Here is a 57671-nt window from a genome sequence, read left to right as displayed (position 1 = left end):
CAAATATTTTCAGGTTTTCAACAATTTGCAGCTGCCCTTTAAAATCGTTAAACTGCAAAGGACGGAGTCTCCGATCTAATTCTCTGTCGGTATCCGGATAATTGTTCCCTCTTATGTCAATATCCTCATTCATTAACTAAGGGATAAATTGTTTAATAGCCTCGTACAACTCTTCAGCAGAAAAAGGTTTGGGTAAATAATCATTCATACCAGCCCTCAAACATTTATTTTTGTCATTATCAAGGGTATTGGCAGTGAGTGCAATAATAGGTACTCCTTCATTTTTTTCAATACTTTTTTCGTATTCCCTTATCTCTGCAGTTATTTCAAACCCGTTTTTTTCGGGTAGCATAATATCCATCAATATCAAATCAGGGGTATTGTTTTTAAATTCCTCCATCGCCTCGCGCCAGTTGACAACACAAACCACCTCAAAAGCGTATTTTTTCAAATGAAAAACAACCACCTTTTGATTTAATACGTTATCCTCAACTAAAAGTATTTTCAATTTCTTCTGTATTATATTTATTATATCTAATGATAAAATAAAATACTGTTAATAATAGCCTGTTTATTTCTGTTGAAAACAAATTTGCAATTTTTATAAAAACAACGTTCACTGCAAATCTACCAAAATACTAACAACTCAAATCTTTTTAATTATTTTAAATTCAATACAACGGATAAATAATCACAAACTTTTAAACAGATGTTTGTAACATATTATCTACATCTTTTACGTAATTCAACCGGTTTATTTATTGTGTAAAGATTGACTAAACTTTCTCAATAGAATTTTTTACTGTTTCAAAAATAATATTAATATAGAATAGTTCGGGAGGAATACAAATTTTGTTTTAAAAGATTATTTTTGTTTTTTCCTCCGGTATGGGAACAATTACTAACAATTAGTAGTTTTATAATATATTGGATGAAAAGAAATTAGCAAAAGATGACTAAAAATTTCAACATACTTGTTAATAAGCTGAACACTTTCCGGATAAAGTTCTATTCTTATAAAATTCTGAAAGGAATCATACTTACTTTTTTCTTTTTAATAGCGCTGTTTACAGCTTTTTCCCTCATCGAATATTTTATTTATCTCTCTTCTTATATAAGAAAAATATTGTTCTTTGGGTTTGTTGTATTTGGTGGACTGCTTACCATACAGTTCATTTTTGTACCCCTTTTCAAACTTTTGCATATACTGAAACCCATTGATATAAAGAGCAGTTCTGTCATTATTCAAAAACATTTTAGCGATATAAAGGACAGACTGTTGAATATTATAGAATTGGCTGAAATTCAGGATCAAACCTATTCAAATGATATTGTATTGGCCAGTATCGATCAAAAAATAAATGAGCTTCGGGTATTTGATTTTAACCAGGCAGTACAGTTTAAAAACCTGAAACTTGTATTCATTTATTTTATGACGAGCTTGCTGGTTACTGCAACTGTATTTGTTGTAAATAAGTCAGTTTTTACTACGGCTCCGAACAGGATTATTCATTACAATACTCATTTTGTGAAACCAGCTCCTTTTGTTTTTCATTTATATAATACGGATTTGAAGGCAACGAAAGGAGAGGCATATAAGATAAGTGTAGAATGCAGGGGCAATGAGTTACCCGGTGTTGTATATATTAATATTGAAGGGAATAATTACCTGATGAAAAGTACCTCAACCGGTCGTTTTGAGTTTGAAATGGCTTCGGTAATCAATCCTGTAAACTTTTATTTTACTAATCTTAAATACAAATCCGATGTGTATTCTCTTGGATTGTTACCTAATCCGGGAATCAATCATTTTGATGTGGCAGTTAAACCGCCCTCTTACACCGGACTTTCGGTTCAGAAGCTTGAAAATATTGGCGATTTGCAGGTACCCAATGGTACGCAGGTAGAATGGAAATTTCTTGGAATAGACATCGACACACTTTACATGGAGTTAGCTGATTCTTTATCGAAAGGAGCGTTGCAAACGAACAATGTTTTTGAAGTAAAACATCAGTTTTTTAATTCGTCGGGCTACCATGTATTTGTTAAAAATGACTTGACACAACCGGAATTGGCACTTTCTTATTCTATTGATGTAATACCTGATTTGTTTCCTGAAATAGGTGTGGTGCGGGTGCAGGATTCGTTGCAAATAACACGTTTCTTTTTTAAGGGAACAATTAGCGATGATTACGGTTTTTCTGATTTGAATTTTCATTATAATATTAATAATGAAGATTCTGCTATTTCTATTCCAGTTGTAAAAAACTTAACAGACCAGGAGTTTTATTTTAGTTTCGATTTTGCTGGTATTACGCCAACTTCAGGTACTGTATCTTATTATTTCTCAGTTACGGATAATGATGTTATAAATGATTATAAAACAACTACTTCCGATAGTTATATTTTTAATATTCCTGACAGAAAAGAGGTATCTGAGAGTGAAAAAGAGCAGTTTGAAAAGTTGGAAAATATGTTGGAGCAGAGCGAACAACTTGCCAATGAAATTCAGAATGATTTGCAGGATCTCCGCCTGAAAAATATGGACACGAATGTTTCAGAGTGGGAAAAAACACAAATGGTTAATCAAATTCTTTCCAAACAAAGCAACCTTGAACAATTATACGATCGTATAAAGAAGGACAATGAAAAGCTGAATAATTATTTGAATTCCTTTAACCGGCAAAATGACGAAATAAGAGAGAAGCAACAGGAAATAGAAGAGTTATTGGATGAGGTTTTTACTGAAGAGCTGAGACAACTTTTGGAGGAATTTCAAAAACTGGCCGAAGAGTTTGATTCGAAACAGTTGAATAAGTTGGCAGAACAAATGAATTTCAGTTATGAAGATTTGCAAAAGCAGCTGGATAAAAATCTTGAAATGTTGCGTCGGATGAAAGTGGAGCAGAAACTTCAAAATGTAATTGATGACGTTAACCGGATGGCCGTTGAAGAAGAAAGAATGGCTGAAGAGGTAAATGATAAGTTGGGTTTTGATGACGTACAACAAAAATTGGATCAGCATGAAATGGAGTTGGAAGATATTCAAAATCAATTAGAAGAAGCACTTCAATTAAACAAAGATCTGGAAAAGCAGATGAATTTCGATGAATTTGAAGAGGAGTTTAAGGATATCGAAAACAGCATGCAAAAAAGTAAAGATCAACTTCAGAAAAAGAACAGGAAAAAGGCAGGTTCCAGTATGAAAGAAACTTCAGAAAAAATGAAGAATACAGCATTTGCCATGCAACAGATGCTCAATTCGAACATGATGAAGCAAAATCTGGAAAATATAGAAAACCTTCGTCAGATACTGAGTAACCTCGTTTATTTGTCTTTTGAGCAGGAAAGCGTGTTGGATAAATTGTCAGGGGTTAGTGCAAACGATCCGGTACTAAATGAATTAAATCGTCAGCAGCGACGAATTAAAGATCAAAGTCAGATTGTTAAGGATTCATTGTATGCGCTCGCTAAACGTACGCCTCAGATTAATAGTTTGGTTAATAACGAGTTAATTTCAATGGAGCTCCATTTGAATAAGTCTCTTGATGAAATGAGCGAAGGATTGTATCCTAATGCCAGAGCGAGTCAGCAGTATGTGATGACAGCTACAAATAACCTGGCCCTTATGTTAAATGAAGCCCTTGACAATCTTGAAAAAATGATGGCAAATGCACAACCGGGCGATCAGCAATGCGAAAATCCGGGTTCGGGTAAGCAAGGGATGAATCTTCTTAAAGAGGAATCGGAAAGTATTAAACAACAGTTGCAGCAGATGATTGAACAGATGAAGAATGGTAATTCGCAGCAAATGGGTAAACAAATGGGGCAATCGCTTATGCAACACGAAATGATGCAACAAATGCTTCGTCAAATTATGAATAACGGAACGGTGGGAAGTGGTACCCGGAAAGTCTTACAGGAGATCGATGATTTACTGGAACAAAACCGCAGACAGTTAATGAATAAAAATGTAAATTCGCAGATGGTTATGAGACAGAACCAGATAGCCACCCGTTTACTGGAAGCAGAGAAGGCTGAAATGGAAAGAGAATTCGAAGATGAAAGGGAAAGCCGAAGCGCAGAAGATTTTCAAAGTAACCCGGTTGAATTTTTTGAGTATCAGGATAAAAAGAATACAACACTCGAATATTTAAACAGAAACTCGCATCAATTGAATAATTTTTATAATAACAAATACAAGCAATATTTAAATAACATCCAAAAAGAATAAGGATGAATAAAAACCCTGAAATACTTGCCATTAAATCAGATAAACAGGAATTGAAGAAGGTGGAACAATTCCTGTCGCGTATATTTGACGAAAATGAACTTCCGCAAAAGTGTTTTAATAAGGTGTTACTCTGCATTTCTGAAGCAGTTATTAATTCTATCGAACATGGTAATAAAAACGATAGCCGGAAGAAGGTTGACATAGAAATCAATTGTATGAAAGGAAATATTAGTATCGCAGTGCACGACGAAGGCGAAGGTTTTGATTACACACAGGTAGATGATCCTACTTTAAGAAATAATATAAAAAAGGAAGCCGGCAGGGGAATTCATATCATAAAATCGCTTTGCAATCACGTTGAGTTTCGCAATGAAGGGAAAAGTGTGAATATTAACATCGATTTGCAGTGAACGGATTAGACTTTTTTTTTGAAGAAATTAATCCCTTTCCGATACGTTGGGATCTGCTTGAAAATCATATAGAATTTTTAATCACAAACGAAAATAAAAAGCCTGGAGAGATTTCAATTATTTTATGTAGCGATGATTATTTGTTAAAAATAAATGAACAATATCTTGGACATGACTATTATACTGATATTGTTACATTTGACTATGTAAAAAAATCTGTTATTTCGGGCGATTTATTTATTAGTGTAGATCGTGTAAAGGAAAATGCCGGTAAGTTTAACAGGCCTTTTAAAGAAGAATTATACCGTGTTATTTTTCATGGTGTTTTGCATTTGGTTGGTTATAAGGACAAAACGGAAGCTGAAGGCAAACAGATGAAGGAGAAAGAAAATTTCTATTTGAAAAGAGTAGATTTTAAGAAGGAAGAAATATGATGCCAAAATATGATGTTATTGTTGTGGGAGGAGGACATTCAGGATGTGAAGCTGCAGCCGCTGCTGCAAATCTTGGGTCCAAAACCTTACTGATAACCATGGATATGACCAAATATGCCCAAATGTCATGTAATCCGGCAATGGGCGGTATTGCCAAAGGTCAGATAGTTAGAGAGATTGATGCCTTGGGTGGATATTCAGGGATAATTGCCGATAAAACGACCATTCAATTCAGGATGCTTAATTTGTCGAAAGGTCCGGCCATGTGGAGTCCACGGTCGCAAAATGACCGGATGCGGTTTACAGAATTATGGAGAGAGACGTTGGAAAGTATTGATAACCTTGATTTGTGGCAGGATGCTGTTATTTCATTGATTATGGATAATGATCAGGTGAAAGGTGTTCGAACAAAAATTGGTGTTGAGTTTTATGGTAATACGGTTATTCTAACCAACGGTACGTTCCTTAATGGATTGATTCATGTGGGCTCATCGCAAATGAAAGGGGGACGTATCGGTGAATCTGCTTCTTATGACATAACAGAACAGTTGTTTGGTGCCGGGTTTAAAACAGGCCGTTTAAAAACGGGTACACCTGTACGAATCGATGGTCGTACTATTGATTTTTCACAACTTACAGAACAAAAAGGAGATGTCACTCATTTTACGTTTTCCTATTTGCCAGGAACTAAATCAAAATTGCAGCAACGTTCGTGCTGGATTACCCATACCAATCCTGATGTTCATAGTGAGTTGGAGTTGGGATTCAGGTTTTCACCAATGTTTGACGGGACCATTCAAAGTACCGGTCCAAGATATTGCCCCAGCATAGAATCTAAACTCGTTACTTTTGCAGAAAAACAGCAGCATCAGCTCTTTTTGGAACCTGAAGGAGAATCTACTGTCGAGTATTATCTGAATGGTTTTTCCTCATCCCTTCCATGGCAGGTTCAGTATAAAGCCATGCAAAAAGTTCCCGGACTGGAGAATGCCCGGATTTTCAGACCTGGATATGCCATTGAATACGATTATTTTGATCCAACACAGCTTTACCATACCCTCGAAACTAAAATCATAAAGAATCTCTATTTTGCCGGACAGATTAATGGGACAACGGGATATGAAGAAGCCGGCGCCCAGGGAATCATTGCCGGAATAAATGCTCATTTGCGATGCCACTCTCCAGGCGAAGAGTTTATTCTTAAAAGAGATGAAGCCTATATTGGAGTGTTGATTGACGATTTGGTTACAAAAGGAGTAGATGAACCTTATCGTATGTTTACAAGTAGGGCTGAATTTAGAATTTTACTTCGTCAGGATAATGCAGACATCCGCTTAACGGAAAAAGCATATAAATTGGGTCTTGCTTCTCCAGAACGAAAAAAATTATTAGAGGAAAAAACCAGGATAATTTCCGAAATTATTCAATACGCTCGTAAATTTAGCGTGAAGCCACACTTTGTAAATCAGTTACTTACAGAAAAAGGTACCTCTGAATTAAAACAAGGAGTTAAACTTTATGATATCATTTTGCGCCCTCAGATTTCAATATTTGATTTGATTGATACCATCACCCCTTTTAAAACGTTTCTCACGAAGGTTCCGGAGGAAAGAAGAACAGAAATAATCCAGGGAGCTGAAATTTCGATAAAATATGAAGGTTATATTAATCGTGAAAAACTCCTGGCTGAGAAGCTTGATAAATTTGAAAATATACGAATCGAAAATAAGTTTAATTATAGTCAATTGAAATCCCTATCCACTGAAGCGCGACAAAAATTGGAAAAAATTAATCCTAAAACCATTGGCCAGGCAAAACGAATTTCCGGTGTTTCTCCGGCCGACATAAATGTTTTGTTAGTTTTGTTAGGAAGATAGAAATTGTTTCACGTGGAACAAAAAAAACCAGATCAACCATGAATTTGAAAGACAAAATCAGGGAGGTTCCCGATTTTCCAAAAAAGGGAATTAATTTTATAGACATCACTACCCTGTTAAAAGATAAAGAAGCTATTCAGTATATAACTGGAAAAATTGCAGATGAATTCAGAGATAAGCAAATTTCAAAAGTGTTAGGAATTGAGGCACGAGGTTTTATTTTGGGTGGAATTTTGGCTCACGAATTAAGGGCCGGATTTGTTCCTGTTAGAAAAAAGGGGAAACTTCCTTCCGATGTCATTTCTGAAACATATCAATTGGAATATGGTACAGACACGGTGGAAATTCACAGTGATGCCCTTTCTGAAGAAGATGTAGTGCTTATTCATGATGATTTGTTGGCTACAGGAGGTACGGCTCAAGCTGTTTTAAATATGATCAAACAGGTTGGAATTAAAAAAGTATATTTCAGTTTTCTTTGCGATCTTGAATTCATTCAGACTCCTGAAAAGGAAATACTCAAACAATTTGATCCGCATGTATTGGTTAAATATTAAAGTCGGTGAAATATCAATCAAAAAATAGTGATATTGATTATTTAAAAAGTCTGATTTCCGTTCTTCCCGGAAAGCCTGGTATTTATCAGTTTTATGATGATTCGGGAAAAATTATTTACATCGGAAAAGCCAAAAACCTTAAAAAGCGGGTTTCCAGTTATTTTTCGAAGCAACATGACAGCAGGAAAACTGCCCTGCTTGTTCGGAATATTGCTGATATTAAACACATGGTTGTAGAGACAGAGCAGGATGCTTTGTTACTTGAGAATAACCTGATAAAAAAATACCAGCCCCGTTATAATATAAGGCTGAAAGACGATAAATCTTACCCATGGATTTGTGTTAAAAACGAACCCTTTCCCCGTGTTTTTAAAACACGAAATTTGATAAAAGACGGATCAAAATATTTTGGCCCTTATACTTCAATTTATACCGTTAGAACTTTACTTGAACTGTTTAAATCGGAATATAAACTCCGTACATGTAATTATCTTTTGACCGATGAAAATATTCGGTCAAAAAAGTATAAAGTTTGCCTGGAGTATCATATTGGAAATTGCGAAGGACCTTGTGAGGGACTGATTTCAGCTGAAAAATACAATCAGGGAATCGATGATATTACTGACATTTTGAAAGGGAATGTTTCCGGAGTTATCCGCCATTTGGAAATAAGAATGAAGGATATGGCCGACGGATTACATTTTGAGGAAGCACACAAACTAAAGGAAAAATACGACTCGCTGAAGAGATATCAAAGCAAATCGACCATTGTTTCACCTACCATTACGGATGTGGATGTGTTTTCTATAGATCAGGATGCTAAATTTGCCTATGTCAATTATCTTAAAGTTATTAAGGGAGCCATTATTCAAACATATACTTTGGAAATTAAAAAGAGTTTGGATGAATCGAAAGAGGATTTACTTCTTGCCGGAATAGTGGATATTCGACAAAAAATATTCAGTAATGCCAAAGAAATTCTGGTGCCTTTTCTACCTCAAACCAAACTGAATGATGTTACTTTTAAGATTCCGCAGCGTGGAGAAAAAAAGAAATTACTTGACTTGTCCTTCCGGAATGCGAAGTATTTCCGGCTTGAAAAAGAGAAGCAATTAGTTCTTAAGAATCCCAAAGTTAGGGAAGAGCGTATTCTTAATACGATTAAAAAGGATCTCCAGTTGCCCGAATTACCTGTTCGTATTGAATGTTTTGATAATAGTAACCTGCAGGGAACAAATCCTGTTGCAGCATGTGTTGTTTTTAAAAATGGACGACCGTTAAAAAAAGAATACCGACACTACAATATTAAAACAGTTTCCGGGCCAAACGACTTTGCTTCCATGGAGGAGGTTGTTTACAGGCGATATAAAAGGTTAACTGAAGAGAATATAGAGTTACCTCAGCTCATTGTAATTGATGGTGGTAAAGGACAACTCTCATCGGCCGTAAATTCTCTTGACAGGCTAAACTTGAGAGGTAAAATTTCTATTATTGGTATTGCCAAAAGACTTGAGGAAATTTATTTTCCCGGAGACTCGGTTCCTGTTTATATAAATAAAAATTCTGAGACGTTGAAAATTATTCAGCAGCTCAGGGATGAAGCTCATCGATTTGGAATTACTTTTCATCAAAATAAGCGGTCGAAAAGTATGACTGATTCAGAGTTAAACCAAATAAACGGGATTGGTGAAAAGACGATAAAAAAGCTTCTAAATGATTTTAAATCAGTAAAAAACATAAAGGATTCTGATTTAGAGAAACTTAAAATATCTGTCGGATTGTCAAAAGCCACGTTGGTTTACCAATATTTTCATCCGGCTAAAAATTAATGTGGTTTCCGGTACTTATCTTCCCCTTCCAGTAAGCCCACATAGCTAATATACCGGCTTGCGGCTACATCGCCCGCTTCCACGGCTTCTTTTACAGCACAGCCTGGTTCATGGGTATGCGAACAGTTGTTGTACTGACAATTTTCCGATATTTTAAAAATTTCCGGAAAATAGTGCGGAATTTCCCAGGCTTCCATTTCAAGCATGCCAAAACCTTTAATTCCCGGAGTATCAATAATATAACCTCCAAATGAAAGCTTAAACATGGCTGAAAATGCAGTAGTGTGTTTACCGGTTTTGTGCATTTCCGAAATTTCTGAGGTTTTCAGGTTTAAACCGGGTTGAATCAGGTTAATCAGGGTCGACTTCCCTACCCCGCTGTGTCCGTTTATCACATTGGTTTTTTCTTTCAGTGCGTTTTTTAATTCTTCAATGCCCTGGTTTTTTTTAGCCGAAGTGGAAAGACATAAATATCCAATTTTGGAATAAATAGAAATCAATTCGTTCATCCTGGCTTTTTCTTCTTTTGAGTAAAGATCTGTTTTATTGAAGACAAGCAGTACCGGAATGCGGTAGGCTTCGGCAGAAGCCAGATAACGGTCGATGAAGGTGGTTGTAGTGACCGGCCAGGCAACCGTTGCGACTAAAACAGCCTGGTCGATGTTGGCAGCTATAATATGTGACTGTTTCGATAAATTGGGAGAGCGGCGTATGATGTAATTTTTACGGTCTTCAATCGAAGTGATCCAGCCTGTTTTCACCTCGGCATTGTTGTGAATATCGTCTTGCACTGAGAAGTTTACTTTGTCCCCCACTGCCACCGGATTTGTACTTTTTATATCTTTAATCCGGAAGTTCCCTTTTACTTTGCATTCAAACAGTTCCCCGTTTTCAGCTTCTACGGTAAACCAGCTTCCTGTTGTTTTTATAACTACACCTTGCTTCACAGAAAAATTTTTTACAAAAATAGCCTTTTGAGGTGAAATGAACGTGCATGAGACGATACAATCAGATTTTGAGATTTTTCCACGTGGAACACGTCAGTTAAAATCCCAATCCAGAATAATTTTTCCACAATCGCCCTGTTCCATGATATCAAAAGCCTTTTGAAAGTCATCAGCCGGAAACCGGTGTGTGATTACCGGTGTGATATCCAGTCCCGAAGTAAGCATCATTTCCATGTGATACCAGGTTTCGTACATTTCTCTTCCATAAATTCCTTTTAGTGTTAAACCTTTGAAAATGATGTTATTCCAGTTTATTTGAGTGCTTTTTGGAAGAATGCCCAGCAGACTGATTTTTCCGCCGTTATACATGTGGTTTACCATATCATTAAATGCCGCCTGCGAGCCAGAGCATTCGAGTCCAATGTCGAATCCGGCAACCATGTTATGTCGCTCCATTGCCTCTTTGAGGCTTTCTTTGGTTGGATCTATTACTCGCGTGGCGCCCATTTTCCGGGCCAGTGCGCGACGAAACGGACTCAGGTCGGTACCAATTACATTCCGGGCTCCGGCAAAGCGGCAAATAGCAGCTGCCATGGCTCCAATAGGGCCTCCTATTCCTGTAATGAGTACATCTTCGCCAAGAAGCGGGAATGAAAGCGCCGTATGGGTAGCATTTCCCATAGGATCCATAATCGACATAATTTCATCCGGGATGCTGACATCAACATGCAACACATTTTTGGCGGGAACGGAAATATATTCTGCAAAACCGCCATCACGCTGAACGCCAATTCCTACTGTGTGGTCGCAGATGTGTTGCCTCCCGCGCCGGCAATTTCTGCAAAATCCGCAGGAAATATGTCCTTCTACAGTAACCCGCTCCCCTACTTTCACATAATCGACCTCCGACCCTACTTCCACAACAGTGCCCATGTACTCGTGTCCGATAATAACAGGTGGTTTTATGGTTTGTTGCGCCCATTCATCCCATTTGTATATGTGTAAATCGGTTCCGCAAATAGCTGCTTTTTTTATTTTTATCAACACATCGTTGGGCCTTACTTCAGGCATGGGGACTTCCTCCATCCAAATCCCTTTTTCTGCTTTGCTTTTTACCAGTGCTTTCACGATCAAAAATTTTTATTATTGAACTCTGATTTTATAAAACTGTATGCAAAATACGACAATTTTGTATCTTCAAAGAATAACGAATATCAGGAATGCAATATACTACTTCTTGTTCCTTACAGATTTTCATTCATTAAAAACCGGTGAGAGATAAACCGGACCGGGTACCACGAAGCAATAAATCCGATGCCAATTACAATGCTTAAAATGAGCAGGATATCTGAAAATATGATTTTGACCGGGTAGGCCGAAATAACGAACGAACCGGTACCCGGTAAAGTAACGATTTCATATTTTATTTGCAGCCAGCATATAAAAATACCGAGTAACGAGCCAATCACAGCGCCAAAAAACGAGATGAGCCATCCTTCAAACAAAAAAATACGCCGGATGAGTTCTGAATCAGCGCCCATGCCACGCAATATAAAAAGGTCTTCTTTCTTGTCTATTATCAGCATAGAAAGGCTTCCCAACATGTTGAAAGAGGCAACTATCAGTATAAAAACAAGGATGAAGTAGGAAGCCCATTTTTCTGATTTCATGGTTCTGAAAATCAAATCGTGCTGCTGGTATTTGTTTTTTACCTGGAACGACTCACCCAGGATATGTTGAATTTCTTTTTGTAATCGCCGCGCATTTACATTCGGATCAATTCCCAGTTCTACGGCGGAAACCTGGTTTTCACTGTCAAAAAGACTCGCGGCAAAGTGGTAAGGAACAATAATGTACTTGGAGTCAATTTCCTCCAGGACTGCAAAAACACCTGCCGGGAAGATGTAGTCGAAATTAAGGGAACGTGCCATGTTCACAGAGGCCTGCCTTCCTTTTTTCGGTACAAAAATCCGGATGGGATCGACAAACGAAAGTCCAAGGCCGAGGTTGTAGGCAACCCCCTGCCCCACCATAGCGTAGTCCATGCCTTCGTCTTCCAGCATAAACACCCCGTCAACAATAAGCGTGTCAATATTGGTGTACCGGCCGTAATTGGGTGGTACCCCTTTTACGATGGCCGGGTATTGCCGGGTATCGTACTTGAGAAGCGCCACCTCTTCAATCACTTCAGCATAATGAACCACACCCGGAAGATTTTTTATTTCATCGAAGCGGTTCTCAGAAGGCGTAAACATTTTTCCTTTGGCGGCGGTAATTTTTAGATCAGGATCAAAATTGCTGAAGAAATTCTCAATCAGGCTGTTAAAGCCATTAAATACCGAAAGGACAATGACCAGCGCCATAGTCCCGACAATGATTCCCGCCACTGAAATAGCAGAAATGATGTTAATAATGTTTTGTTTCTTTTTGGAAAACAAATACCGCAGCGCTATGAAAAGTGGCAGATTCAATTTGTCTTTTTGAAAAAACGGTTTCTTTTAGAAATTATTGAACAGGTATTATTTGTGAAGCAGATCATCGATGTGATCGATGTAATCAAGGCTGTCGTCGATATAGAATTCCAGCTCCGGAATAATCCGTACACTTTTCCCTATTCTCCTGCCCAGTTCTCCCCTCAGGAATTTTCCGTTTAATTCGATTTCACTTAAAATTTCCGTTGCAAATTCCGACGGAAAAATGCTGAGGTAAATCCGGGCAATACCCATGTCTTTGGTAACCCTTACAATGGTTACGCTGATAAGCTTTCCCTGGTATTTTGATTTGTTGAATTGCAATAAAATATCGGCCATCTCGCGTTGAACAAGCCTTGAAATTTTATTTTGCCTGGTGCTAAATTGTTCCATAAATGAATATTGTTTCCGGTTTTAAGCTGGCTCAAAATTAAGGAAAATAGTTTGAAAAGTCAGAAACAAGATTTTTAGTTACCTGAAGTAAGTTTCTGCATGGCATTCCGCAGGTCTTCGTCGGGTTTGATGATGTTGAAATTTTCCCAGAATTTTGGATCGTAGTTACCTATCATTTCCACAAAAATATCGCGTCGCGAAAAAGATTCATCAGGCCGGAACCTTTTGAGTTCTGTTGGTTGGATGTCAGTAATAAGCAAATCAGAAACACTGTGAAATTCCGAATTAATATTATCTACCCGGCTTCGGATTTTAAATTTAATAGAAGCACGGGTTGTGGCCAGTTGCCATTTTCCCTGGTAATGTTGGTAATTTACATGGTATTCCACAAACGAGGGGCGTGCTTTAACACCGGGAGGGGTGCGTTTAACTAATATAGGAGTCGCTTTTTTCAAACCGCTGCGGTCAAATCCGAACCGGGCATGAACAATGGCAAATGTTTCACGGTGAACATATATTTCTCCGATGAATCCGTGAAAATCTATATTGTTTACAGGTTCAAATTCAAGGATATAAACCGGAATATCGTTGTACCGGACCACCCGGCTGATTTTATAGTTGTAATGATGCTGATAATCCTTGTCAATAAATGTTTCCATTGTTTTTACCACATCAAGCTGGGTAATAGTGAACGGTCCTCCCTGCAATTTAAAATTCATCCATTTAAAGGGCTGAACATCGGGGCTTTGGCGCCCTTTCATCAATCGTACAACATCGTTACGGAAAGTGTTTATGTAAGGGGCTTTTAATATTTCAACTACTGCTTCGGAAACATTGATGTATTCCCCGTCCTGCCTAACTGTTTCACGGTAAAAAGCCGTCATAAGTTTGGGGTATGAAGTATAATTTTTTTCAAGATTTTCACGGATATTTTCGAGTAGCTTATCCGGAGAGATGGCTGTTACTTTTATTTCACGAATGCGTATGGTCACAGGTTCCAGAAGGATTAAATCTTCATCCAAAAGTTTGTGTGCCGGCATAAAAATCCGTGCATATCCCATGCTTGAAATAATCAGTGTGTCGTTTATATGCTGCGGATGCAGTTTTAGCAGGAATTCTCCGTCGGCATTGGTAATAGTTCCTACAGGCTTGTTAAAAACGGAAACGGAAGCATAGCTGACAGGGTTTTTCTTTTTACGGTCGAGAATTTTTCCCGAAAGGAAAAAATATTTTATCGGAATAGTATCTGGCTCAACCGTTTGATCCCCCTTTTTCCGTTCCTGATTTTTTGTGATAATAATTTGATTTTCCATTTCGGTCAGGGAAAAATCATCAGGATTAAAAAGTTGGTTGAGTACAAAGTAAAGTGATTTATCGATCGCTTTTATGGTAACCATTTTATCTGTCTCGATCAGCGAAGCATCAAAAGAAAAATAAACTTTGGCCTGCCAGCTAATCTGGTCTAAAACAGTTGTAAGAGGCTGCCTTTCTGCATGGATTGAAACTCTTCTTTCGAGAACAGAACCATCCTGTTGCTGTCCACCGACTTGGAGACTAATCAGCAGGATGGCTATCCATATAGAAAAGGAAATAAAGCGCATTAAAACACTTTTTTCAATTCAAACGAGGTTTTATATTCTTCCCCGTCACGTAATACTTTTATCTTAATTTTTTTGTTTTCCCTGCTTTGAAATAAAAGATTGATGTCGTTTAGTTCCAGCGATTGGTGATTGCTGTTGTTGAGTGAAAGAATCTGGTCATTCTTTTTAAGGCCGGCAAAGTAAGCCGGTGAATTTTCCCGGATGTCGGCAATAGTGAAAATGGGCAGTCCCGGCATGGGGTTTATTACTTCCATTCCGCTCATATTATAGTTAAACTCTTCTTTTACCCGGAAAGTAGGCCTCAGTGTTAACCGGCTGTTGCGGTAGTCGATGGTAACAGAAAATCGTCTGAGAATTTCTGCCCCGATGGTTCCATTCCGGTCGTTGGCCGAAATGAGCTGGTCTATGAGCTCCGAGTTAGGAAAGGCCACAATGGGTTTGGGTAATACCAAAGGCCCTACCCACAGGCCGTCTATCCGGCCTTTTACACCGTAAAGATCGCCGTTGAGCCCTCTTCCCAGAAATGTTTCAATGCGGTTGTCGGGCAGTTCAATGCGATCGTCTGATTTCTCAGAAAGCCAGATGGCATCGCTGGCACCCGTGTCAACCAGTAATTTTACCGGTACTTCACGCAGGTCTTCCGTTACAATGCTTGTACGTACATACGGTTTATTTCCGTCGAGATGCAAAGGCAGAATAATGTCTTTTCGCCGGTCGCGGTACTTGTAATGCTCTGGTCGGTAAAGCGTTATTTTTTCACCGGGGTAATCGATTTTTACGATATAGTCTTTAAAAAGGTTGAATCCAATAAGTCCATGAACCGGAAGCCCAAGCATGTGTGATATCTGGAAGTTCTCGTCAATAATCATTTGTATCTCCTGGTTCCACGCAGTGAGCCCGTTGAGTCTTATCGTATTGTTGCCCGACCGGTAGGCTGTAAGTTCATCTCCCTCGCCGAGCCCTTGTATTTTCACCGGCATCATGTAGTTAAGATTCAGCTTGTTTACAAAAGGTAATTCGGTAATAATAGGGTACCGGACCCCGGTGTCAAGAATAAAATTCAGGGTATCCGATTCGTTGATGGTTACCGGGATAATGATAAGATTACTGGCCGATTCAAATTTGATGGTAATGGACTTCTCGCGCGGATCATCGAAAAGAAAACCCCTGTTGGCGCTGTGAAACTGGTTGGTGTTTCTGTCGAAGTCAATACTTTTATCAAGTGGTACATAGTCTCTGACAACCAATATGTTATCTTCAACTTCAAACAAAAGGTAAAAGTCTTTCATCAGTTTTTCCAGCACAAACTTAATCGGCTTGTTCGAAATATTCAGATTCACCATTTTCCCCGCAACGATGTTCGAGTTGTACGAATAATCGAGGTCGAGGTAATTACAGATTTTTTCGATTACATCCGACAAAGGTTCGTCTTCAGCATAAATGCTGACGTTTTGGTCGAGTACCTGATTGTTTGGCTGTTGGGCAATGCCGGCTCTGGTTGCAAAGGCAAAAACAGCAATTGCCAGGACCCATGCCATTCCGATTTTTTTCCCTATTGTTTTCATGATAACTGGTATTAAAGTTTTTTAATTTTAGCCTTCTGATAAAATATAGGTCTCGTTTTCCCGTGTTAGTTCCAGGTCAAATGTCAGTTGAATGACATTCAAAATAAAATCGACAGATTTCTTTTCAAATTGAGCGGTTAAAACCAATTGTTCAATGTTCTTTCCTTTGAATTGAATATCAGTATGATATGTTTTATTCAGATACTGAATTACTTCGTTTAGCGGTGTTTGGTCGAATACCAGGTTACGGGTTTTCCAGGCCAGGTAGTTGGGATCGGCATTGAGTGTTTTTTCGATTTTCCGGCTGTAATTTAGTAAGGTTCCTTTCTCTCCGGCATTCAGCAGAAGTTTCCTGTTTTCTTCCAGTTTTTTCTTCTGAAGGCAAATCACCTCTACTGTGCCGGCTTCAACTACTACTTCCACGGTTTCGGCTTCAGGGTAAGCGCATACATTAAAGGAAGTGCCCAATACTTTTACCTCTGCATTTCCGGCATGGATAATAAATGGTTTCTCCGGATCGGATTTTACGTCGAAAAACGCTTCACCAGAAATGGTTACCTCCCGCACATTCTTTTTAAACTTTTTAGGGAATTCCAGTTTAGAGTTGCTGTTTAGAGTTACCACCGAACCGTCCGGAAGGACATATTCGTTCACAACTTGTTTTTCGGCGGAAATAATTTCACTGTAAACTTCCCTGATCTGGTTTTTAAATCCGAAATAATATCCTGTTGCGCCCAACAGTAAGGCAATTAAAACAGCTGCAGCATACCTGAGCAGTGCCGGAGAAAAAATTCTTTTCGGATTATTGTTCTTACTATAAGAGGATTGTACGGAATAACTTTTTTCCCTTACTTGTTGCCAGGCTGTATCGGTGTCATAATTTTTCAGGCGAAAAAACCAATCGGTTTTATTTAGTAACACCTCTGTTTTTTCAAGTTCCTTACAATTTTGTTCTGATTGGGCAGCCCATTGTTCCACCTCTTCCTTTTCAGCTGATGATGCTTCGTTTGACATGAATTTGGCTATCAGCTCCCAATCTGGATTTTCTATGGATTTTTTTGTCTTCATTTGTTATAAAGACAGTTGACGGGAAGGTTACCCTGAATCTGTTTTCAAAAAACTAGAAGGCGGGCAGAAAATCTTTGAGTTTCTCGCGTAAGGTTTTAATAGCCAATCCCATTTGTGTTTCAACGGTTTTAATGGAGATGTCAAGTTTTTCAGCTATTTCCCGGTATTTTAAACCTTCCTGCCGGCTTAGTCTGAATATTTTCCGGCGTTTTTCGGGAAGCGCCTGAATGCTCTCCTCAATTTTCCGGAGCATATCGATTTCAATATAGTTCGTATCCTCAGATTCTTTGAGATCGTTTGCTTCGGAGCAGACTTTTTGAGAATACTGATTTTTAATCTGACTGTGTTGCAGAAAATTTAAACAGTGGTTTTTAACGGATCGAAAAAGATAGTTTTTAACCGATGTGGAAATAGTAAGTTGCTCTTTTTTTTCCCAAATCTTTGCAAAAAGATCCTGGACAATTTCTTCTGCCTCCGGATTATTTTGGGTAAAACGAACCGCATACAGGCACAGATGACCGTAGTAGCGACGGAAAAGAAGTTCGAAGGATTTTTCATCGCCCAACTTAATTTTTTGGAATAATACAGCGTCTTCCTGCCGGTCCATGTTTTCCTTTTGTTATGGATGACTAAGGTAATAAAACTACACTTTTTTGGAGTAATAAAAACAGGGAAGCTGTCATTTGTGGTTTTTTGTTTGATTTGTGCTGCTAATTTTGTGCCCTCTTTTCAGATAAATCGTTATGGAAAAAAAAGAAACCTGGAAGTTTCCCCGGGCATTTTGGATTGCCAATACAGTTGAACTTTTTGAGCGGGCAGCTTATTATGGAGTTTTTATCGTAATTACCCTTTACCTTTCGCGTATTCTTGGTTTTGGCGATATTGAAGCGGCCGCCATTGCCGGAATATTTCAGGCGATGTTGTACCTGCTTCCGACTTTTGCCGGGGCTTATGCCGATAAAATCGGATTCCGAAAATCGTTGTTGCTGGCGTTTACGCTGCTTACAATCGGGTATGCCGGACTGGGAATATTTCCCGGTATGTTCGAGGCAGCCGGCCTGGTAGATTACAGCGGAACCACACTGTTTACCGGGCTGGAATCTTCGGCACAAAAGTATACTGTTATTCCGGTACTGGCGCTCATTGTAGTGGGCGGGTCGTTTATAAAATCTGTTATTACCGGCACAGTGGCCAAAGAAACCACAAAAGAAAACAGGGCAAGGGGGTACAGTATTTTTTATGCCATGGTGAATATCGGCGCTTTTTCAGGGAAAACCATGGTAAAACCTCTCCGTGAGATGATGGGCAATACGGGTCTGATATGGATTAATTATTTTTCAGCCATTATGACTTTGGTGGCGTTAATCATTGTTTTTATGATGTATACAAGCCACCAGCACCAGGGAGAAGGTAAAAAACTAAGTGAAATATGGGAAAGCCTGATTAAGGTGTTGACAAATGTAAGGCTGATTGTTCTGATTCTAATTATTACTGGCTTTTGGATGGTGCAGCATCAAATGTATGCAACCATGCCGAAGTACGTGTTGCGTTTGGCCGGAGAGGGAGCCTCGCCATCGTGGTATGCAAACGTAAATCCATTGGTTGTATTTACTACGGTAGGATTGGTTACTCATTTTATGCGAAAACGATCGGCGCTTTTCAGCATGTCTTTAGGAATGTTTATTATGCCTGTTTCAGCGCTTTTTATGGCCTCCGGAAACATGATGAGCCACGATATTATGGGCATGCACCCTGTGGCCTTTATGATGGTTGTGGGGATTGCCTTTCAAGGATTTGCTGAAACCTTTATATCTCCGCGTTTTTTAGAGTATTTTTCATTGCAGGCTCCTAAAGGAGAAGAGGGATTGTATTTGGGGTTTAGTCATTTACATTCGTTTTTGTCCTCTGTTTTCGGGTTTATCATGTCAGGGGTTTTGCTCGAAAAGTACTGCCCTGATCCGCGGTTGTTTTCTACACGGGAAGCATGGGCCGATGCGGCATCAAATGCCCATTATATCTGGTTTTACTTTGTAGGTATATCGCTTATTTCAGCTGTTGCACTATTGATTTATGGAGTGGTAGTAAGAAGAGTGGACAGAAGAAGGCAAGTATCGCAGTAGTTTTTTGCTGTTTCACGTGAAATTTCAAATGCCATTTTTTGGATGCGAAATGCACGGGTAACGGGTTTTACAGAGTCCCTTACTGATGAAATTTTTAGCGGCATACTGACTCATTTGGGATTTTGACATCAGTGCGAGGGGTTTGGAGTAAACTCCCTCCGGGATTTTTTTCTATTTTTGTTGCCTGAAAAAATTCAGAATAATTACAATGAACAAACCGACAGTTCTCAGCGGGATCAGGCCCACGGGCTATTTGCACCTCGGAAATTATTTTGGGGCGGTACAGAATTTTGTGCGGATGCAGGAGGATTTCAATTGCTTCTTTTTTATTGCTGACATCCACTCGCTTACCACGCACCCAACGCCCGAAAACCTGCAATCAGGGGTGAAGCAGGTACTGGCCGAATACCTGGCTTGCGGCATTGACCCGGAGAAGGCTACCATTTACATCCAGAGCGACGTACCGGAAGTAACCGAACTTTATACTATCCTGAACATGAATGCTTACCTCGGTGAGCTGGAACGTACTACCTCGTTTAAGGATAAGGCGCGGCAGCAGCCCGACAATGTGAATGCCGGACTCCTCACCTACCCTGTCCTGATGGCTGCCGATATCATTATTCACAAGGCTAATTTTGTTCCTGTGGGAAAAGATCAGGAGCAAAACCTGGAAATGGCCCGGAAGTTTGCCAAGCGGTTCAACAGGATGTACAAGAAGAAAGTGTTTCCCATACCAAAACCATATACCTTCGACGGGAAAGACATGATTAAGGTTCCGGGACTGGATGGCAGTGGTAAGATGGGAAAGTCGGAAGGAAATGCCATCAACCTTTACGAAGACCCGAAATCGATTCGTAAAAAAGTGATGCGGGCGGTAACCGACTCCGGCCCTACTGAGTTGAATCAGGAAAAACCGGAACCCATCCAAAACCTGTTTACCCTGATGGAAATTGTGTCGGAACCTTCTACTGTAGCACATTTTAACGAGCTTTACAACACATGTGAAATCCGCTATGGCGATCTGAAAAAGCAACTGGCAGAGGATATTATTTCGTACACGGCTCCAATCCGCGAGCGGATTATTGACATTTTGGAGAATGATGCGTACCTTGCACAAGTTGCCAGAAGAGGTGCTGAAAAAGCACGCGAATCAGCTTCAAAAACGCTGAACGAAGTGAAGGAAGTGGTTGGATTCAGAAAGTTGTATTAACACAACATATACCCTAGGTTACATTGATGCCGGGCTGTTGCCCGGCTTTTTTGTTTTGCGGCTCAGTTAAAACGTATGGTGAAAGATTGGATACTTTCAGAAAAGGCTTCAATTTTATACCATTCTGAAATCTTATGATTTCAGATGTCTTACCATAGACAATGCATTTTGGTCACGTTTGCTGAGGGGGTAAAACTTTCATTCTTTTTCAAGTTTAGAAACTAATTGGGCAACTTTATTTATAATAACTTCCTCAATATCAGAAGACCAGGGGGTTGTAAACAGTGCGGATCGTGTTCCTTCGTAGCCCCCTTCGGCAAGAACCTCTGCAGTAGGAATATAAGCCATTACATCATTGCTATAACCCAAAACGAAAGTGTTGTTCCCGTAGATCTTTTTAAGCCTTATAGCGTAGCCGGTTAATAACTCTCCCCCTAAAGATATAAGAAGGTGCTCCCCCATTTTCCATACCTGGACAGGATAAGGATAAGAACCAATCAGTTTTTTTCCATTTTTTACTTTTTCAAGTAGAAAGTGAGCATTGAGTTTTAAGTATTCCGGATAGCCTGAATTTTCTTCTGTAATTTGGTGGAGCTTTTTTGCCGTTGGGGGTGCATGGGCAAACCGGATATCTGTCTCTGAATAAGCCGTTTTTAAATGGGAAGTCAGTGGGGTCATTTTTTCATTTAAAACCCGATTAACAGCCGAAGCCAACTCTTTTCCATACTGCTCGGCAAGAGGAATTGAGCGGCGGGGTAATGGATTTTGATCTGCTCCGGCCCCCTGAAAAAACATTGCTGTTGCCCCTTTGTACTTCTTTTCGAGTTCAATCTGGGCAAAGCCGGGGTAATCTCCCGACCATTCGTATCCATTAAGAACTGTGGCATGGCAGGCATAACCAAAAACAATGGCTTCTGTCTTCCCTTGCTTATTTTCTACTTTTAACACCGGAACGGCAAAATCATTGGGGCCTTTCAGTTCTGTTGTTTCTTCTATTTTTGACTCCTGATTATTTCTTCGGTTTACCTGGAAGCGCACCACACCGTTTTGCGCAAAAAGATTTACCGGTTTTAATTTGCGCTCTGCTTCCAACGATATCTGTATAATTTTTTCAACCAGCAAGTCCGAATAATCATCTCGTTTTTTGATTTGATCAGCATCCAGGGGATAATAATTTTTTGAATCATCAGTCAGCACAGGTCCGGAGTGAGTATGAGAACTATTTAAAATTATTTGAGCGCGTGACAACCCCATTTTTTCTTCCAGTTTATTGCATATACGATCCGAAAGTACTTTGGAGAAACCAATCAGGTCGGTAGTTATCAATAAAGACTTATTTTCTTCTGAATCTTCCAGAAACAGTGCTTTTGCCCACAAATCGTGTAATTTACCTTCTGCAGGCTTTGTACGCGCAGCGTAACCTGCCATCCACATCGATTGTTCAGGAGTAATAGTAATCCTGGCTGTACCCGCTTTCCATCCAATGGTGGAATGATTTGATTTTCCCCAAGATGCTAATGCAATAAACATCAAAAAGGGAAGTATAAGTCTTCTCATAATATCTGAAATTTTGTTTTTCCGTTTAAAGATAGACAACCATTTTTTAAACATATTGCTTTTACTCAATATTGACTATGAACGAAAAGAATGGAAGATAGTTAATATTTACATGCATTGCATTTAAATACAATGCGTTGACGGAAAGAAAAGGTGAGTTGACTGGTTGTTGTCAGATAGTATTTTCCTATTACATTTAACAGTATAAATAAAATTTACCTGCAGCCAACCATTAGTATTCCGTCAACGCATTATTTTTTACTCAATTACTTCAAGAGGAGGTTCATTTCTTTCAGAACCAACATATCCTTTATTTTGATTAATTCTTCCTAAGGTATTGGCATTTATTAAGTTATCATCTATAGGCCACTGAAAATTATGAGGCTCAATATAAGGGTGCCAACCTAAAATACTTACTTCATCAGCTCTCAGATAGAAAGTATTCAACGAAATAACCCTGTCAAAAAACCAATTCTTTTCATGAATATTATCTAAACTATAGCCATCGCGATTTAGTTTAGCGAGAATATAGGATACCCTGTTTAATTCATTCTGACGAGGTTCTTCCAGAAATAATTCCCTGGCTCTCTCATCAAAAATGTAATCAATGGTAACATCTGCTGATGAAATGGGAATGGCTTCTGCTCTTTTTCTGACTTCATTAATATCGTCAGCCGCTAAACCTAATTCCCCTTTCCAATAATAGGCTTCTGCTCTTAAAAGGAATGTTTCTGCTAATCTGAAAATGTACCAATCTCCGTTGCTACCCATTGGTCTTCCTTCCTGATCCGGATGATTTGGAACATAGGTTTTGTAAAAAGGCATGGAGTAAAAACGTGCCCAATACTCTCCCGGAATGTCCATGTTGTTTTTGTCCCAAACTTTACCATAGTCGACAGAATTAGGATTGTTGTAGCGTAATTCTTCCACATCATACCAGTTTATATCAGCACGTCTTAAGTCCGGTGTGTTTTTATAATCGTTTCCATATTCTTTCCAAATTTCATAACTATGATAATCACTTAATGCGACATCCGGGTTTCCTCTGCCTAATGAATCATACAAAGCACCATTATCAATGAACCCTCTGTTTCCCTCTGAGTCTTTCCCGTTATTGGTGTGCCACCATGAGCAATTGTAAACCCGCATTGTATATGTTCCCCCTGAGCGGGCGCCATCAGGTGCCTCATAGCGATCGATAAAAGCCAGAATGGTTTCTGTATTCTCATCCAGGTTTCTGTTTTTAGGACGATGAAGATCCCATATTACATTCTTTAATTGATCGTCTTTGTCTTGCCCAAATCTGTTCTCCATTAATGCATAAGGGCCATTTATTACTTCAGTGGCAGATCCTATGGCTTTATCAAATTCTAAGTTTGCCAGATAAATTTTTGTCAACAGGTGGTTCCCGGCTCCTTTGGTTGGAGCCCCTTTTACGGCACTTTCGGGTAACCACTGGACTGCCCATTCCATATCTTCCTGCATTTTCTCTAAAATTGCCCACCTTGAATGGGTTTTATAGTCGAGCTTTGCGTTTGTAACCTCTTCCTTAACAAATGGCAAATCACCATAGTTGCCAACCAGTCTGTAATACCAGTACGATCTGTGCCATAAAGCTTCAGCGAGTATTTCATTCCTGTCAGACTCATTCTCCCACTCTATATTATCAATTCTTGAAATGATTGTATTAGAATTTTTTACTATGGAAAAGATGGTATTAATCTGATTGACAAATTGTTGATATTGATCTGTTGTAGGTGTCAGTTGCCGAAAATCCATTTGTAACCAGGGTACTCCTATTTCAGAAGCAGCATATTGGTGAGCAAGGAAATTTTTTTGTTCGGTATTTTCCTGACGAAGGTCTTTTCTTAAAGTAATCAGTAGTGATTCAAACCCTTCTCTATTAACAAAAATATTTTCGGGTGAGTAGAAAGACAGTGGCTCTGGTTTCAGAAAATCGTCAGAGCAGGATATACTTATTAAAATTAACAGTAAAGAAAATACTATGTTTTTCATGTGATTAATCTTAGCGTTTATTAAATTCATCTTATAAGGTAAAATTTATCCCGACTGAATAAATTCTAGGCATGGGGTCATTTCCTGATTCCGGATCCCAGCCAGGCCAATTGGTTATAGTCAATATATTCCTCGCAGACAAGAAGATATCACAACTTTTAAGGTATTTAATCTTGCTGATAGTATTTACCAGATTGTAAGAAACCGAAATATCCTGTACCCTAAAGAATGATGTCGGTTTGTAAGGCATGATCCCTCCTCCAAATGAGGCAAGATTATTATTTAACCTGGGATACTCGTTTGATTTGTTTTCAAAGGTCCAGTATGGATAGTTATTTGAATTTTGTCTGTCAAACATACTCCATCCTCTCACTGAATAGGCAAATTCCCTTAAGTGACCCAAATCGGCACGAAGGAAAACGGATGCAGAGATATTTTTAAAAAGAGTGAATTCATTCATTAAGCCCATACTGTGACGTGGCTCTTTATACCCGATAAAGGTTTTATCCTGCAGGGCTTCATATTTCTCTACATCATCCAGATTTTTTGCTTTGAAATCGCCTGGTTTAAGATTGTATTTACTGGCTTCTTCTTCTTCACCCAGTTGCCAGATTCCAATGATATCATAGTCCCAAATAACGTCAAGAGCTTTTCCCGGAAACCATTTATTTGTAATATCCGGCATTTCTCCTTCCTGAGTTTTTCCTTCCAAAACATATTCTCCTTTATCACCAAAAAGTTCTGCCACTTTATTTCGGTTCATTGCATACGTAAAGATTGATTTCCAAGTGAAATTCGACGTATTAATGTTTTTGGATACCAATGTCAATTCGAATCCTTTGTTTTCGAGCTGGCCTATGTTGGTTGTAATATTTTCAAAACCTGTAATTTTGGGCAATGATCGTTCAACCAACAAATCAGTAGTGGACATGCTGTAAACATCCAGGGAAAGATCAAAGCGATTATCAAAGAGCCCCATATCGATACCAATATTCAATGACTCTGTTTCTTCCCATCTCAAATTATTGTTTGCCAGCCTTGAAGTATTAACGCCCATTTGAACAAGAGAACCATCGTAATACTGATTTAAAGAAAGCGCTGATAATGCAGAATATGCACCAATGGATCTATTCCCGTTTCTCCCCCATGATATTCTGAGTTTAGCTCTGTTGATAAACCAATCTTCGTTAAAAAAATTTTCTCTTGAAATTTGCCAGGCAAAGGCAGCAGCAGGGAAAGTGGCTCTCGGGTATTTTTGTCCAAATGCTGAATACCCGTCTCTCCTGATGGAGCCAGTGAACAGATATTTCTCGTTTAGTGTATAATTGAGGCGAGCCATTAGGGCATCTCCGGTTACTTTTGAATCATCACTTTCTACTGCAGGATATATACCAAATTGAATTCCATGATAGCCAAGAACCGGTTCTGGTTGAATATTTGAATTGGCCATCATGCTTTCCCAGTCAGAATTCATTTCAGCATTAAACAGCAAAGTCAAATCGAAGCTGTGTTTATCGAATGTTTTATTCCATTTGATCAGATTATCAATCATCCACTCGTAGTTTGAATAATCTGTTCTTTCAATACGGCCGTTTGCATAAGAAACAGAGCCAACATAAGTATCAGGCGACCAATAATTATAATCTTTAATGTTCTGAACATTGGGCTGATAAGAGAAGCGATATGAAAAGCCATAGGGGAGAGTTAGTTCAGAATATAGGACGGCGAATAATCCCTGTACTTTTCTTAACCTGTCTTGCCCGTAAGTATTTAATAGTGGATTCCTGCTTACCTCGTAACCATAAGGGTACCAATTTACTGTTCCGTCATCGTTAAAAACTTTTGAATACGGACTTTGAACCCCTGCTTCTCCCAGGTTTGCTGTAACTGTGCTCTCGTCGCGAAAGGCATATTGTAAATTAACTCCAACCTTGAGCCATTCGTTAATCTTATATTCATTATTTAGCCTGGATCTTAATGCAGAAAATTTGTCTCCCTTTATTATTCCTTCGTTATCAATGTATCCTATTGACCAGTAGTAAGTAGCATTTTCTGTACCACCACTAACGCTCACATCAAAATCTTTTCTAATTCCTTTTGGCATTACTTCATTTGCCCAGTATACCGAATTTCCATCTAAATAATTCTGGACCTCACCAGGAAAAAAATTCATGCGTGCCAGCCATTCCCGTGTATCATCGGGGTTAGGGTTTGAACTTGCCGATCTCCATTGCTCTAAAGAAACACCTTCAGGTAAATCATTGGGACTAAACCAGTAGTAATCGGGCTGGGTTCCGTACAGTGTTCTAAAAAAGTTTTTTCTGTATTCCATAAAATTATTTTCATCCCGGACCAGAAAATCTTTGTTTCTGGCTTCACTTACTCCCAATTTCATAGAAACATTGATTGACGGACTTCCTTTATCTCCTTTAGAAGTAGTAATAAGTATAACCCCTGCAGCTGCTTTTGCTCCAAAAACTGCAGCTGAACTGGCATCTTTAAGGACATCAATAGTCACAATATCGGCGGGGTTAATATCACTTATGTCTCCGTTGTAAATAACACCATCAAGAACAACCAACGGAGTGTTGCTGGCGTTAATAGAATTCGGACCTCTCACCATCATCGAACTACCACCCGATGCTGCAGTACTTTGCGTTGAACGAAATCCGGCAACCGTTCCGGTTAACATCTCGGTTACTTGTGTCAGTGGCTGTCTTTTGTACATCTCGGCATCAACTTGAGTAACGGAACCTGTTAAGTCACTTTTTTTCATGGTGCCATAGCCCACAGCTACCACTTCTTCAATTCCCACAACACTTTCCTGCATCACTACCGAAAAGGTATTTTTTCCTTCCACAGGTATCTCCTGAGCCTGCATACCCACAAACGAGAACTGTAGTGTTTTGGCATCAGCCGGAATACGAAGCGAAAACTCGCCATCGGCATTTGTTACGGTTCCAATGGTAGTTCCTTTTACAATAACAGAGACCCCAGGTAGAGGAAGGCCACCTGCATCTTTTACCATTCCTGTGATTTCTATTCGCCCGGGTTGATCACCCGTATCTTCAATGTTTGTTTCAATACGCCCCATGCGTTTCAGGTCTTCCCTCTTGTACAGAAATACCTGCCGGTCATCAATCCGGTAAGCCACATCGATGCCCCGGAATAAAATATCCAGAACTTTTTCAATGTTTTCATTTTTTACTGAAATGCTTTTCTTGACATGTGTGTTGACCACATTTGCATTATACACAAATATGAACTCGCTGTTTTTTTCAATGGCTTCAAAAATTTCAGTCAGGGTTGCATTTTCAACCCTCAAATCAATTTTAGTCACCTGAGAATAGGTACTGGCCGTAACAGCCATCGAACCAGCAAAAATCAAAATACTTAACAATTTCATTGTTCTAAAAATAACAATAAACCTCTTCCGCACTCTGGAAGAGTAACAAATCGATTTTTTTTTCATAGTTTTGAATTGTTTTAGATAAATAATTTTGCCCTAAGGGCTTTATTGTTTAAGCCGGTTGATGTTACCAGCATCAACCGGCTTTTCTATGGTTCAAAAAATATGTATTTTCCTCCTTCCTTTTTATATTGGGTTTTTGAAATAAAGGCAATGCCTTCCAGCACTCTGTCCACTTCGTCTTTCAGTTCCAGTTTTCCATAAATATGTTCTGTATTATCAGACAGACTGGACTCAATGTCTATGTTGTAATATCTTGATACTCTTTTTAATACTTTTCCAACTTCTTCATCGATAAAAGTGAGGTAACCGTCTTTCCATGCAATGTATGCCCCGGCATCTTCTACAGAGGTAATCTCAAAATCTTTTGTTCCTTTTGCCATGAGTGCTTTCTGATTCGGAGCAAGAAATACTTCGCTGGAATAGGTTTCATTGTCCGGACTCATTCCTACTTTTCCCTCCAGCAAAACGACATTATAGGTATTGTCCTGAGTGTATGCCTGCACATTAAATTTTGTTCCGTAAACCTTGATTTTGAAAAGGTCCGTTTTTACATAGAAGGGCTGTTCCCGGTTGCATGCGACTTCGAAATAGGCTTCACCTTGCACCTCCACTTCACGTAAGTTTCCTGAGAAAATGGATGGAAAAATCAATCTGGATCCCGAATTAAGCCAGACCTTCGTTCCTTCAGAGAGTGTGATAAACGACCGTTTGCCATAAGGAACTATCAACTGGTTGGTTCCTCCCGACGAAGTGGAACGGGCAATTTGTGAGGAGTCGTTAACAACAATTTCCGAGCCGTCTGACGAATATTGAACGGTTGATTCTTTGCTGGTGATAGCAACACTCTCCCCGTTATCGAGAATCAAAACAGCATCTTCGGATATCATTCCTGTTTCAGCCAGGGGTTTGTTATTGCTATTTTGGTCTGTCCAATAAAATATGGCGCTTCCCATGCCTATTAGCAACAGGAAGGATGCCGCCAGTTTAAGCCATGTCAAACGGATCTTTCTTTTTTGTTCGCCGGCAATCTGTTGCCAAAGTTCCCGTTGTCTTTCTTTGGGTTGATAAAAACCAGTTGTTTGTAATTCCTTAATAATCCGGGCAGCCAGCTTGATTTCCTGTCTTTTTTCAGGATAAATATCCAGAAGCTTGCTGATACGATCACTGGAATTTTCACCGTAAACAATATCTCTGAAATCATCGTCGAGGATAAAGTCATCGATGTTATATGTTTTGTATTCCTGTTTCATTGAAAAAAATAGCCCTTTCATAATTAATGAGAGAAAAAATGAAAAATCTGGACAGAGTTTTTACAGAAAAAATATTTTTTTTCTTACAGATAATTTCCTGTTTTCTTTTTTTTGAAATATAATAACCTGAAAAAGAGAAAACTTGCTTAAGTTTTCCTGCCGTGAAAGAACGAAAAAAACCAAAGTATGATATTATTTCCTTTACCCAGTATTTTCTCCACTTCTTCCCTGATTGTTCTTACCGAACGGTAAACAGACTTATAACAGGAATCTATTGTAATGTCAAGCATTTTGGCGATTTCTTCGTAAGGTACACCGCTTTCGAAGTGTAAAAAAATAATTTCCTGCTGCCTGGAAGGAAGCCTGTCAACCGATTTTTTTACTGCGTTGTGTACCTCTTCGAGGTGTTCTTTGTCGGAAATTTCTTCCTCCTGATTTTTAAAGTAAACGAACTTTTCCTCCTTGATTTCACCTGGTAATATGGTTTTTTTTTGATTTGACAGGTTGTGAAAAAGCTGATGCCGGAACGCGCTCATTAAATAACCTGAAAGGTTTTTTACCGTTCCAATTCCCTTTCTGTTACGGATAAAATTCAAAAAAAGGGTCTGGATAGAATCTTCGACGATCTGTTTGTCTGAAGTGTGCTTTAATCCATAAGTAAATAATTGATCGTAATAATGGAAATATATTTTTGACAGGGCATTGTGATTGCCATTCAATACAAATTGGTTCCAGGGTTCAAGAAGATTGGATTTTTCAGTTAGATTCATCCACTCAAATCGTTTATTTTCCAATAAATTGCAATTTTATGAAAATTACCTTAAATGTAGCACATAATATGTATTTTTACCTACATGTAGATCGTCTTAATCTGGTCTGAGTTTCAAAAAATAATATTGTAATGAACAGAATGAGCATTTTATTGCCGGCTTCTATCCTGTTATTTACCGCATGTCACCATCCGCAAAAGCATAAGGAAGCAGAGCCTCGTCAACCCAATATCGTTTACATTCTGGCCGATGATTTGGGCTACAGCGATGTAAGCTGTTACGGGCAAAAACTTTTTTCCACACCCAACATTGATAAACTGGCTGAAAATGGGATGAAATTTACCCGGCATTACTCAGGTTCTACGGTTTGTGCACCTTCCCGTTCAGCACTCATGACCGGGCAGCATACCGGGCACACATTTATTAGAGGGAATAAAGAGTGGAAGCCCGAAGGTCAATATCCGCTGAAGGCCGAAGCTGTTACCATTGCGGAGGCATTGCAGGATGCAGGCTACACCACTGGCGCTTTTGGTAAATGGGGACTGGGGTATCCTGGCTCGGAGGGCGATCCCAACCACCAGGGATTCGACGAATTTTTTGGGTACAACTGCCAGCGGATGGGGCATAATTATTATCCTTATCACCTGTGGAACAACCAGGAAAAAGTAATGCTTGAAGGGAACAGGGAAAAACAGACGGGACAGTATGGCCCGGATGTTATTCACCAAAAGGCGCTTCAATTTTTGGAAACAAATAAAGACAAGCCGTTTTTTTTGTATTATCCATCCATTATTCCGCATGCAGAACTGTTAGCCCCTGAGAAGTACATGGAAAAGTACCGGGGAAAATTCATGCCGGAAAAAGGTTATAAAGGAGTTGACAGTGGTGAAAATTACAGACAGGGGCCTTATGGCTCACAACCTGAATCACATGCTGCTTTTGCAGCCATGATTCATATACTTGACGACCAGGTGGGTGAAATTGTGGCCAAATTGAAGGAACTGGGTGTTTATGAGAATACAATTATTTTGTTTTCATCCGATAACGGCCCACACCTGGAAGGGGGAGCTGATCCCGATTATTTCGATAGTAACGGCCCCCTGAAAGGCTACAAACGTGACTTATACGAAGGTGGGATTCGGGTGCCGATGATTGCAGTTTGGGAAGGAAAAATTGCTGCGGGTACTGAGTCAGATCATATTTCTGCATTCTGGGATGTTTTTCCAACCGTAGCTGAAATTTCCAGAGCCAATGTTCCTGAAAGTATCGACGGAATATCGTTTTTACCGGAATTGCTGGGCAACGAGGATCAGCAAAAAAACCATGAATACATGTATTGGGAATTTCATGAGCGCGGAGGCCGACAGGCTGTTCGGAAAGGAAACTGGAAACTGGTGAGATACAACGTCCTCAATCCTGAAGAAACAACTACCGAGTTGTATAATCTTGAAAAAGATTTGGGCGAGGAAAACAATGTGGCTGAACAACATACGGATATTGTTAAGGAACTCTCAGAGATTATGACCAACGCCCGAACTGAATCGGAAGTTTTCGCTTTCAAATCAAGAGGTTATTTACACTAACAAGTAATTTTTAACATATTACTTTGTTATATTGATATTTTTGGTAGGTTTGGGGTAAAAATCAATCATAATGAAACCTTTGCCTATTCTTTGCCTGTGGCTTCTATTCATGGCTTCAGGATTTTCCTTGTGGTCACAGGAAAAATGGATTTCTGATAATGAAATGCAATTCAAAATCAAAATCCCTCCCAACTATTCTCAGAGTAAAATACAAGATGGAAGCGACAAGATTCTGACAGTAATGAGTCCCGATCAGAACATTTTTGTGCGGGTTCGTGCTATGAAAGCTACCGCACAGTTTACAACGGAAATATTACAGCAGGTTTTTGAACAGAATATTATTAAGGGAGCGCAACGAATTATGAATGAAGCCGGAGATTTACACGGAATTCCGGCCCGGGCTTCTGCCTATTCATGGAATGTTGAGGGCAGTGATGTTATTTTAGCTGTGTATTACATCGTTCAAAACAATTTTGCTTATGTCGTTTGGGCAGCGGTTCCAAAAAATCAGGCACAACACTATTCTGCTATTGCCGACGGGATTATCGATAGTTTCGATTTGTTAACACCATCTTCTTCAGGTGCTTTGGCAGGTCCCTCAAACAATTCCGGCGGTTCCGGCCAGGTTGCGTTAATTGCTTGCAATTTGGGGATGCAGGTCGATAATAATTATCGTGTTAATTCAAATGTCCAAACTTTTACTGCTCATACCCATAAAATTCATTTGGGCTTTTCGTACAGGGGAAATACTTATGCAACTCCATTTGCCTTTAAATGGTACAGCCGAACACACAATCAACTGGTGCAGGAATATTCTTTAAATACTCCGAACGAAAACGGTGGACATGGGTATGGGTTTATTTCAAACAATGGAAATCCATGGCCACAGGGGAGATACTACGTTGAAATTTGGCACAATGGGAAAATGTTGGGTTCGACTGATTTTGAAATTCAATGAATGTTTATTCAAACTTAGATGATGAAAAAGAGAAACATTTCAATCGCATTCATAATAATTGGAGTACTCGGATTTGTTTGGTCACAGAATCAAAAAAAGAAGTACCGGGTTCTTCAGGAAAGAGTATCCAATTATCAGCCTAATACTTTTAACGTTAATGCGCAAACCGGAAATGAATACCTGTTTTCGTTTTGGGGTAACGACGAAGAGTCGGGCCTGCAGCAATGGGCCAATATGGAATTTACATTTAAAATAGAAACCCAGTCGGGTAATTGGATTAAAGAGGATACCATCTCAGCCAGCGAATCAGAAGAAAAAGGAGGAGTGCGCAGAGCCGGCAATGGCGATGACATTCGATATACGGCAACCCGTTCTGAGAATATCATTGTAACAGCTACCTTGCTTGAAGGTGATTATTTAGACCTGGAAGTTTATGAAAATCTTCCGGATAAAACGTATTGGTTTCCGGTATTGTTTATTGCATTTTTCATTGTCGGGCTTGTTCTTTTTTTGAAGGCCCGAAATGCAAAAAATACACCTGCCAATCATGTTCGTTCAAACCCAAAAAAATAAAAGTAACATGGACGCTATTCTAAAACCTAAAATAATCGTATTCATCTTTGTTTTTTTCAGTCTCTCACATTTAACAGCTCAGGTAAATAATGTAAACCGTTACATTTCTGAGGTGGAAAATAAAGTAAACCGTATCAATCAAATGGCAAACAGCAAGCAGGTTATTGAAGCGATGAATTTGCTGAACGAAACCCGCCGCGATTTTGATACTTATCTGAATTATTATTTCGAAAATGAGATGCGTGCAGCCAAAGCAGAAAATTCCGGATTTAATCCACAGTTGAATGTTCAAATTAGTTCTGTGCTAACGGCATCGTATTGGGAAAGTAAGGTTGAGCAGGCACAGCGCTCGGTAAATCTGGCCGAAGAAGCATTTTCTGAAAGAAACCACCGGAGAACGCTCGATTCGCAGGATGAGGTTTGGGCATACCTTAAAACAATTTATGGCGTAGGGAAAACCATAAAAGATGTGTACGAAAATGTACAAACCCTTGAATTGTACGATGCTATAAAAAGTGCCAAGGAAGGAGTTGACGGATTTATTGAAAATTATGAGGAAATTGAAAATGCCCGTCTTCAGATTATTAATACTGAATTATACGAAACACAGGTAAAAGGACTGATAAGTAGGGGAAAACGTATGGAGGAACGTTGTTGGCAATTTGCCAGTTTCATGCGTGCTTACGAGCAGGATGTAAACGACTTTTATTCGCTTATTAAACGTTTCAACCAAAAGGCAAATCAAATACAAAACGAAACAGTTATCAATTGGTCAAGTCCTGAATATTCGTGGAATAAACAAAACTGGTTAAATCAGATAAATGGACTTGGGCGCGACTTTAAAGCAGGTAATTTCGATTATGTGACGCTAAAACAAAAAATTGAAAATGTTAATGACAAGGCAGAATCTGAGAAAAACAAAGTTTACCAAAATATTCAAAATTCAGGGGCAAACGATGCTTTTGAGCGAGGAGTAAAGCTCGATGAAGAGTTTGAGGATTTTTATAATTTATCGATTGATGTTTTGGATGAATGTTATACGGTGAGTAAGAAAAATGAAAAAGCAACAGCAGGAGATGCCCAAATTGAACAAACCAAAACAACATCGGAAACCGTAAATAATACAGTCCAAATTTTTGCGGGTGTTGAAACCGGACAACAAACTGAAAATAAGATAAATAATACCATTCAAAATAATACTTCCGGTTCTGCTACTCAAAATAATTTTGCAGCCGCAGGATTTATCGGAATGGCAGAGAACAATGGGAATGGCAATGGGAAATATTGTTCTGTTGAAATTTCTAAATTAAATAAAACGGATAACATAATTTTTAATGTGATTTCCGGAGAATTAAAAAAAGTAGAGATAATTTGGCGCACTTCGGGCGGCTCGTGGCGCACACAATATGAAGGGACAAAAACAGAATTCAACGCCGAAGAATTTTTAAAAGATGTTCCCGATTTTATCACCCATTTTAACTTTACAGTAAATGCGCATCATAATTCAAGTTATTTGCCCAATGCATGTAAAGCCGAAGTTTGGTGCCTGGCACCCGGACAAAGTATTCCGGCTCGCCCTTCCAACCAAAACCAGCAAACCGCTTCGGTTCAGAAACAAAATACAACTCCTGCAACTCCTTCAAAAAATACTTCGGGAAAGCCTGAAAAAGTTAGTAATGCAGTAAATAAAATGCCTAAAACCGGGTCCAGCCAAATGGCCCGTATACCGGTGTATAAATTAATGGAAAATGAAAAGCTGGTTTTTAAACAAACCGGAGGGACATTTTTAAAATTTTGGGTGCGTTGGTCAGGTAAAAGTTTTAGCGAAGTTTTATTTGAAGATACAAAACAAATTGTTTATTCCACAGCCGAGCTTATGGCAAAACGTCCGGAAAAAGCCATGTTTCTTGATTTTCAGGTAAACCAGTATTCCGATGTACATTGTTATATGGAAGGCTGGGTTTTGCCGGGGGGTGTGCCCATTCCGGCTGACTGGAACATTGCTGAAAACAGCAATTCAACTGCTGGCGCAGGAAGTGCTTCAAATAATTTTTATGATTTGATAAAACAAGCCGATGAAGCATTTAACCGAAAGTACTGGAACGAAAGTGGCGGTGTTCGTGCATCCTCAAATCCTAAACAGGAATCGCTCGATTTGCTTCGAAAATGCGAACCCATCATTGCACGCGAAAACAATTTTTCAACCAAATATGAAATGATAAAAACACTTTCCGGCAAATACTCGGAATATGCCAAAAGAGTTTTTGCTTTTTCTGCAAAATCAGATTTTATAGAACTTTCCGGAAGATTATTGTCGAAATACGGAAGTCAGGTGAATTCAGAAAAAGATTCAAAACTGAAATCAAATGCTTACAAAACAATGGCTGAAGGCTGGCGTAATTTAACGCAGGCAGCAACCTGGGGCAATCATCAGTACAATAAAATGTATTGCGATAAAGAAGCAAAAAAATATTACGACTATGCTTTACGTGAGGATCGAAATAACACGCAGCTTCAAAAAACCGTTGAAAAAATAAATGCACCGAAAAAGCCAATCCCGGCCAAAGTTGCTTCCACACCACCCATTGCAGAAGAGAAGTGGGCAATTGCCGAGAATTTCAGAAATGCTATGGTAAATGACAATTTGGATGAAAGCATTTTAAAAAAAGAGCCAGTAAATTATATGGAAGTGGGTGTATTAAAACTGAATGTTGGCTCTGGCGATGTGTGGATTATGGTTTCCGGAACAAGTGAATGGAGAAAGATAACAGATAATTCTGTTGTGGTTTATCCGGGCGATAAAATAAAAACCAGCGGGAATGCACAGAATGTTTCGTTTACCTACAGCAGAGATAATTCGTATTTGGCCATTAAATCGGATGCTGTGGTTACCATTTATGAAGAACAACTTTGTATTCAGCGAGGTGATGTTTATGTGAATGTTACCAAAAAGGGAGACAAATTTTTGGTGATTACTCCCACTGCTGTTACCGGGCCACGGGGAACGGAGTTTTCGGTAAATGTTTCTCCTGCTGGTCAAACTAATGTTCATTTATACGAAGGAGCCATTGAGCTCCGAAACGCCAGCGAAATTTCGTATTTGGTTCCGGGTGAAAAAGCTAGTATTAAAGCTGAAAATGAGGAGATAACAACACAAACTTTTAATATCCAGCATCATAAACAACAAAATTGGAATACATCGAACATGCATGAAAATGGATTTCATTTAGATAAAAATTTATTTAAAAATGTAACCGGGGGCGGTCAGATTTTTGGTAACCAGTAATTTAACTTTTTAAAGAATATATTATGAATAACGTAAAAGGGATACTATTTTTTATTAGTGCTTTATTTTTTTCGGGAATATTGAATGGTCAAAACGAATGGGTTACCGATAATGAAATGCAGTTTAAGATTAAAGCACCCTCAAATTATCGGCAAAAGCAAATGCGCGATGGAACCGATAAAGTTTTAACATTGATGAGCCCCGATGAAAATGTAATGGTACGGGTTAGGGCCATGCAGGCTACCGACCAGTTTACAGCCAGTGTTTTACAGAAGGTTTTCGAGCAGAATGTCATTCAGGGAGCACAACGAATTATGAATGAAGATGGTGATTTGCATGGCATTCCGGCACGCTCATCGGCATATACCTGGAGCGTTGACGGAAACGATGCGGTTTTGGGAGCTTATTATATCATTCAAAATGGCTTTGCATACATTGTCTGGACTGCCATTCCGGGAAATTTAATTAATCAGCGCTCAGCCGAAGCGGATGAAATTATGGATAGTTTTGAATTGTTGCAGCCGCAAAGTTCTAAAAAGGAAGGTGGCTTGTTAAGTGGGCTGGCAAATGTGGAGACACATCCACAAAATGAAAACAATAGCGGAGTAAGTACCACGCCAATTGTATCTTCTTCAAAAGTTCCCGGTTACGTAGAATTAGTTTCCGATGATGCACTGGTTGAACATCTTTACCCTCAAAATTTTAAACTTACTTCAGGAGAAGCAGGACAATCAATTTGGGAAGATGGATCGGGGGTAAAAATGATAGTTCAAACCATTTTTAAACAAGGAACATTTGAAGCTTTTATGCAATCGCATACGGAGAGTATTGGTAATCAGGGAGCAAGCATAATCAGAAAAGATTTTAAAACGGTAAACGGATACAGAATTTACGATTATGATTATGAATATAGCAGCACCCTTTTTAATTATGTTGCGATTGAAGGAAACGGAGTATTTTATTTGCTGGGATTTGTGGGCGATAAACTAAAACAGCGAATGATAAATAAACATGCCGAAATAGCACAAAATTCGATAAAGAGAGTTTCCAATTAAGTATACCATTTTACCCCAAAAACCCAACCCGTAATGGGGAGATAGTAACCAATCTGCTGGGAAAGAGATATAAACAGGCAATAGATTTTGTTCAATGATTTACCAATCCTTACAAATTGTTGTACTTTTAAAAAAACTTAAATCCATGCAGGTATGAATCTGAAGTCTTTTTTTTCTATCCTTTTATTGTTTTTGCTGTGTATTACTTATTCCTGCCAAAAACATACTGAACCGACCGAAAAGCCCAACGTGCTTTTTATTCTTGCTGACGACTTTGGTTACCACGACATGAGTGTGATGGGGAGTAAATTTTACGAAACACCTAACATCGATCGGATAGCCAACGAAGGAATGATTTTTACGGATGGATACGCTGCCTGTCAGGTTTGCAGTCCATCAAGGGCCAGTATTATGTCGGGCAAGTTTCCGGCGAGGCACGGAATTACCGACTGGATTGGCGCAAAAACCGGTGAAGCATGGCGCGAACAGGGCCGGCATAACAAACTGTTACCTCCGGAGTATGTTCACAATCTACCTCATGAATATGTAACGTTGCCGGAAGCAATGAAAGAGGCCGGTTACAAAACTTTTTTCGCCGGAAAATGGCACCTTGGCGCGGAAGGCTCGTGGCCCGAAGATCATGGTTTCGATATCAACAAGGGAGGCTGGGATGCAGGCAGCCCCCATGGAGGCTATTTTGCACCCTGGAAAAATCCCAACCTTAAAAGCGGATCCGACGGGGAAAACCTTTCCATGCGGCTGGCAAAAGAAACGGCTCATTTTATTAAGGAGAATAAAGACACCTCTTTTTTTGCATATCTCTCTTTTTATGCCGTACATGCTCCCATTCAAACCACGCAGGAGAAATGGGCCAGATACTGTCAAAAAGCCCGGGAACTTGGATTGGCAGAAACCGGATTTGAAATGGGGCATTTCCTTCCCATCCGGCAGGTTCAGGACAACCCGGTTTATGCCGGCCTGGTGGAAGCCATGGATGATGCAGTGGGGTTGGTATTAAACACCCTTGACGAACTGGGCCTGGCAGAAAATACCATTGTTGTTTTTACTTCGGACAATGGGGGAGTGGCTGCCGGCGATGCTTTTGCTACCTCCAACAAACCGTTGCGTGCCGGCAAAGGTTACCAGTTTGAAGGAGGTATTCGCGAACCCTATTTTATTAAAGTCCCCTGGCTTGACATTGCTGGGAAAAAATCGGATATTCCGGTTTCCGGGACCGACTTTTATCCTACCTTGCTGGCGCTTGCCGGTTCAGAACTGAAACCAGAACAACATAACGACGGAGTGAGCCTTCTGCCTCTATTGTCAGGCAGAACCATTGAAGAACGCCCGCTTATCTGGCACTATCCGCATTATGGCAATCAAGGCGGAGAGCCTTCTTCCATCATCCGGCTTGGCAATTGGAAACTTATCCATTATTATGAAGACAGTCGTGAAGAACTGTACAATTTGAAAACCGATTGGGAAGAAACCTCCGACGTTTCGGATGAAAACCCGGAATTGACAAAAAAACTGAGCGAACAGCTTTTTACTTATCTCAACGAAGTGGGCGCCCGTTTTCCGGAAAAAGATCCGGAATATAACGCGCAAAAAGAACAGGAATATTTGCAACGAATTATAAATCAACGATGGCCGCAACTGGAAAAGCAACGTCTCGAATTTCTTTCAGAAGAATTTGATCCGGGAAATAACTGGTGGGGGAGTAGTATTACAAATGACTAAAAATGAAATAAGGCATGAGTAAAGTTTTCTCATACACACAGTAGAATTGCTATCCTGATAGCCATTTGGGTGCTGATTCTTCTGGCTGATTCGCAAGCCAAACGAGCATGTTCTATCTTTGAAAATTAACAAGTATAAAAATGAAACAACTATTTTTAATCTTTATCCTGAATTACCTTGCTTTTGCCTGTGTGCAACAAAAGCCGGCAGAAAACTCATCAGACCAAATTTATCAGTACTCCGTTTTTACGGCTCTGGCCAATAAAGTTTACGACGGACCGCTTACCGTGGATAATCTGAAAGAGAAAGGAGATATTGGATTAGGCACATTTAATGGCCTTAACGGAGAGATGATTGTTCTGGACGGAACCATTTACCAACTTCCTGCTGACGGAACCATTCGTCAGCCGGTCGGTTCAGATCTTGTGCCATTTGCAGTGGTTACCTTTTTTGAACCCGACAAGCAGTTAAAAACAGATACTCCAACAGACTATAACACGTTGAAAACATTCATTGAAAACAATCTGCCTTCTACAAACCTGGGATATACTTTCCGTATTGAAGGAGATTTCAGTTACCTGAAATGCGGTAGCGCCGAAAGTCAGAAAAAACCATATGAAAAAACACTCAGTCAAGCCCTGGTTGGCCGGCCGGTCTTTGAGAAAGAGAATATTTCCGGAACCATGGTTGGCTTTTGGTTTCCGGAATATATGGATAATGTAAACGTTCCGGGATTCCACCTTCATTTTGTCTCAAACGATAAAAATATGGCCGGGCATGTGTTGGAATTCAATGCTTCCAAGCTGGATATTGCTATCGATATTTGTTCTGGGTTTAATATTGAACTGCCGGAAACGGTTGATTTTATGAAGGCAGAATTTGATTTACGGGAAGGGTACAACTAAAATGACAGAACAAATGAATCTCGAAAAAGCAATGTTCCCTTTTTGTATGAGATTCTGACTATCGGTACCAAATCTAAGCTTGGGGCCGGGAACCTAAAGAGGAGTAATATAAAAGCCTGTCAGACCAAAATCACAACAGGCTTTTATATTCATTTTTCCATAAATTATTCTCCTTGGCGCCATGTTAAACCGGTGAGGGCTATAGTATATGTACCCGGGTTTTCAGACCAGGTGATTCGATATCCTGTGGGATACCAGCCATCGTGTTGCCAGGCAGAAGGTTGCCGCAAAGGAACTTCTATGTCGGGTTTGCCAAGTAGAAAATCAAGTGTGAGCATAGGCTCCCAAAAAGTTAATTCCCCATTGAAGGATCCCAGGATAAAAGTATGGGTGAAGACCTCGGGGGAAACCGGGTCCAGTTCAGGAGATAAAAGGTCAATCCAGTGAGATCCCATCTCTGGCACAACCCCTGGAAGCTGCAGGTAGAATTCAGGGATATATTTGGGATCAGGTGCCGGATCAGAATTCTGTGGGCCTATGGCCATACGTTCTTCAACAGAAGTAATGTAGAAATGTACATCGAAGTGAGCTAGATCATAAACACCGGGAGGCTCGTGTCCTTCGGGGCCCCAATCCAGCAAAACATGATTATAAAAACCCTGTCCTTTGGTCTTATGAAAAGGCAAAACAAGAGCGACGGGTTCGTCGGGCAGATTTTCAAGCGCTTTAGCCGAAATATTAACGCCTACTTCAAGCAACGCTTCTCCTGATGCATCTTTTTGCACCCATGTACGTGCAACCCCGTTACCAAGAGGAACGGTAGGACCGTAAAATGTCCTGGTGCCATCTGCTTTTTTTAACACCACATCCAATGATGCGTTTTCATTTTGTTGTGGCAAAATTTCATCCTTTTGGCAGGATTGAAAAAAAACGAGAGTTAAAACGATCAAAAAAGAAATCAAAATGTTGAAATTTTTTTTCATAATTCTGAATTTTAATTAACAATAAAATATTTGTAAAATCACCTAATAATCCGGCAAAAAAGAATTTAATATGTTTTAATCTTTTTAGTATATCAATTTACGCATAATTTTTAATACAAGAATCAATGATACAGGAATATTTATCGTGTGTAGAAGATATAAGATGTTTCAGAAACCAGTTTCAAAAGACAATTGTATTCAGACTAATACCAATAATTTGAATTTATCTGATAAGCTTTTTTGGATCAAGAATGCCGGATAGGGTTTAATGTGCTTTTTATCCATTGTGTATGGGGTGTTTTTGAAGCCGTTCATTTTCCCGTGCCAAATAGCCCGAACAAATCAGAAGACGATGATGTTATCCATAGAGGATAAGCTAACGAGTTATCTGTTTCTATGTAGTGATTGAATTTTAATAAACATAATAATATGAAAGCTATTGTAATTGGAGCGACCGGCACCATTGGCAGTGCCGTGACAAAAACCCTGAAGGAATCAGGTTATGATGTAATTCCGGTATCCCGAAATTCTTCCATAAAGGCAGATATTGAAGATGAAGGCTCACTGGATAAGCTTCTGGAACAGTCTGGTAAAGTAGATGCGATAATCAGTACTGCAGGGTTTGCTGCATTTGGTGAACTAAGCAAACTTACCGGAGAGGACTTCCGGCGTTCTCTGAACAGCAAACTTATGGGACAGGTAAAATTGTTGCAAAAAGGATTATCATACCTTAATGCGGGTGGCACTATTTTGCTTACAGGCGGTATTTTTGCCCATAAACCATGGCCAGGTACTGCCGCCATTGCAATGGTAAACACAGGTCTCGAAGGATTTGTACGGGCAGCTGCCCTTGAAACAGATGAGGATAAAAAAGTAATAGTTATACATCCACCGCTGGTGGCAGAAACGGCTGTTACTTTGGGCATGGATGCTTCTCCTTATCTTTCAGCGATTGAAGTGGGGAAATTTTATCTGGAAGCCATTCAGAATGGTAAAAGCGGTGTACCGTTTCTTGTTCAGGAAAAAAAGTAAACTTTCAGTAGAACGGTTTCCGGATTTCATTTATCTAAAATGAAAATCCGAAAGAATAAATAGAAGTATAAAATCAGGCTGCTTTATAACCCGTGTTCTTTTTTGTATTTTTATAACGGAGAACATTTAATTAATTCAATTACAGACTATGAACCGGGTTACCTTTTTCATTCTTATTCATGTATTTTTTGCTGCCTGCACCACCACTCCCCAATTGAACAGTGAAATCGTTGAACAGGCACATAAAAACGGGAAACACGCCACCGAAGGATTTGAACGAAGCCTTCGTTTTGTAAACGGATGGCTTGCCAAAACCGATAGTATAACAGGACTTATTCCCAGTAACCTAACCAAAAAAACGGATGTTTGGGAACCACACAACGCCGCTGCCGACAACTACGCATTTATGGTGTTAACGGCTTTTTTGCTCGACCGGGAGTTGTACCATGGCGAATTGCTTGAAATGCTGAAAACGGAAAAAGAAATAACCACTCGCGTAAAATCGTTACCGGATACCTATTCTTTTTCAAAACAGGATTTTTTTAAAGATGAAGTGAATCCGGGAGATATTATTTTCGGAACTTCGGAGTACATCAAGGATGGCCTCATTCCCCTGAACGAATACATGGGAAAATCGCCTTGGCAGGATCGGATGATGGAAATGCTCGACGATTTGCTGGAATACATGGACAATCCAAAAGAGCTGGAGCATATTTTTGAGCGAACGGCGTCCGTAGAAGAAGTAAATGGTGAAATGCTCCAGACACTTTCGCGTATTTACTGGATGACAGGCAAAGAAAAATACCTTGATTACGCCACCGAAATAGGCGATTATTATTTGCAGGGCGAGCGCGACCTGAGCCAAATGGAATATTTACGTATCCGCGATCACGGATGTGAAATTATTGGCGGGCTAAGTGAGTTGTATGTCACGCTGCATTTTACATCTCCCGAAAAGAAAAAGCAATACCAGCCGGCGCTGTACAGGTTGCTGGATCGTGTTTTGGAAATCGGTAGGAATGAAGACGGGCTGTTTTACAATGCTGTTAATCCAAAAACCGGTGAGGTTGTGGATTCGAAAATCGTAGATAACTGGGGATATGTTTTTAATGCGTATTACTCTGTTTGGCTGGTGGATAAAAATGAAAAATACCGCCAGGCTGTTCTCAATGGGTTTAAAAAGCTCAATGAAAACTATCGTAATTATGCCTGGGAAGGAACCAGTCATGACGGTTATGCCGATGCGTTGGAAAGTGGAATTAACTTGTACAACCGCGAGTCTTTACCCGAACTGAAAGACTGGATTGAAAGCGAGATGCAGGTAATGTTCGATATGCAACAAAATGACGGAATCATAGGTGGTTGGCACGGCGATGGTAACTTTGCCCGTACGGCCATAATGTATAGCCTCTGGAAAACGCAGGGTGCAACCATTCAGCCCTGGCGCAACGATGTGGTGTTAGGTGCCTCAACCAACGGCAATGAAACCTGTTTTGTTTTAACGGCTGAAAACGACTGGGAAGGCAAGCTGTTTTTTGATACTCCGCGCCATAAAACCATCCTGAACCTGCCCCTGGATTATCCGCGTATTAACCAGTTTCCCGAATGGTTCACCATAAAGGCAGGGGAGGAGTACCGCATTATATCCCCACAAAAAAAGTACGCCGGAACATATTCCGCAAAAGAATTACTGAAGGGGATTCCGGTAACCCTGAAAGCAGGGAAGGAACTGGTTTTTGTGGTTCGGTAAAATCATCTTAACGGAATGAGTGAGACAAAATTAAGGCGAAAGATAGCTGCATTTGCAGCTATTAGCAACTATCTTTTTTTATCTCAAAAATTTCTTCCGCAATGCTTCCACCTGGTTTTCGTTGATAGGAACCAGTTTCCCGAGTGAAGCTCCCATTGTAAGTGACTTGGCGCTGAATTCAGCCACTTCGAGGCGATCGAATGTTCCCAGTAATTTATCGCCCGTTACTAAAATCGAATCATTGTTAATGATAACTGCCGGAGTGTCTTCTGAAAGCAAATTCAGGATGGTTTCCTCGCCGGCAAAATGCGAACCGAACGGCACATTCGGCACATCCTGAAGGAAAATCCAGCTTTCGGGAATGGTGCGGACATCCAGTTTTTCGTGTGCGACGCTGTAAGCCATTAAATAAGGAGTTTGGGTAAGAATGATGGAGTTGATGTTCGGATTGCGTTTGTAAATTTCCTGGTGCAGCCAGGTAGCCCGGCTTGGCAGTTTTCCGGGTTCGCGCTTTCCGTCTTTTATTTGTACAATATCTTCGTTTTGAATGTTCCAGCGCGCCACATCGGTGGGGGTAATCAGGAAGTCGTTACCCCGCCAGCGTACCGAAACCGTTCCGTAAGAGCTAATCATCAAACCTTGCTCACAGGCGCGGTGCACAATGCGTTTAATTTCTTCGCGTATGGTTCGTTCGTCGGAAGGATGTTCCACTGTGTTCATTTCCGGCAATAACCGCGGAATCTGGTTTTCAAATTCTTCAATCTGTTCATCCGAAAGGTAATGCGGTGTGCCAATAGTATTTCCGTAAACGATGGTCCGGCCACAAAATTCCAGTGTTTCAAACCGTTGAAACGCATCACGCAAGTCGCTTCCTCCCACCACTGTTCCGTGATTTTCCATGATTACTGCATTAAAACCTTTAGTAAACTCGCGGGCAATTACTGCCCCCAACTCGTCGCTACCCGGCAATTCGTAGGCGGCATAACCAATGTCTCCGCAAACATATTTGGCCTGTGGAATAATGTTGGTATCCGGGATTTGGCGTACAATACTGAATGATACCAGTGCCGGTGGATGGGCATGCACAACTGCTTTTATATCGGGACGCGCCTCGTAAATTGCTTTGTGGAAAGGATACTCAGATGATGGTTTGTGCCGTCCCTCAATGGTTCCGTCTTTTCGCACAATCACAATATCAGACGCCCGGAGAGAACCTTTGTCAATAGCGGAAGGGGTAACCCACATGTCGCCATTTTCATCGATAATGGAAACATTTCCACCCGACGTGGTGGTAAGTCCGCTTCGGTATATTTTATCAATAATCATGGTGATTTGGTCGCGGGGATGCATGAGGCTGGTATCCAGTTTTTTCATTTTTCATTTTTTAGTTTTCAATGGCTGAAATTACGAAAGAATGCGGAAAGAAATCACGTGTTTATTCACATTAGTGGAAAATTAATGGTGCGATGAGGTTTTCATAATAATAATTTTAGATTTTTTAGAGGATTGGGATAAAGGTATTGATTTGTTGTGTATTGCTTTTTTGCCTCAGGATTGTAAGCAGCATTGTTTATAGCCTGAGTTTTCAAATCAAACATTGAATGGAATCAATAGTTTTTCAAAGTAATTGTTCCGCAGATGGCATAATATGAATGTCATATTTGTACACAGGAGTTAATTCATTCTCACTGCTGTGGCTATTTCTGCTGAACTTTGATGGTTTTATTATTTGGAAATCTCTTTAATAAAATCGTATCTTTATGTATTAAATTAATATTTTTCTAAATATGGAATCAATTGATACTCTTTGGCAAAAAGTTTATGATGTGGTATTTACATTAGGACCACGGCTTGTAGGAGCAATCATCACACTTATTATTGGTTGGTGGATAATAAAAATCATTCAAAAAAGTATCCGGAGAAGTTTTGAAAAAAGAGAGATGGAGCCCTCCCTGCGTGGCTTTCTGAATAGTATGATTGGAATCCTGCTTAAAACCCTTCTCCTGATTAGTGTTGTGGGCATGTTGGGGGTTCAGATGACCTCGTTTATTGCCATTCTTGGTGCGGCTGGTCTGGCGGTGGGTATGGCGCTTTCGGGTACCCTGCAGAATTTTGCCGGGGGGGTTATTATTTTGTTGTTCAAGCCTTTTAAAGCGGGCGACTACATTGAAGCCCAGGGGCATTCAGGTTCGGTAAATGAAATCCAGATTTTCAATACCATTTTGAAAACTCCTGATAACAAAACAATTATTATCCCCAATGGTGGCCTTTCCACCGGTTCCATGATCAACTACTCCACAGAACCCCGCCGCAGGGTCGATTTTGTTTTCGGGATTGGTTATGGTGATGACGTGGACAAAGCAAAAACCGTGTTGAAGAAACTAATTGATGGAGACGATCGGATTTTAAAGGATCCCGAGCCTTTTATTGCTGTGAGCGCGTTGGCTGACAGCTCGGTAAACCTGGTTGTGCGGGTATGGGCAGAAGCCGCAAATTACTGGGGCATCTATTTCGATATGCACGAAAAGGTTTATAAAACGTTCGATAAGGAAGGACTTAATATTCCATTCCCACAAATGGATGTTCATGTGCATAAATAAGGAGTTGTTTTTGGAAAGACTTCCTGTTTTGCACTAAAACAAATAGTAGCAGGTATTTTTATTACCTGGTAACATGTGGACCCAATCAGATAACAGTCGGAGCAATTCCGTCGTTTTCTGATTGGGTTTTACTTTAGGTGCTACCTGCTATGGCAAACGAATGATTCCTGAAAGAGTAAATCCAAATTTTATTGTTCTTTTTTATTCTATTTTTTCGAATAAACATTGTTTCAACAAGATACACATTAAATTCAATACCAATTCAGGCTGATTGGTTTTGTTACAAAAAGGTTTGTCGAATACATTCCTGCTGCAGTTTCTTTCCCGGGTTTTGTTTCCTTCCAAAAGAGTTGCTAATTTTAGGGGCATTTTTTCTAAATCAACATAAACAGAATAATTATGAATAGAAAACTCAGAATGGGGATGGTTGGAGGCGGAACCGATGCTTTTATCGGCGCCATTCACCGCCTTGCAGCTTTTATGGATAACCAGATTGAGATGGTGTGTGGCTGCTTCAGCGTAAATCCCGAAATTTCCAGGTCATCCGGGAAATTGTACTATCTGCCTGAAAATCGTGTGTACGAAACTTATCAGGAGATGTTTGAGAAAGAGGCGCAACTGCCGGAAGGCGAGCGGATGGATTTTGTCTCAATAGTTACGCCCAACTTTGTGCATTTCGACCCGGCGATGATGGCGCTGGAAAATGGCTTTCACGTAGTTATTGACAAGCCGATTACTTTTACGCTTGACGAGGCACTGAAGCTGAAAGAAAAACTGGACGAAACCGGTTTGACGTTGGCGCTGACACACACTTATTCGGGCTACCCGGCCGTAAAACATGCCAAACAAATGATAGCCAATGGTGAACTGGGCAAGGTTCGCAAAGTGTTTGTGGAGTATCCGCAAGGATGGCTGTCGGCAAAAGTGGAAGATCAGGGTAATGCCCAGGCATCGTGGCGTACCGACCCAAAGAAATCAGGGAAAGCCGGCTGTATGGGCGATATTGGAACACACGCCCACCATTTGGCCGAGTATGTTACGGGTCTTCGGGTTACCGAATTGTGTGCCGAATTAAACATATTAGTGCCCAACCGTATGCTTGACGATGACGGCGCTGCTCTCCTGCGGTTTGAGAACGGAGCCAGAGGTGTTTTGATGGCGACCCAGATTGCCGCCGGTGAAGAAAATGGAATTAAAATTAGGGTTTACGGTGAAAAAGGCGGATTGGAATGGTATCAGCAAGAACCCAATTCGCTTATTGTTAAATGGCTTGACAAACCGACCCAGATTTTGCGTGTGGGAACCAGCATGAATAGTGCCATTGCTGCGCACAATACCCGTACGCCCGGAGGTCATCCGGAAGGGTACCTCGAAGCATTTGCCAACATCTATCGAAATTTTGCCATGACCGTAATGGCAAAAATGGATGGTAAAGAACCTACTCCCGAAATGTTGGACTTCCCTGGCATAGAGGACGGCATTCGCGGTATGCAGTTTATTGACACTGTAGTAAAAGCCGGTTACGACGACAGTATAAAATGGGTAACACTTTAAATTAGTTAGTATGTCCAGGCCAGTAACATTATTTACCGGGCAATGGGCCGATTTACCCATTGAAAAGATGTGCCGGAAAGCCAAAGGATTTGGTTATGACGGCCTTGAACTTTGTACCTGGGGAGACCATCTCGAAATTGACAAAGCCGATCAGGCTTATTGCGACGAAAGAAAGACGCTTCTGGAAAAATATGAATTGAATCTGTATGCTATTTCCACCCACCTTGTGGGGCAGTGCGTTTCCGATGAGTACATTGACGAACGCCACAAGGGTATCCTTCCCGATTATATCTGGGGCGACGGAGACCCGGAGGGGGTAAGGCAGCGGGCGGCTGAGGAAGTGATTAAAACAGCCAAAGTGGCTAAAATGATGGGGCTTGACACCGTGAATGGCTTTACGGGAAGTCCTGTCTGGCATATGCTCTACTCATTTCCGCCTATTCCTGCCGGAATGATTGAAAAAGGGTACGAGAAGTTTGCCGAACAGTGGATTCCTATTTTAGATGAATTTCAGAAAATTGGCGTGAAATTCGCTTTGGAGGCCCACCCAACTGAAATAGCTTTTGATATTCACTCGGCCCATCTTACGTTGGAAGCATTAAATAATCACCCGGCTTTTGGGTTTAACTTCGATCCCAGTCATTTTGGGTATCAGCATGTGGACTATGTGCGGTTTATTTATGAATTTGCAGACCGCATTTTTCATGTGCATATGAAGGATGCATACTGGAGTGATGTGCCAAAAGGCATTGGTGTTTTTGGCGGCCATTCCGAGTTCGGCGACAACCGCCGTTACTGGAATTTCCGTAGCCTGGGCCGTGGGAAAGTGAATTTTGAAAATATTATCCGGGCGCTCAACGATATCGGGTATAACGGACCTCTTTCAGTGGAATGGGAAGACAGTGGTATGAACCGCGAAGCCGGTGCTGCCGAAGCCTGCCAGTTTGTAAAGAATGTCGATTTCGAGCCATCTGATGTGGCGTTTGACGATGCCATGCAAAAGGAATAATAAATGGCAAACAGAAGAAGTTTTATCAAGAATACTACGCTGGCAACTGCCGGGGTGGGGTTGGCTGCTTCAATGCCCATGGCCATGAATTCTTGTGCCGGGGCCAACGAAAAGCTGGTATGCGGATTAATTGGCGCTAAAGGGATGGGATTTGCCGACCTGAAAGCCTTCTTGGGACAGTCGAATACCGAGTGTGCGGCAATTTGTGATGTGGATGAAAATGTACTGAACCAGCGTATTGCCGACACAGAAAAAATACAGGGTTATAAGCCCAAAGGATTTAAGGATTTCCGGAAACTTTTGGAAGAACCAGGCATTGATGTAATTATCATTGGTACACCCGACCATTGGCATTGCCTGCCGTTTGTTTATGCGGCCCAGGAGGGGAAACATATTTATTGTGAAAAGCCGCTGGCCAATTATATTGAGGAAATCAATATCATGGAACGCGCTGCTGAACGTTACGGTAATGTAGTTCAGGTAGGGCAATGGCAACGTAGTGACAAGCACTGGCAGGATGCTGTTGAATTTGTTCATTCGGGCAAACTGGGGAAAATCCGGGCTGTTCGTACCTGGTCGTACCAGGGCTGGATGAAGTCCGTACCGGTTGTTCCTGATAGCGATCCACCACCCGGAGTGGACTACGATTTTTGGTTAGGGCCTGCTCCTGCAAAGCCTTTCAATCGAAACCGGTTTCACTTCACCTTCCGATGGTTTTGGGACTATGCCGGCGGTTTAATGACTGACTGGGGTGTACATATTATTGACTACGGCCTTTTTGGGATGAATGCCAAAGCGCCCAAATCGGTAATGGCAATGGGCGGGAAATTTGCCTATCCGGATGATGCTGCCGAAACACCGGATACCATGCAGGCACTTTATGAATTTGACGACTACACTTTGTTGTGGGATCACGGCCTCGGTATTGATGGTGGTTATTACGGTCGTTCTCATGGATTGGGATTTGTTGGAAACAACGGTACGCTTGTCGTGGATCGAAACGGTTGGGAAGTAATTCCGGAGGGCGGCAAAGATCCGAAAATGGAACGCGTTGATTTAAAAGAAGGTGATGGACAGGGACTGAATAACCACATGAAAAATTTCATTGAATGTATTCACGATCGTGATAAATCGCCTAACACCAATATCGGTATTGCAGCCAACACCGCGCGGGTGTGCCACTTGGGCAACATCGCTTTAAAAACAGGGCGCCGGTTGTACTGGGATGCTGACAACCGTAAATTTATTGGCGACGAAGATGCCAACAACTATCTGGTTCCCACATACCGTGCTCCTTGGGAATTGCCAAAAATATAGCAAAGACAAGTCATACTGTCACCTCGGGTGATGGTATGGCTTTTAGTTTTTTTGTTGTATTCTCCAATATGGTTTCTTCTGCTTTTGGGTTTACCGTCATAAAAGAATCTCTCTGAAATGATTGAAAAAAAGGTATCTATGAATATCCCAGCCCGAATTTTTTATATCGATAACCTTCGCATTTTTCTGATTAGTTTGGTGGTACTACATCACCTGAGTATTACTTACGGCGCCCCCGGAGATTGGTATTACAACGAATCGAAGGCCGGATTTCCCGAAATACTGCCGCTGGCAATGTTTGTTGCAACAAACCAGTCGTTTTTTATGGGAATGTTCTTTTTTGTTTCTGCATTTTTTATTTTGCCCTCGCTAAATAGAAAGGGTACCGGCAGGTTTATCAGGGAACGGTTGTTGCGGCTGGGAGTTCCTCTGCTGTTTTTTTACTTTGTCTTAGCCCCTCTCACAGCTTTTATCCGTAGCCGTTTTATCAGCGGAGATCCGGTTTCCTTAACCGACTACTGGATAAATCAGCACGGGGTAGGATTTGGACCCCTGTGGTTTGTGGAGGCCCTGCTTATTTTCACCCTGATTTTTTTGTTAATAAAACCATTCAAAATAAAAATCATAGCTCCATTTCCCGGTACGACCAGAATTCTGCTCACCATTTTTCTTGTTGGGTTACTACAGTTTATTATTCGTATCTGGTTGCCTGTGGGCTGGAGTATGCCGTTTACCAGTTTTCAGTTCCCGTTTTTTGTTCAATACATTTTGCTTTTTGCATTGGGAATTGTGGCGTATCAGAATAACTGGCTCGCTTCCGTTTCTTTTCTGAAAGGGAAAAACTGGTTTATTTTTGCACAGGTTTTAATTTTTGTCGGGTTTCCATTGCTATTCGTCTTCGGGGGAAAAGGAGAAAGAGGGATTGATGCGTTCATGGGTGGTTTTTCCTGGCAAAACTTTGCCTATGCCCTTTGGGAACAATTAACGGGGTTTTCTTTGATCATCGGGCTGTCAGGATTATTCCAAAAATATTTCAATAGCCAAAATAAAGTGACCGGGTACTTATCGGGTAGTGCTTACGGAGTGTTCGTTTTTCATGCCCCAATATTGGTAGGCATTAGCGCCATTTTTGTTTCGTGGCAGGCTTTCCCGGTGATCAAGTTGGTTGCACTGGCGCCGGTTGCGTTGGTTTTGTGCTTTTTGATTGCCGGGCTGGTGAAAAAGATTCCGATGGCAGGGAAGGTGTTTTAGTTTCGTCCAGGGCATTTCCCGTTTCCCCGAAAATGACTAAAATTGAATTTTCGCGATATTTTTCTTACCTTTGCACTCTGTTATAAACCGCGCTTACAGGTCAATGGAAAAGAAAAAGATCCTTTATATTTCGCAGGAAATCACCCCATATTTACCCGAAAGTGAAATGTCGGAAATTGCTCGTTACCTCCCGCAGGGAGTGCAGGAGAAAGGGAGAGAAATACGTACTTTTATGCCTCGTTACGGCTGTGTGAACGAGCGAAGAAACCAATTGCACGAAGTGATTAGATTGTCCGGCATGAACCTGGTCATTGATGATACCGATCACCCCCTGATTATTAAAGTGGCCTCCATTCAGGCTGCTCGCATGCAGGTTTATTTTATCGACAATGAAGATTATTTCCACCGGAAACAGGTTGTTGCCAGTTCAAAAGGGGAAGAGTTTGCAGACAACGATGAGCGGGCCCTGTTTTTTGCAAGGGGAGTCCTGGAAACGGTTATCAAGTTGCGATGGGCGCCTGATTTAATTCATTGCCATGGCTGGATGACGTCGCTGGTTCCGTTGTTCATTAAAAAGTATTATTACAACGATCCGCTTTTCAGGGATTCGAAAGTAGTTTATTCCGTTTACAACGACGACTTCAAAAAGACATTAAACCCGGAATTGAAAAAGAAGGTGCTCCTCGACGGCATGGTGCCGGAAGATGTTACCCTGCTTGAAAATCCCGATTATGTAAATGTGAGTAAGTTGGCAGTCAACTATTCCGATGCCGTGATTCAGGGTACGGAAAATATCAACCCCGATGTGAAAAAATACATTTTGGAAACCGGAAAGTCATTCCTCCAATATCAGCCGAAAGAGACGTATATAGATGCCTATGACTCTTTTTATGAAAAAGTGTGGTAGTTGTTAAAAGATCAAATTTTTTTGTAAAAAGATCAAATTTGCAATCAATAGCTCTACTCCCTCGTTGTTTTTTTATACGTTTGTGATATTTTTCAAAATTCAGGAAAACAATAAATTAAAACAAGGATTCAGTGAAACGCAAAATAACTTTTAGATACCATCTTCCCACTGTGATAGTTACACTTCTGGCCCTGCTTAATGCCTGCAACGATCCCAATAATTTGGGGATGGAGTTGTTGCCATCAACGGATTTAATCGAAGTGAAAAATCTGGTGGAAAAAAGCAGCATCTTGGCATATACCTTTCAGGAAGAGGGAATTCGTACCGACGAGGCTTCCAGGAGCCTTCTGGGAAGTATGAACGATACGCTTTTTGGGAAAACAGACATTGATTTTGCCACGCAATTCAGACTGCAAAGTTTCCCCGACTACGGAACGAATCCCGTTGCTGATTCGGTAAAACTATACTTGTATTACCGATTTATTTACGGTGATACCGTCACTCCACAAACCTTCAGGGTATATGAATTGGAAGAGTCCCTGATTGCCGATACATCCAGTACACAGGGCGGAGCCTCTGATTATCCCTATTTTCAGGATGTGGATTTAAAATCAATGGCGTCCTCTCAGATGATCGGCGAAATACAATACACTCCGAAAATTGAACTGGATTCTGCCTCGCAGGATACTCTTTATCAGCTTATTGTTATTCCACTCGATATTTCGCTGGGAGAAAAGCTGGTGTATGCCGATTCGTTACAAATGGTGAACAATGATGTTTTCCTGGAATATTTTAAAGGATTGTATATTGAAGCTGAAAAACAATCAGAAAAGGGTTCCATTCTTTCATTGGAGACAGTCTCCAGTAGTAGTTTTCAAGGGTCTGCGCTGGTGGTTTTTTACGACAATGATGAAAATCAGGCGAAAGAGAAACCTGATACCATGCTATATCCTTATTTGATAACGCAATTCAGTGCCCGTGTAAACTCTATCAAACACGATTATACCGGTACTCCGTTTGAAGCCAACCTGAATTCGGAATTGGAAGAGGATTCGTTGCTTTACGTGCAGTCTACCGGCGGGCTTGAATCAAAAATATTCATTGAAAGCCTTTCCTCCTGGAGAGATTCGACTCGGATGGGCATTAACAAGGCGGAACTGATTTTCCAGATTGACACCATTGCTTCCGACTTAGATAAATACCCGCCTCCGTCACGACTGCTTTTTACCTATGTGGGTGAGGATGGTATTGAATACTTACCCGCTGATAACTCATTCCATCCAAGCTTTTACGGAGGGTATTTAAGAACCGATGATTATACGTACAGGTTCAATATTACCCAACACCTGCAGGAAATCATCGACAACAATGTTGAGAATTTAGGGTTTTATCTAACCACGGTCAATAAAAACAGTGAGGCGAACCGGGTGGTGTTGAAAGGATCCGGAAGTAAGACCGGAATCCGCTTGGTAATTACATACTCTGAGTTTTTGTAGAAAAGGGCGGGATTATTTTTTCGTTTTTATTTCTATCGTTGTGTAGCCATTTTCTTTATCGCTTTTGGTTACCTCAATTCGTTCAATTTTGTCTGTATGTAGGATTTCTTTTACGGCATCAGTATCTGTTTTTTTTCCATTCAGAATGTAAACAGTACTGTCTCCGGGGTAATTAAGGAAGATGGGTTGTCGTCTGTATTTCTCGGCCATTTCACGGTATCTTTCCGCCATTTGCATCTGTTTTTCAGTCATTTTCTGGGCCTGTTCCTCTATTCTGCGGCGCTGCTCTTCTGTCATCAATCTTTGGCGTTCCACTAATTCCCGCTGGCGTTCGGCCATTTCCTCAATCCGTTCGGGAGAAAGACCGGAATGGAGCATATTTCCGTAATAGGATGTCCCTCCGTTATTTATTTTGTACAGGTTTTCCAGCCCCCTGAGATTAAGTTCCCGGCTCAGTTCCGATACGGTTGAGAGGTCGATATCTCCCCGTAGTTCTACCAGGTTGGTCGATACAGAAGAGTTGGTTAGCAGGGCCAGCGATTCTATTTTATCCTGGTTTTTTTTCAGAAAAACCTTTACATCCTCACCCATCTGCTTCTCGGTTTTGAACAGCGAAAAGCCGCTCTTTTTGTAATAATCCAAAATTGTTTTATGAACCATTTTTGTATCGTCATTCTCTTTTTCACCGTTCGCTATGCCTGTCTCCATTGGGAGATGACTCTGGGACAAGACCAGAATATTGTCAAGGTTTTTCAGCGCTTTATGTACCGGAGAGGCTTCATCAATATTTTTCTTTTTTAGGTACAAATCGAACATATCATTTGAAATCTGGCTGGCGCTGAAGCCGTCCTTGTCGGAAAATTTTTCTGTCAACTCTTCAAACAGGCCGGTTTGCGCCCTTCCGGCAACGGCAATTACTGCTATTAATAGAATAAAAAATATCCGTTTCATTGCTATTCTTTTAATTGATTATTATTTCTACTTCGTCGTCTACCCATAAAACCAGCATCTCCCTTTCTTTTTCAGGCTGAATGCTTTCTGAAACCTGTTGGAGTGCCTGTTCCATCAGTGAAAATTTATTTTCCAGTTGTTGGTTTCTGGCTATCTTATTCCCGATAAAAATGCCCATTATGATCAGAATGGAAGCTGCCACCGAAGTGAGTTTGTAAGCCCAAAGCCGGCGATTTTTTTTCTTTTGCAGGTGTGCCTGAAATCCTTCAAAAACGGATTCTTCCAGCCCATTGGGGACAAAACCTGCCTCGCGGTAATATCCAAAAATGTCTTTCTCCGCAGAAATGGTTTCTCCGGAAAGGATTTCTGTTTTCAGCTGTTCTTCCTCTTTTACAGAAGTTTCTCCTTTGTAGTATTTATCAAGCAAATTGTTTTTTGTCTTCATAATCGTAAATTTTTTTTACTTCCTCTTTCACCTTTTGCCGAGCCCGCGATAGAATCACCCTGAGGTTTGGAATTTCCATGCCGGTTATTTCCTTCATTTCTTCGAAAGAAAAACCGTCGATGTCGCGCAACCGGATCACCGCCCGGTACTTTTCAGGCAACCTTCCAATCGCTTTTCTTACGTGTTCGTATTTCTCCTTAACATCCGGATGCAACTCATCTGCTTCGACCGTTAAAAAAAAGGAGTTCTCCGTTTTCGCTGAACCTGGCAGTACGCTTTTTCTTTAGCAGATCGAAACAATAATTTCTGGCCACGGTAAAAATATAAGCCTTCTGGTTTTGACACTTCTTAAGTTCATGTCTTTTGTTCCAAAGTTTTACTATCAAATCCTGCAAGGCGTCCCTTGTTTCCTCCTCCTCTCTGAGAATCCTTTTCAGCATTGGGTATAGTTTCCGCGAAAATGGTAACACACTATTTTTAAATTCCTGTTCGGTCATTTGAATACAGGGACGATTATCTTTCAAATTTATAACAGGGAAATGAAAAAATTAAACGAAAAAGATTGGAAAATTTTAGGGGGTGGGAGGGAGTTGCATGGTTTTATTGACTGCGTTGATTCAATTTCTTCTGCCGATAAAGTTAACTGCTTTTATTTCCGGTGAGAAACTAATAGGAAGGAGCAAATGCATTCAATGTTTTATGGAAATCTGAGGGGAGTGTTTGCAGCACTACCGTAGGCTCTTAAAAGGTGCTTTGAGTTTCGAATTTATTTTCTGGTATACTACTTTCAGGTGTGGGACTTGGTTTTATATAAGGTAGCCAGTTGCTTGACTCCGAATTTGGAGCTTGTTGCATCTGGCTACTCTTTTTTATAATCTACAGGATGATTATTATTTCGTCTTTTGTCTGGTTTGTGTTGTTTTGTCTTTAATCGTCGTCGTCGTCATCATCATCGTCTTTGTGATGATATTTGCATTGAAGATCATCATCAACCAGTTTTTCTGTAATTGACTGGTACAAATTTTTGTTGCTTTCTGCCGAAATAAGGATTACGCCGTCGGTAAGTGCGGCATTGTCCATTTGTTCAGGAGATATTCCTGCCATTAATTCGTCAAGATATAACTGTATGGTGCTGATAATATCCATATTACTTTCGGAAACCTCAACGCTTTCTTTTTCCGTATCGAATTCTATATCAGTATAAATTTCCAGTGCTACCGGTATATTTTCACCCTCTCCATTTGTGTAAATCCCGCTCATGTAAAAAACGGGAGAAGATGTGGCATCCCTTTTTAATCCCTCTATTTTTAATTCGATTTCATCATAAAATCCGGGCTGCAGTATAAAATTCCCGAAGATTGTAGTCGAATCAAGCAAATCAATCAACTGCGGGCCATTCCATTTATATTCAATTTCAATGGAATCGTGATGCGTAACCAGGCTTTTTAATTCGGCCTCCAATTTTACTTTTGAAACAACCATTTGAACGGTATCCCAGGTTAAGTAGGGGGAGTCGATAACAGCTGATTTGGTGTTGTTTTTTATGACTGGTAAAGAATAGCTTTTATTCAAAGCGAGTAACTTTACGCCCAATGTAGAAGAATCGGAATTTGCTAAATCCTCCTTCTGACAGGCAGCAAATCCTAATGTACATACCACTAGAATGACTGAGAGTGCTTTTTTATTCATTGTAATTATTTTTTTAATCATATATAGAATACGTTCGAATTCACAAAATAGTATAATACCGTTAAGTATTTTTTTGTTGACTTAAAATGAGAAGATATAGGGTCGCTGATTTTCAGTTTTTTACCAATATGGGAGGTTATAAGTACTGTAAAGGTTTCTTCTCAGCTGAACTTTGCTCTTAATAAATAAAGAATTGTCATTGCTATAATTTTGCCAATTCCGGTGAATTAGTTAGTTTTGCACACCATTTTTCCGCAAGGGAAAAGCCCGGGTGGCGGAATTGGTAGACGCGCTGGATTCAAAATCCAGTTCTGGCAACAGAGTGCGGGTTCGATTCCCGCCCCGGGTACAAGGTGAAAACCAAATTAATGATAGGCGCTTAAAGTGTTAACTTTAAGCGCTTTTTTTGTGCGACTCTGCTGGGAGAAAAAGACAGGAAAAGGGGGGTCACTTTGAAAATCCGGTGGAGTAAAAAAGTAATCACGCTTAACCTTCAATATTCATTTAACTTTTTTTCTACCTTAAAATTCTCCCAAAACTAACTTTGAAGGTGTGATCAGATCTCCCGCAACAATGTGAGTTCAATGCAAGAAACTTTACCTGCAAAACCCTATTCATAACAACAGACTGGTTATCCACTTGTTTGGGGCTTTGCCCCAATCCCCACTTCATTTTTCTCCTATTATATAACTAATTCGCACATCGCTATAAATCAATATGTTATTACGCTACTTTTTTTAGCTTTTCCAGTTGTTTTTCTAAATTTTTTATACGTTTTTCTCTCCACTTAACCTGGTCACTTAACG

At 40.3% G+C, this 57671-nt stretch carries 46 protein-coding genes and 1 tRNA gene (1 of these 47 running past the window's edge); 25 read left to right on the top strand and 22 right to left on the bottom strand.

The features are described 5' to 3' along the window. Together ruvB and D1164_RS18345 are read right to left on the bottom strand one after the other, a co-directional pair. Positions 1-133: the 5' portion of a Holliday junction branch migration DNA helicase RuvB gene (gene ruvB / locus D1164_RS18350; protein ID WP_119351361.1), read on the bottom strand. 890 nt of this gene lie to the left of the window's left edge; the window shows 133 of its 1023 coding nt (coding positions 1-133); its start codon is at positions 131-133; its stop codon lies beyond the left edge, outside the window. Between the two features lie 3 nt (positions 134-136). Next, positions 137-508: a response regulator gene (locus D1164_RS18345; RefSeq protein ID WP_119351360.1), complete on the bottom strand. Its 372-nt coding sequence runs from the start codon at positions 506-508 to the stop codon at positions 137-139. Between the two features lie 444 nt (positions 509-952). On the opposite strand from D1164_RS18345, the gene D1164_RS18340 reads away from it, so the two are divergent. Genes D1164_RS18340 through uvrC form a run of 6 tightly spaced genes read left to right on the top strand, consistent with a single transcriptional unit; the run spans position 953 to position 9341 of the window. Then, on the top strand, positions 953-4234 hold the full coding sequence (locus D1164_RS18340) for a DUF4175 family protein (protein ID WP_119351359.1): 3282 nt from the start codon (positions 953-955) through the stop codon (positions 4232-4234). 2 nt (positions 4235-4236) lie between these two features. Further along, complete coding sequence (locus D1164_RS18335) at positions 4237-4644, top strand: ATP-binding protein (protein WP_119351358.1); 408 nt, start codon at positions 4237-4239, stop codon at positions 4642-4644. Further along, positions 4641-5078, top strand: a complete 438-nt coding sequence (gene ybeY / locus D1164_RS18330; RefSeq protein ID WP_119351357.1) for an rRNA maturation RNase YbeY — start codon at positions 4641-4643, stop codon at positions 5076-5078. The genes D1164_RS18335 and ybeY overlap by 4 nt, the downstream gene beginning before the upstream one ends. After that, positions 5075-6955 (top strand): tRNA uridine-5-carboxymethylaminomethyl(34) synthesis enzyme MnmG, encoded by a 1881-nt coding sequence (gene mnmG, locus D1164_RS18325; protein ID WP_119351356.1) that lies wholly within the window; start codon positions 5075-5077, stop codon positions 6953-6955. Before ybeY ends, mnmG begins: the two co-directional genes overlap by 4 nt. A gap of 38 nt (positions 6956-6993) precedes the next feature. Beyond that, positions 6994-7512 (top strand): adenine phosphoribosyltransferase, encoded by a 519-nt coding sequence (locus tag D1164_RS18320; protein WP_119351355.1) that lies wholly within the window; start codon positions 6994-6996, stop codon positions 7510-7512. A gap of 5 nt (positions 7513-7517) precedes the next feature. Further along, on the top strand, positions 7518-9341 hold the full coding sequence (gene uvrC, locus D1164_RS18315) for an excinuclease ABC subunit UvrC (protein WP_119351354.1): 1824 nt from the start codon (positions 7518-7520) through the stop codon (positions 9339-9341). Here uvrC and rsgA read toward each other — a convergent pair. The 8 genes from rsgA to D1164_RS18275 all read right to left on the bottom strand — a co-directional run bounded on the left by rsgA (position 9338) and on the right by D1164_RS18275 (position 17993). Continuing rightward, complete coding sequence (gene rsgA / locus D1164_RS18310; RefSeq protein WP_119351353.1) at positions 9338-10288, bottom strand: ribosome small subunit-dependent GTPase A; 951 nt, start codon at positions 10286-10288, stop codon at positions 9338-9340. The two genes, uvrC and rsgA, sit on opposite strands and share 4 nt — an antisense overlap. Before the next feature lie 93 nt (positions 10289-10381). Next, the gene (gene tdh, locus D1164_RS18305; RefSeq protein ID WP_119351352.1) at positions 10382-11416 is read right to left on the bottom strand and encodes an L-threonine 3-dehydrogenase; all 1035 of its coding nucleotides are present in this window, start codon (positions 11414-11416) and stop codon (positions 10382-10384) included. 116 nt (positions 11417-11532) lie between these two features. Next, complete coding sequence (locus tag D1164_RS18300; RefSeq protein WP_119351351.1) at positions 11533-12759, bottom strand: ABC transporter permease; 1227 nt, start codon at positions 12757-12759, stop codon at positions 11533-11535. 48 nt (positions 12760-12807) lie between these two features. Then, positions 12808-13152, bottom strand: coding sequence for a 30S ribosome-binding factor RbfA (rbfA, locus tag D1164_RS18295; protein ID WP_119351350.1), 345 nt, complete (start codon positions 13150-13152; stop codon positions 12808-12810). A 74-nt stretch (positions 13153-13226) separates the two neighbouring features. Continuing rightward, a complete protein-coding gene (locus D1164_RS18290; protein ID WP_119351349.1) occupies positions 13227-14753 on the bottom strand; it encodes a carboxypeptidase-like regulatory domain-containing protein in 1527 nt (508 codons plus the stop codon). Further along, on the bottom strand, positions 14753-16318 hold the full coding sequence (locus tag D1164_RS18285; RefSeq protein ID WP_119351348.1) for an aspartyl protease family protein: 1566 nt from the start codon (positions 16316-16318) through the stop codon (positions 14753-14755). The genes D1164_RS18290 and D1164_RS18285 overlap by 1 nt, the downstream gene beginning before the upstream one ends. Before the next feature lie 27 nt (positions 16319-16345). Beyond that, entirely contained in the window at positions 16346-17386 is a 1041-nt protein-coding gene (locus D1164_RS18280) for a FecR family protein (protein WP_119351347.1), read from the bottom strand. Between the two features lie 52 nt (positions 17387-17438). Next, positions 17439-17993 carry an RNA polymerase sigma-70 factor gene (locus D1164_RS18275; RefSeq protein ID WP_119351346.1) on the bottom strand — a complete coding sequence of 185 codons (555 nt, stop codon included), beginning with the start codon at positions 17991-17993 and terminating at the stop codon, positions 17439-17441. Positions 17994-18129: 136 nt separating this feature from the next. On the opposite strand from D1164_RS18275, the gene D1164_RS18270 reads away from it, so the two are divergent. Then, positions 18130-19506 carry an MFS transporter gene (locus tag D1164_RS18270; RefSeq protein ID WP_119351345.1) on the top strand — a complete coding sequence of 459 codons (1377 nt, stop codon included), beginning with the start codon at positions 18130-18132 and terminating at the stop codon, positions 19504-19506. Positions 19507-19714: 208 nt separating this feature from the next. Next, a complete protein-coding gene (trpS, locus tag D1164_RS18265; RefSeq protein ID WP_119351344.1) occupies positions 19715-20716 on the top strand; it encodes a tryptophan--tRNA ligase in 1002 nt (333 codons plus the stop codon). A 198-nt stretch (positions 20717-20914) separates the two neighbouring features. Here trpS and D1164_RS18260 read toward each other — a convergent pair whose 3' ends face one another. The 5 genes from D1164_RS18260 to D1164_RS18240 all read right to left on the bottom strand — a co-directional run bounded on the left by D1164_RS18260 (position 20915) and on the right by D1164_RS18240 (position 29805). Next, a complete protein-coding gene (locus D1164_RS18260; protein WP_119351397.1) occupies positions 20915-22273 on the bottom strand; it encodes a neutral/alkaline non-lysosomal ceramidase N-terminal domain-containing protein in 1359 nt (452 codons plus the stop codon). Between the two features lie 258 nt (positions 22274-22531). Then, positions 22532-24289: a RagB/SusD family nutrient uptake outer membrane protein gene (locus tag D1164_RS18255; RefSeq protein WP_119351396.1), complete on the bottom strand. Its 1758-nt coding sequence runs from the start codon at positions 24287-24289 to the stop codon at positions 22532-22534. 31 nt (positions 24290-24320) lie between these two features. Continuing rightward, on the bottom strand, positions 24321-27761 hold the full coding sequence (locus D1164_RS18250; RefSeq protein ID WP_119351343.1) for a SusC/RagA family TonB-linked outer membrane protein: 3441 nt from the start codon (positions 27759-27761) through the stop codon (positions 24321-24323). Between the two features lie 86 nt (positions 27762-27847). Continuing rightward, complete coding sequence (locus D1164_RS18245) at positions 27848-29032, bottom strand: FecR family protein (RefSeq protein WP_119351342.1); 1185 nt, start codon at positions 29030-29032, stop codon at positions 27848-27850. A 125-nt stretch (positions 29033-29157) separates the two neighbouring features. After that, positions 29158-29805 carry an RNA polymerase sigma factor gene (locus D1164_RS18240; protein WP_147372226.1) on the bottom strand — a complete coding sequence of 216 codons (648 nt, stop codon included), beginning with the start codon at positions 29803-29805 and terminating at the stop codon, positions 29158-29160. Positions 29806-29912: 107 nt separating this feature from the next. Here D1164_RS18240 and D1164_RS18235 point away from each other — a divergent pair, with 107 nt between their 5' ends. From D1164_RS18235 to budA, 7 genes are all read left to right on the top strand, one after another. Continuing rightward, positions 29913-31364 (top strand): arylsulfatase, encoded by a 1452-nt coding sequence (locus tag D1164_RS18235; protein WP_119351340.1) that lies wholly within the window; start codon positions 29913-29915, stop codon positions 31362-31364. Positions 31365-31434: 70 nt separating this feature from the next. Continuing rightward, positions 31435-32322 (top strand): hypothetical protein, encoded by an 888-nt coding sequence (locus D1164_RS18230; RefSeq protein ID WP_147372225.1) that lies wholly within the window; start codon positions 31435-31437, stop codon positions 32320-32322. 18 nt (positions 32323-32340) lie between these two features. Then, the gene (locus D1164_RS18225) at positions 32341-32895 is read left to right on the top strand and encodes a hypothetical protein (protein ID WP_119351338.1); all 555 of its coding nucleotides are present in this window, start codon (positions 32341-32343) and stop codon (positions 32893-32895) included. A 7-nt stretch (positions 32896-32902) separates the two neighbouring features. After that, positions 32903-36181, top strand: coding sequence for a FecR domain-containing protein (locus D1164_RS18220; RefSeq protein ID WP_172594525.1), 3279 nt, complete (start codon positions 32903-32905; stop codon positions 36179-36181). 23 nt (positions 36182-36204) lie between these two features. After that, entirely contained in the window at positions 36205-37236 is a 1032-nt protein-coding gene (locus tag D1164_RS18215) for a hypothetical protein (RefSeq protein ID WP_119351336.1), read from the top strand. 153 nt (positions 37237-37389) lie between these two features. Beyond that, complete coding sequence (locus D1164_RS18210; protein ID WP_119351335.1) at positions 37390-38976, top strand: sulfatase; 1587 nt, start codon at positions 37390-37392, stop codon at positions 38974-38976. A gap of 140 nt (positions 38977-39116) precedes the next feature. Beyond that, on the top strand, positions 39117-39881 hold the full coding sequence (budA, locus tag D1164_RS18205) for an acetolactate decarboxylase (protein ID WP_119351334.1): 765 nt from the start codon (positions 39117-39119) through the stop codon (positions 39879-39881). 164 nt (positions 39882-40045) lie between these two features. Here the strand turns inward: budA and D1164_RS18200 are convergent, their stop codons facing one another. Beyond that, positions 40046-40864, bottom strand: coding sequence for a DUF5602 domain-containing protein (locus D1164_RS18200; protein WP_119351333.1), 819 nt, complete (start codon positions 40862-40864; stop codon positions 40046-40048). A 429-nt stretch (positions 40865-41293) separates the two neighbouring features. On the opposite strand from D1164_RS18200, the gene D1164_RS18195 reads away from it, so the two are divergent. Both D1164_RS18195 and D1164_RS18190 read left to right on the top strand, forming a co-directional pair. Continuing rightward, entirely contained in the window at positions 41294-41896 is a 603-nt protein-coding gene (locus tag D1164_RS18195) for a short chain dehydrogenase (RefSeq protein WP_119351332.1), read from the top strand. A 148-nt stretch (positions 41897-42044) separates the two neighbouring features. Beyond that, positions 42045-43646 carry a hypothetical protein gene (locus D1164_RS18190; RefSeq protein ID WP_119351331.1) on the top strand — a complete coding sequence of 534 codons (1602 nt, stop codon included), beginning with the start codon at positions 42045-42047 and terminating at the stop codon, positions 43644-43646. 78 nt (positions 43647-43724) lie between these two features. On the opposite strand, the gene D1164_RS18185 is transcribed toward D1164_RS18190, so the two are convergent. Then, positions 43725-45020, bottom strand: coding sequence for a class II aldolase/adducin family protein (locus D1164_RS18185; RefSeq protein ID WP_119351330.1), 1296 nt, complete (start codon positions 45018-45020; stop codon positions 43725-43727). A gap of 413 nt (positions 45021-45433) precedes the next feature. Here D1164_RS18185 and D1164_RS18180 point away from each other — a divergent pair, with 413 nt between their 5' ends. The 7 genes from D1164_RS18180 (at position 45434) to D1164_RS18150 (ending at position 53780) form a co-directional block, all read left to right on the top strand. Continuing rightward, on the top strand, positions 45434-46246 hold the full coding sequence (locus D1164_RS18180; protein WP_119351329.1) for a mechanosensitive ion channel family protein: 813 nt from the start codon (positions 45434-45436) through the stop codon (positions 46244-46246). Between the two features lie 399 nt (positions 46247-46645). Then, entirely contained in the window at positions 46646-47800 is a 1155-nt protein-coding gene (locus D1164_RS18175; protein WP_172594524.1) for a Gfo/Idh/MocA family protein, read from the top strand. A gap of 10 nt (positions 47801-47810) precedes the next feature. Further along, the gene (locus D1164_RS18170) at positions 47811-48809 is read left to right on the top strand and encodes a sugar phosphate isomerase/epimerase family protein (RefSeq protein WP_119351327.1); all 999 of its coding nucleotides are present in this window, start codon (positions 47811-47813) and stop codon (positions 48807-48809) included. A gap of 3 nt (positions 48810-48812) precedes the next feature. Then, complete coding sequence (locus tag D1164_RS18165) at positions 48813-50126, top strand: Gfo/Idh/MocA family protein (RefSeq protein ID WP_119351326.1); 1314 nt, start codon at positions 48813-48815, stop codon at positions 50124-50126. Between the two features lie 138 nt (positions 50127-50264). Further along, positions 50265-51377 carry an acyltransferase family protein gene (locus tag D1164_RS18160; protein WP_172594523.1) on the top strand — a complete coding sequence of 371 codons (1113 nt, stop codon included), beginning with the start codon at positions 50265-50267 and terminating at the stop codon, positions 51375-51377. Positions 51378-51480: 103 nt separating this feature from the next. After that, a complete protein-coding gene (locus D1164_RS18155) occupies positions 51481-52284 on the top strand; it encodes a glycogen/starch synthase (protein ID WP_119351324.1) in 804 nt (267 codons plus the stop codon). Positions 52285-52415: 131 nt separating this feature from the next. Beyond that, positions 52416-53780, top strand: coding sequence for a DUF4270 domain-containing protein (locus tag D1164_RS18150; RefSeq protein ID WP_147372223.1), 1365 nt, complete (start codon positions 52416-52418; stop codon positions 53778-53780). Between the two features lie 12 nt (positions 53781-53792). Here the strand turns inward: D1164_RS18150 and D1164_RS18145 are convergent, their stop codons facing one another. The 5 genes from D1164_RS18145 to D1164_RS18125 all read right to left on the bottom strand — a co-directional run bounded on the left by D1164_RS18145 (position 53793) and on the right by D1164_RS18125 (position 56865). Beyond that, positions 53793-54731, bottom strand: coding sequence for a DUF4252 domain-containing protein (locus tag D1164_RS18145; protein WP_119351322.1), 939 nt, complete (start codon positions 54729-54731; stop codon positions 53793-53795). Positions 54732-54741: 10 nt separating this feature from the next. Further along, complete coding sequence (locus D1164_RS18140) at positions 54742-55176, bottom strand: hypothetical protein (RefSeq protein ID WP_119351321.1); 435 nt, start codon at positions 55174-55176, stop codon at positions 54742-54744. Beyond that, entirely contained in the window at positions 55151-55390 is a 240-nt protein-coding gene (locus D1164_RS18135) for an RNA polymerase sigma factor (protein WP_172594522.1), read from the bottom strand. Before D1164_RS18135 ends, D1164_RS18140 begins: the two co-directional genes overlap by 26 nt. Position 55391: 1 nt before the next feature. Then, positions 55392-55673 (bottom strand): RNA polymerase sigma factor, encoded by a 282-nt coding sequence (locus D1164_RS18130; RefSeq protein WP_119351319.1) that lies wholly within the window; start codon positions 55671-55673, stop codon positions 55392-55394. A gap of 430 nt (positions 55674-56103) precedes the next feature. Further along, positions 56104-56865, bottom strand: a complete 762-nt coding sequence (locus D1164_RS18125) for a hypothetical protein (RefSeq protein WP_147372222.1) — start codon at positions 56863-56865, stop codon at positions 56104-56106. Positions 56866-57130: 265 nt separating this feature from the next. Between D1164_RS18125 and D1164_RS18120 the strand changes: the two genes are divergently transcribed. Next, positions 57131-57214, top strand: a tRNA-Leu gene (locus D1164_RS18120). Positions 57215-57671 lie beyond the last annotated feature (457 nt).

It is taken from the genome of Mariniphaga sediminis (assembly GCF_003573545.1).
GTDB lineage: Bacteria > Bacteroidota > Bacteroidia > Bacteroidales > Prolixibacteraceae > Mariniphaga > Mariniphaga sediminis.
Note: the sequence above shows the minus strand (reverse complement) of the source record. Positions and strands in the feature narration are given on the sequence as shown.

What these genes read in the sequence shown, in the direction of transcription:
- D1164_RS18245 (WP_119351342.1), bottom strand. Translation starts at nt 29,032, where the DNA reads ATGAAAGGGCTATTTTTTTCAATGAAACAGGAATACAAAACATATAAC.
- D1164_RS18335 (WP_119351358.1), top strand. Translation starts at nt 4,237, where the DNA reads ATGAATAAAAACCCTGAAATACTTGCCATTAAATCAGATAAACAGGAA.
- rbfA (WP_119351350.1), bottom strand. Translation starts at nt 13,152, where the DNA reads ATGGAACAATTTAGCACCAGGCAAAATAAAATTTCAAGGCTTGTTCAA.
- D1164_RS18160 (WP_172594523.1), top strand. Translation starts at nt 50,265, where the DNA reads ATGAATATCCCAGCCCGAATTTTTTATATCGATAACCTTCGCATTTTT.
- D1164_RS18215 (WP_119351336.1), top strand. Translation starts at nt 36,205, where the DNA reads ATGAATAACGTAAAAGGGATACTATTTTTTATTAGTGCTTTATTTTTT.
- D1164_RS18195 (WP_119351332.1), top strand. Translation starts at nt 41,294, where the DNA reads ATGAAAGCTATTGTAATTGGAGCGACCGGCACCATTGGCAGTGCCGTG.
- D1164_RS18210 (WP_119351335.1), top strand. Translation starts at nt 37,390, where the DNA reads ATGAATCTGAAGTCTTTTTTTTCTATCCTTTTATTGTTTTTGCTGTGT.
- D1164_RS18175 (WP_172594524.1), top strand. Translation starts at nt 46,646, where the DNA reads ATGAATAGAAAACTCAGAATGGGGATGGTTGGAGGCGGAACCGATGCT.
- D1164_RS18145 (WP_119351322.1), bottom strand. Translation starts at nt 54,731, where the DNA reads ATGAAACGGATATTTTTTATTCTATTAATAGCAGTAATTGCCGTTGCC.
- D1164_RS18340 (WP_119351359.1), top strand. Translation starts at nt 953, where the DNA reads ATGACTAAAAATTTCAACATACTTGTTAATAAGCTGAACACTTTCCGG.
- D1164_RS18190 (WP_119351331.1), top strand. Translation starts at nt 42,045, where the DNA reads ATGAACCGGGTTACCTTTTTCATTCTTATTCATGTATTTTTTGCTGCC.
- D1164_RS18260 (WP_119351397.1), bottom strand. Translation starts at nt 22,273, where the DNA reads ATGAGAAGACTTATACTTCCCTTTTTGATGTTTATTGCATTAGCATCT.
- mnmG (WP_119351356.1), top strand. Translation starts at nt 5,075, where the DNA reads ATGATGCCAAAATATGATGTTATTGTTGTGGGAGGAGGACATTCAGGA.
- D1164_RS18155 (WP_119351324.1), top strand. Translation starts at nt 51,481, where the DNA reads ATGGAAAAGAAAAAGATCCTTTATATTTCGCAGGAAATCACCCCATAT.
- D1164_RS18165 (WP_119351326.1), top strand. Translation starts at nt 48,813, where the DNA reads ATGGCAAACAGAAGAAGTTTTATCAAGAATACTACGCTGGCAACTGCC.
- D1164_RS18230 (WP_147372225.1), top strand. Translation starts at nt 31,435, where the DNA reads ATGAAACCTTTGCCTATTCTTTGCCTGTGGCTTCTATTCATGGCTTCA.
- D1164_RS18250 (WP_119351343.1), bottom strand. Translation starts at nt 27,761, where the DNA reads ATGAAAAAAAAATCGATTTGTTACTCTTCCAGAGTGCGGAAGAGGTTT.
- D1164_RS18285 (WP_119351348.1), bottom strand. Translation starts at nt 16,318, where the DNA reads ATGAAAACAATAGGGAAAAAAATCGGAATGGCATGGGTCCTGGCAATT.
- D1164_RS18140 (WP_119351321.1), bottom strand. Translation starts at nt 55,176, where the DNA reads ATGAAGACAAAAAACAATTTGCTTGATAAATACTACAAAGGAGAAACT.
- D1164_RS18225 (WP_119351338.1), top strand. Translation starts at nt 32,341, where the DNA reads ATGATGAAAAAGAGAAACATTTCAATCGCATTCATAATAATTGGAGTA.
- D1164_RS18275 (WP_119351346.1), bottom strand. Translation starts at nt 17,993, where the DNA reads ATGGACCGGCAGGAAGACGCTGTATTATTCCAAAAAATTAAGTTGGGC.
- D1164_RS18255 (WP_119351396.1), bottom strand. Translation starts at nt 24,289, where the DNA reads ATGAAAAACATAGTATTTTCTTTACTGTTAATTTTAATAAGTATATCC.
- D1164_RS18125 (WP_147372222.1), bottom strand. Translation starts at nt 56,865, where the DNA reads ATGAATAAAAAAGCACTCTCAGTCATTCTAGTGGTATGTACATTAGGA.
- D1164_RS18180 (WP_119351329.1), top strand. Translation starts at nt 45,434, where the DNA reads ATGGAATCAATTGATACTCTTTGGCAAAAAGTTTATGATGTGGTATTT.
- D1164_RS18235 (WP_119351340.1), top strand. Translation starts at nt 29,913, where the DNA reads ATGAACAGAATGAGCATTTTATTGCCGGCTTCTATCCTGTTATTTACC.
- budA (WP_119351334.1), top strand. Translation starts at nt 39,117, where the DNA reads ATGAAACAACTATTTTTAATCTTTATCCTGAATTACCTTGCTTTTGCC.
- D1164_RS18200 (WP_119351333.1), bottom strand. Translation starts at nt 40,864, where the DNA reads ATGAAAAAAAATTTCAACATTTTGATTTCTTTTTTGATCGTTTTAACT.
- D1164_RS18170 (WP_119351327.1), top strand. Translation starts at nt 47,811, where the DNA reads ATGTCCAGGCCAGTAACATTATTTACCGGGCAATGGGCCGATTTACCC.
- D1164_RS18220 (WP_172594525.1), top strand. Translation starts at nt 32,903, where the DNA reads ATGGACGCTATTCTAAAACCTAAAATAATCGTATTCATCTTTGTTTTT.
- D1164_RS18185 (WP_119351330.1), bottom strand. Translation starts at nt 45,020, where the DNA reads ATGAAAAAACTGGATACCAGCCTCATGCATCCCCGCGACCAAATCACC.
- trpS (WP_119351344.1), top strand. Translation starts at nt 19,715, where the DNA reads ATGAACAAACCGACAGTTCTCAGCGGGATCAGGCCCACGGGCTATTTG.
- D1164_RS18270 (WP_119351345.1), top strand. Translation starts at nt 18,130, where the DNA reads ATGGAAAAAAAAGAAACCTGGAAGTTTCCCCGGGCATTTTGGATTGCC.
- D1164_RS18280 (WP_119351347.1), bottom strand. Translation starts at nt 17,386, where the DNA reads ATGAAGACAAAAAAATCCATAGAAAATCCAGATTGGGAGCTGATAGCC.
- D1164_RS18320 (WP_119351355.1), top strand. Translation starts at nt 6,994, where the DNA reads ATGAATTTGAAAGACAAAATCAGGGAGGTTCCCGATTTTCCAAAAAAG.
- D1164_RS18130 (WP_119351319.1), bottom strand. Translation starts at nt 55,673, where the DNA reads ATGACCGAACAGGAATTTAAAAATAGTGTGTTACCATTTTCGCGGAAA.
- D1164_RS18290 (WP_119351349.1), bottom strand. Translation starts at nt 14,753, where the DNA reads ATGCGCTTTATTTCCTTTTCTATATGGATAGCCATCCTGCTGATTAGT.